The 57135-nt window shown below is 56.8% G+C and carries 53 protein-coding genes and 1 pseudogene (1 of these 54 only partly in view); 31 read left to right on the forward strand and 23 right to left on the reverse strand.

Going from position 1 to position 57135, the window contains the following annotated elements; all coding sequences use genetic code 11:
* From AC5S3R_RS13240 to AC5S3R_RS13250, 3 genes and pseudogenes are all read left to right on the forward strand, one after another.
* Positions 1 to 264, forward strand: a pseudogene (locus AC5S3R_RS13240) (hypothetical protein); the annotation flags it as partial.
* A 94-nt stretch (positions 265 to 358) separates the two neighbouring features.
* Entirely contained in the window at positions 359 to 1138 is a 780-nt protein-coding gene (locus tag AC5S3R_RS13245; protein WP_494267521.1) for a hypothetical protein, read from the forward strand.
* Positions 1139 to 1329: 191 nt separating this feature from the next.
* A complete protein-coding gene (locus tag AC5S3R_RS13250) occupies positions 1330 to 1848 on the forward strand; it encodes a hypothetical protein (protein ID WP_494267523.1) in 519 nt (172 codons plus the stop codon).
* A gap of 67 nt (positions 1849 to 1915) precedes the next feature.
* On the opposite strand, the gene AC5S3R_RS13255 is transcribed toward AC5S3R_RS13250, so the two are convergent.
* The 5 genes from AC5S3R_RS13255 to AC5S3R_RS13275 form a co-directional block, all read right to left on the reverse strand.
* Positions 1916 to 2890, reverse strand: coding sequence for an aldo/keto reductase (locus AC5S3R_RS13255; protein ID WP_494267524.1), 975 nt, complete (start codon positions 2888 to 2890; stop codon positions 1916 to 1918).
* 105 nt (positions 2891 to 2995) lie between these two features.
* Positions 2996 to 3658, reverse strand: a complete 663-nt coding sequence (locus tag AC5S3R_RS13260) for a class II aldolase/adducin family protein (protein ID WP_494267525.1) — start codon at positions 3656 to 3658, stop codon at positions 2996 to 2998.
* Positions 3659 to 3702: 44 nt separating this feature from the next.
* A complete protein-coding gene (locus tag AC5S3R_RS13265; RefSeq protein WP_494267638.1) occupies positions 3703 to 4740 on the reverse strand; it encodes a radical SAM protein in 1038 nt (345 codons plus the stop codon).
* Between the two features lie 87 nt (positions 4741 to 4827).
* Positions 4828 to 5283: a hypothetical protein gene (locus AC5S3R_RS13270; RefSeq protein ID WP_494267526.1), complete on the reverse strand. Its 456-nt coding sequence runs from the start codon at positions 5281 to 5283 to the stop codon at positions 4828 to 4830.
* Between the two features lie 12 nt (positions 5284 to 5295).
* A complete protein-coding gene (locus AC5S3R_RS13275) occupies positions 5296 to 6342 on the reverse strand; it encodes an aminopeptidase (RefSeq protein WP_494267527.1) in 1047 nt (348 codons plus the stop codon).
* A 199-nt stretch (positions 6343 to 6541) separates the two neighbouring features.
* Here AC5S3R_RS13275 and AC5S3R_RS13280 point away from each other — a divergent pair, with 199 nt between their 5' ends.
* Positions 6542 to 7354, forward strand: coding sequence for a class I SAM-dependent methyltransferase (locus AC5S3R_RS13280; RefSeq protein ID WP_494267528.1), 813 nt, complete (start codon positions 6542 to 6544; stop codon positions 7352 to 7354).
* A gap of 114 nt (positions 7355 to 7468) precedes the next feature.
* On the opposite strand, the gene AC5S3R_RS13285 is transcribed toward AC5S3R_RS13280, so the two are convergent.
* Genes AC5S3R_RS13285 through AC5S3R_RS13300 form a run of 4 tightly spaced genes read right to left on the reverse strand, consistent with a single transcriptional unit; the run spans position 7469 to position 10944 of the window.
* Positions 7469 to 8575: a carboxylate-amine ligase gene (locus tag AC5S3R_RS13285; protein ID WP_494267530.1), complete on the reverse strand. Its 1107-nt coding sequence runs from the start codon at positions 8573 to 8575 to the stop codon at positions 7469 to 7471.
* Between the two features lie 35 nt (positions 8576 to 8610).
* Positions 8611 to 9657, reverse strand: coding sequence for an ATP-grasp domain-containing protein (locus AC5S3R_RS13290; RefSeq protein WP_494267532.1), 1047 nt, complete (start codon positions 9655 to 9657; stop codon positions 8611 to 8613).
* A 42-nt stretch (positions 9658 to 9699) separates the two neighbouring features.
* On the reverse strand, positions 9700 to 10182 hold the full coding sequence (locus AC5S3R_RS13295; RefSeq protein ID WP_494267533.1) for a DinB family protein: 483 nt from the start codon (positions 10180 to 10182) through the stop codon (positions 9700 to 9702).
* A 51-nt stretch (positions 10183 to 10233) separates the two neighbouring features.
* Positions 10234 to 10944 carry an esterase family protein gene (locus AC5S3R_RS13300; protein WP_494267534.1) on the reverse strand — a complete coding sequence of 237 codons (711 nt, stop codon included), beginning with the start codon at positions 10942 to 10944 and terminating at the stop codon, positions 10234 to 10236.
* A 144-nt stretch (positions 10945 to 11088) separates the two neighbouring features.
* On the opposite strand from AC5S3R_RS13300, the gene AC5S3R_RS13305 reads away from it, so the two are divergent.
* Positions 11089 to 11919 carry an alpha/beta hydrolase gene (locus AC5S3R_RS13305; RefSeq protein ID WP_494267535.1) on the forward strand — a complete coding sequence of 277 codons (831 nt, stop codon included), beginning with the start codon at positions 11089 to 11091 and terminating at the stop codon, positions 11917 to 11919.
* A 116-nt stretch (positions 11920 to 12035) separates the two neighbouring features.
* On the opposite strand, the gene AC5S3R_RS13310 is transcribed toward AC5S3R_RS13305, so the two are convergent.
* The gene (locus AC5S3R_RS13310) at positions 12036 to 13451 is read right to left on the reverse strand and encodes a Gfo/Idh/MocA family oxidoreductase (RefSeq protein ID WP_494267536.1); all 1416 of its coding nucleotides are present in this window, start codon (positions 13449 to 13451) and stop codon (positions 12036 to 12038) included.
* Positions 13452 to 13456: 5 nt separating this feature from the next.
* Entirely contained in the window at positions 13457 to 14650 is a 1194-nt protein-coding gene (locus AC5S3R_RS13315; protein WP_494267537.1) for a Gfo/Idh/MocA family protein, read from the reverse strand.
* 101 nt (positions 14651 to 14751) lie between these two features.
* Between AC5S3R_RS13315 and AC5S3R_RS13320 the strand changes: the two genes are divergently transcribed.
* The 8 genes from AC5S3R_RS13320 to trmD all read left to right on the forward strand — a co-directional run bounded on the left by AC5S3R_RS13320 (position 14752) and on the right by trmD (position 23095).
* Entirely contained in the window at positions 14752 to 15720 is a 969-nt protein-coding gene (locus AC5S3R_RS13320; protein ID WP_494267538.1) for an ABC transporter ATP-binding protein, read from the forward strand.
* Entirely contained in the window at positions 15713 to 16756 is a 1044-nt protein-coding gene (locus AC5S3R_RS13325; RefSeq protein WP_494267539.1) for an ABC transporter permease, read from the forward strand. Before AC5S3R_RS13320 ends, AC5S3R_RS13325 begins: the two co-directional genes overlap by 8 nt.
* 152 nt (positions 16757 to 16908) lie before the next feature.
* Complete coding sequence (locus AC5S3R_RS13330; RefSeq protein WP_494267540.1) at positions 16909 to 19725, forward strand: M16 family metallopeptidase; 2817 nt, start codon at positions 16909 to 16911, stop codon at positions 19723 to 19725.
* Positions 19726 to 20041: 316 nt separating this feature from the next.
* A complete protein-coding gene (gene rpsP / locus AC5S3R_RS13335; RefSeq protein WP_494267541.1) occupies positions 20042 to 20296 on the forward strand; it encodes a 30S ribosomal protein S16 in 255 nt (84 codons plus the stop codon).
* A gap of 133 nt (positions 20297 to 20429) precedes the next feature.
* The gene (locus AC5S3R_RS13340; RefSeq protein WP_494267542.1) at positions 20430 to 20699 is read left to right on the forward strand and encodes a KH domain-containing protein; all 270 of its coding nucleotides are present in this window, start codon (positions 20430 to 20432) and stop codon (positions 20697 to 20699) included.
* Positions 20700 to 20834: 135 nt separating this feature from the next.
* Positions 20835 to 21404 carry a ribosome maturation factor RimM gene (rimM, locus tag AC5S3R_RS13345; protein ID WP_494267543.1) on the forward strand — a complete coding sequence of 190 codons (570 nt, stop codon included), beginning with the start codon at positions 20835 to 20837 and terminating at the stop codon, positions 21402 to 21404.
* 46 nt (positions 21405 to 21450) lie between these two features.
* On the forward strand, positions 21451 to 22218 hold the full coding sequence (locus tag AC5S3R_RS13350) for a TIGR03435 family protein (RefSeq protein ID WP_494267545.1): 768 nt from the start codon (positions 21451 to 21453) through the stop codon (positions 22216 to 22218).
* 61 nt (positions 22219 to 22279) lie between these two features.
* On the forward strand, positions 22280 to 23095 hold the full coding sequence (gene trmD, locus AC5S3R_RS13355) for a tRNA (guanosine(37)-N1)-methyltransferase TrmD (protein WP_494267546.1): 816 nt from the start codon (positions 22280 to 22282) through the stop codon (positions 23093 to 23095).
* Positions 23096 to 23148: 53 nt separating this feature from the next.
* Here the strand turns inward: trmD and AC5S3R_RS13360 are convergent, their stop codons facing one another.
* From AC5S3R_RS13360 to AC5S3R_RS13375, 4 genes are all read right to left on the reverse strand, one after another.
* A complete protein-coding gene (locus AC5S3R_RS13360) occupies positions 23149 to 25122 on the reverse strand; it encodes a peptidylprolyl isomerase (protein ID WP_494267547.1) in 1974 nt (657 codons plus the stop codon).
* Positions 25123 to 25338: 216 nt separating this feature from the next.
* Positions 25339 to 26787, reverse strand: coding sequence for a BON domain-containing protein (locus AC5S3R_RS13365; protein ID WP_494267548.1), 1449 nt, complete (start codon positions 26785 to 26787; stop codon positions 25339 to 25341).
* 239 nt (positions 26788 to 27026) lie between these two features.
* Positions 27027 to 28916, reverse strand: coding sequence for a sensor histidine kinase (locus tag AC5S3R_RS13370; protein ID WP_494267549.1), 1890 nt, complete (start codon positions 28914 to 28916; stop codon positions 27027 to 27029).
* Positions 28917 to 28984: 68 nt separating this feature from the next.
* Positions 28985 to 30028, reverse strand: coding sequence for a YpdA family putative bacillithiol disulfide reductase (locus AC5S3R_RS13375; protein ID WP_494267550.1), 1044 nt, complete (start codon positions 30026 to 30028; stop codon positions 28985 to 28987).
* Between the two features lie 87 nt (positions 30029 to 30115).
* Between AC5S3R_RS13375 and AC5S3R_RS13380 the strand changes: the two genes are divergently transcribed.
* Both AC5S3R_RS13380 and AC5S3R_RS13385 read left to right on the forward strand, forming a co-directional pair.
* Entirely contained in the window at positions 30116 to 30388 is a 273-nt protein-coding gene (locus AC5S3R_RS13380) for a type II toxin-antitoxin system VapB family antitoxin (protein WP_494267551.1), read from the forward strand.
* A complete protein-coding gene (locus tag AC5S3R_RS13385) occupies positions 30385 to 30777 on the forward strand; it encodes a type II toxin-antitoxin system VapC family toxin (RefSeq protein ID WP_494267553.1) in 393 nt (130 codons plus the stop codon). Before AC5S3R_RS13380 ends, AC5S3R_RS13385 begins: the two co-directional genes overlap by 4 nt.
* A 17-nt stretch (positions 30778 to 30794) precedes the next feature.
* On the opposite strand, the gene AC5S3R_RS13390 is transcribed toward AC5S3R_RS13385, so the two are convergent.
* Positions 30795 to 31205 (reverse strand): lysozyme inhibitor LprI family protein, encoded by a 411-nt coding sequence (locus AC5S3R_RS13390; RefSeq protein ID WP_494267554.1) that lies wholly within the window; start codon positions 31203 to 31205, stop codon positions 30795 to 30797.
* A 120-nt stretch (positions 31206 to 31325) separates the two neighbouring features.
* Here AC5S3R_RS13390 and AC5S3R_RS13395 point away from each other — a divergent pair, with 120 nt between their 5' ends.
* On the forward strand, positions 31326 to 32840 hold the full coding sequence (locus AC5S3R_RS13395) for a fumarate hydratase (protein WP_494267555.1): 1515 nt from the start codon (positions 31326 to 31328) through the stop codon (positions 32838 to 32840).
* 129 nt (positions 32841 to 32969) lie between these two features.
* Here the strand turns inward: AC5S3R_RS13395 and AC5S3R_RS13400 are convergent, their stop codons facing one another.
* Positions 32970 to 33728: a hypothetical protein gene (locus AC5S3R_RS13400; protein ID WP_494267556.1), complete on the reverse strand. Its 759-nt coding sequence runs from the start codon at positions 33726 to 33728 to the stop codon at positions 32970 to 32972.
* Between the two features lie 237 nt (positions 33729 to 33965).
* Between AC5S3R_RS13400 and AC5S3R_RS13405 the strand changes: the two genes are divergently transcribed.
* Entirely contained in the window at positions 33966 to 34583 is a 618-nt protein-coding gene (locus AC5S3R_RS13405; RefSeq protein WP_494267557.1) for a c-type cytochrome, read from the forward strand.
* Positions 34584 to 34738: 155 nt separating this feature from the next.
* Here the strand turns inward: AC5S3R_RS13405 and AC5S3R_RS13410 are convergent, their stop codons facing one another.
* A complete protein-coding gene (locus AC5S3R_RS13410; protein WP_494267559.1) occupies positions 34739 to 35431 on the reverse strand; it encodes an inorganic pyrophosphatase in 693 nt (230 codons plus the stop codon).
* A 1009-nt stretch (positions 35432 to 36440) separates the two neighbouring features.
* Between AC5S3R_RS13410 and mqnC the strand changes: the two genes are divergently transcribed.
* The 3 genes from mqnC (at position 36441) to AC5S3R_RS13425 (ending at position 40527) form a co-directional block, all read left to right on the forward strand.
* Positions 36441 to 37487, forward strand: coding sequence for a cyclic dehypoxanthinyl futalosine synthase (mqnC, locus tag AC5S3R_RS13415; protein WP_494267560.1), 1047 nt, complete (start codon positions 36441 to 36443; stop codon positions 37485 to 37487).
* Positions 37488 to 37643: 156 nt separating this feature from the next.
* Positions 37644 to 38108, forward strand: coding sequence for a nickel-responsive transcriptional regulator NikR (gene nikR / locus AC5S3R_RS13420; RefSeq protein WP_494267561.1), 465 nt, complete (start codon positions 37644 to 37646; stop codon positions 38106 to 38108).
* A 16-nt stretch (positions 38109 to 38124) separates the two neighbouring features.
* Positions 38125 to 40527, forward strand: a complete 2403-nt coding sequence (locus AC5S3R_RS13425; RefSeq protein ID WP_494267562.1) for a TonB-dependent receptor — start codon at positions 38125 to 38127, stop codon at positions 40525 to 40527.
* Positions 40528 to 40574: 47 nt separating this feature from the next.
* Here the strand turns inward: AC5S3R_RS13425 and AC5S3R_RS13430 are convergent, their stop codons facing one another.
* Together AC5S3R_RS13430 and AC5S3R_RS13435 are read right to left on the reverse strand one after the other, a co-directional pair.
* Positions 40575 to 41075 carry a MogA/MoaB family molybdenum cofactor biosynthesis protein gene (locus AC5S3R_RS13430; RefSeq protein ID WP_494267564.1) on the reverse strand — a complete coding sequence of 167 codons (501 nt, stop codon included), beginning with the start codon at positions 41073 to 41075 and terminating at the stop codon, positions 40575 to 40577.
* Positions 41076 to 42002: an alpha/beta hydrolase gene (locus tag AC5S3R_RS13435; RefSeq protein WP_494267565.1), complete on the reverse strand. Its 927-nt coding sequence runs from the start codon at positions 42000 to 42002 to the stop codon at positions 41076 to 41078. It lies immediately after the preceding gene.
* A 115-nt stretch (positions 42003 to 42117) separates the two neighbouring features.
* Here AC5S3R_RS13435 and AC5S3R_RS13440 point away from each other — a divergent pair, with 115 nt between their 5' ends.
* Positions 42118 to 42591, forward strand: a complete 474-nt coding sequence (locus tag AC5S3R_RS13440) for a CcdC family protein (protein ID WP_494267567.1) — start codon at positions 42118 to 42120, stop codon at positions 42589 to 42591.
* Between the two features lie 6 nt (positions 42592 to 42597).
* Here the strand turns inward: AC5S3R_RS13440 and AC5S3R_RS13445 are convergent, their stop codons facing one another.
* Positions 42598 to 43092 carry a universal stress protein gene (locus AC5S3R_RS13445; RefSeq protein WP_494267568.1) on the reverse strand — a complete coding sequence of 165 codons (495 nt, stop codon included), beginning with the start codon at positions 43090 to 43092 and terminating at the stop codon, positions 42598 to 42600.
* Positions 43093 to 43281: 189 nt separating this feature from the next.
* On the opposite strand from AC5S3R_RS13445, the gene hoxE reads away from it, so the two are divergent.
* Genes hoxE through AC5S3R_RS13475 form a run of 6 tightly spaced genes read left to right on the forward strand, consistent with a single transcriptional unit; the run spans position 43282 to position 48564 of the window.
* On the forward strand, positions 43282 to 43788 hold the full coding sequence (gene hoxE / locus AC5S3R_RS13450) for a bidirectional hydrogenase complex protein HoxE (RefSeq protein WP_494267569.1): 507 nt from the start codon (positions 43282 to 43284) through the stop codon (positions 43786 to 43788).
* Positions 43778 to 45415, forward strand: coding sequence for an NADH-ubiquinone oxidoreductase-F iron-sulfur binding region domain-containing protein (locus AC5S3R_RS13455; RefSeq protein WP_494267570.1), 1638 nt, complete (start codon positions 43778 to 43780; stop codon positions 45413 to 45415). The genes hoxE and AC5S3R_RS13455 overlap by 11 nt, the downstream gene beginning before the upstream one ends.
* Positions 45412 to 46131 (forward strand): bidirectional hydrogenase complex protein HoxU, encoded by a 720-nt coding sequence (hoxU, locus tag AC5S3R_RS13460; protein WP_494267571.1) that lies wholly within the window; start codon positions 45412 to 45414, stop codon positions 46129 to 46131. The genes AC5S3R_RS13455 and hoxU overlap by 4 nt, the downstream gene beginning before the upstream one ends.
* A complete protein-coding gene (locus AC5S3R_RS13465) occupies positions 46128 to 46664 on the forward strand; it encodes an NADH-quinone oxidoreductase subunit B family protein (RefSeq protein WP_494267572.1) in 537 nt (178 codons plus the stop codon). Before hoxU ends, AC5S3R_RS13465 begins: the two co-directional genes overlap by 4 nt.
* 2 nt (positions 46665 to 46666) lie before the next feature.
* Positions 46667 to 48094, forward strand: coding sequence for a Ni/Fe hydrogenase subunit alpha (locus AC5S3R_RS13470; RefSeq protein ID WP_494267574.1), 1428 nt, complete (start codon positions 46667 to 46669; stop codon positions 48092 to 48094).
* On the forward strand, positions 48094 to 48564 hold the full coding sequence (locus AC5S3R_RS13475; protein ID WP_494267575.1) for a hydrogenase maturation protease: 471 nt from the start codon (positions 48094 to 48096) through the stop codon (positions 48562 to 48564). Before AC5S3R_RS13470 ends, AC5S3R_RS13475 begins: the two co-directional genes overlap by 1 nt.
* Here AC5S3R_RS13475 and AC5S3R_RS13480 read toward each other — a convergent pair.
* Entirely contained in the window at positions 48553 to 50325 is a 1773-nt protein-coding gene (locus AC5S3R_RS13480; protein WP_494267576.1) for a M20/M25/M40 family metallo-hydrolase, read from the reverse strand. The genes AC5S3R_RS13475 and AC5S3R_RS13480 overlap by 12 nt on opposite strands.
* Before the next feature lie 20 nt (positions 50326 to 50345).
* Positions 50346 to 52916 (reverse strand): glycoside hydrolase family 2 TIM barrel-domain containing protein, encoded by a 2571-nt coding sequence (locus AC5S3R_RS13485; RefSeq protein WP_494267577.1) that lies wholly within the window; start codon positions 52914 to 52916, stop codon positions 50346 to 50348.
* Positions 52917 to 53283: 367 nt separating this feature from the next.
* On the opposite strand from AC5S3R_RS13485, the gene AC5S3R_RS13490 reads away from it, so the two are divergent.
* From AC5S3R_RS13490 to AC5S3R_RS13505, 4 genes are all read left to right on the forward strand, one after another.
* On the forward strand, positions 53284 to 53409 hold the full coding sequence (locus AC5S3R_RS13490) for a LacI family DNA-binding transcriptional regulator (protein ID WP_494267578.1): 126 nt from the start codon (positions 53284 to 53286) through the stop codon (positions 53407 to 53409).
* 321 nt (positions 53410 to 53730) lie between these two features.
* Positions 53731 to 54096, forward strand: a complete 366-nt coding sequence (locus tag AC5S3R_RS13495) for a hypothetical protein (protein ID WP_494267579.1) — start codon at positions 53731 to 53733, stop codon at positions 54094 to 54096.
* Positions 54097 to 54705: 609 nt separating this feature from the next.
* On the forward strand, positions 54706 to 56469 hold the full coding sequence (locus AC5S3R_RS13500; protein WP_494267580.1) for an alpha/beta hydrolase-fold protein: 1764 nt from the start codon (positions 54706 to 54708) through the stop codon (positions 56467 to 56469).
* A 191-nt stretch (positions 56470 to 56660) separates the two neighbouring features.
* Positions 56661 to 57135, forward strand: the 5' portion of a protein-coding gene (locus tag AC5S3R_RS13505) for an alpha/beta hydrolase-fold protein (RefSeq protein WP_494267581.1). Its footprint extends 1166 nt past the window's final position; the window shows 475 of its 1641 coding nt (coding positions 1-475); it begins with the start codon at positions 56661 to 56663; its stop codon lies off the right edge, out of view.

The following is a 57135-nucleotide window of genomic DNA, read 5'->3' on the forward strand; positions in this document are numbered from 1 at the left end:
AATGGACCGGTCCTGCCAGCACCGATTCCGCCGGGGGGCTCTTTCGCCGGACGTGGTCCTGTGCTGCCTGCTCCCATCCCGCCGGGTGGTTCTCTCGTAGCTTCTAATGGACCGGTTCTGCCCGCACCGATTCCGCCGGGAGGCTCTTTCGCCGGACGCGGTCCCGTGCTGCCTGCTCCTATCCCGCCGGGCGGTTCTCTCGTAGCTTCTAATGGACCGGTTCTGCCCGCACCGATTCCGCCGGGCGGTTCCTTTTTGGGATAACCGGAGACTACAAACTGATAAACTCTTGTCATTCCGCTTGAGTCTGACAGAGCGCAACAATTATGTTTGCTCCTTAGCGAGCAGGTGAATCATCGTGTCGTGGGATACGACATTTGTGTGGGCAGATATCGCAGCGCAAGGAGCGCTCCTTGCGCTGCTGATAAAGGGCCGCGCCTACCGAAAATTGCCCTTCTTCCTTAGTTATTCGGTATGGTGCATCCTCAGTGACCTGCTCGGGCTGCTGATACAGTCGCGATTCAACGACCACTACTTCCAGTTCTATCTCTATGAAATGCCCCTCGACTCCCTGCTGCAGTTCGGGGTGCTGGTCGAGCTGGCATGGTCCGTATTACAACCGCTGCGTTCAGTTCTGCCACGCTGGACAGTCTTCGCGATTGCGTTACTGATTCTGTTGACCGGGGCCGCAGTGTGGCCGCTTTCAGGTTTCACCCTGCTGCACAACCTGCCCGCACAATGGCACTTCCTGATGCGCTTGCAGCAGACTTCTTCCATCCTCAGGGCATTATTCTTCCTGGTTCTCGCGGCTGGAAGCCAGGTGCTATCGCTGGGCTGGAAGGATAGAGAGTTGCAAATTGCGACAGGGCTGGGCGTCTACTCGCTCTTGAGCATTGCCAACGCGCTTCTGCACGCCCAGATGCAGGTCGCAAATCACTATCACATCGGCGATCAGATTGTTTCGGTAAGCTATTTGTGCTCTGTTATCTACTGGGCCGCATGCTTCGCGCAAAAAGAAGCGCCGCGCCAGGCTTTCAGCCCCCAGATGCAGAGTTTTCTGCTGCGAGTCTCCGGCGTAGCTCACGCAAACCGCATTGCGCTTGAAAACCATTCCCTGCCCGGCGACCGGAGGTCATGATTTCCGCCATCCAGCCGAGAAACGTTACTTAGGTGCACAGCACTAACGGGTGCCCCAAAACTGGTTCTTCGCGAATTTTGCTCTTGATTCCTTTTAGGGTTTTGTTCACACTCTTGAAGTAGGTTGAAACAAAAGATTTTGTAGGGTTTCAGTAGTTATCAGGTGTCGAATTCATCCTGAGTTAAGGTGTCATGATTCTACCTATTTTGCAGATTCTGGCATTTGCAGCCTTGGTCGCCTGGTTCTTACGCTGGCGCGCGGCTGCACGTCGGCGTAACACGCAATCCTGGGAGTCGCTGGTAGCGCGGCTTCGTGCGGATTGGAGCGCCCGCGACCTGAGCGATAACTTCCTTTGGAAAGACGGCCTGAACGTCACTGCGGAAGACGCGTGGGCACGCATGGATGGTGTGCACGGCCTCTGGGCAATGTACCAGAACGCCGGCGTCATGATGGAAATGGCCGACTACGCCGCCCGCAACTGCCCGGAAGCAGACCGCGTGCTGTTGGCCACGCTGCGCAGCGATGCCATGCAGATTCGCCTCTGCGTACTGATGGGGTTGGCACAATATGGTTTTACGCAGGCAAGTGAGGGTGTTCGCGTGAATGCCTTTCGCGCTGCGGAAATGTATGCGGGTATGGCGTCAAGAATGACTCGCCTGCTGCAGGACAACGCGGCTGTGGCTCTTCCTGATTTCGTCGCAGCAATGTAATCAAGTTTCTCAAGCAGAGCAAAAGCCCCGGCGAGTGCCGGGGCTTTTGCTCTGCTGCTCACTGCTATTACGCGTTCTCTGCCAGGAACGCATTGATCCGCGCAAACTCCTCATCGCTGAGCCGGAACTCCAGCGCTGCTGTGAGCCCTTCGACCTGGGCCGCGCTGCGTCCGCCTACAATCGCCGCGGTAATCGCCGGATGGCGAAGCGTCCACGCCACGGCAACCACGCCCGGCTGCACGCCATGCCCTGCGCCAATCTCGCGCAGCAGATCCACCAGCTTGAGGTTCTTGCTTAGACGCGGTTCATTGAACTCAACCGCCTTGCGCCGCCAGTCATCCGCAGGCATGGCAGCTACGCGCTCGGCAGTCATCTTGCCCGTCAGCAGACCGGAGACCATGGGCGAGTAGTTAATCACGCCGATGTTATTCTCCAACGTGAATGGCAGAATCTCCGTTTCAATTGCGCGCCGCAGCATGGAGTAAGGCGGCTGCAGGCTGGTAACAGGCGCAATCGTCTGCGCGCGCTTCATCTGCTCCACGTTGAAGTTGGAAACGCCAATCCAGCGGAGCTTACCCTGCTCTTTGAACTTCGCCAGCGTCTCCCAGCCTTCTTCAATCTCTTCATCAGGATTCGGCCAGTGAATCTGATAGAGGTCAATCGTCTCCACGCCCAGCCGCCGCAGTGAAGCTTCAATCTCTTCCGCCAGCGACTCCGCCTTCAACGAACGGTAAATCGAGCGGTCCGCATCCCAGCGCATCGAGCACTTGGTAAACACATACGGCTTGTGGCTGGTTGCCTTCAGCGCCTTGGCGACAACTTCTTCCGAGTGCCCCAGCCCATAAATCGCGGCTGTATCAATCCAGTTGACGCCAAGATCCAGCGCACGGTGAATCGCTTCAATAGACTCGCTATCTTCCTGCGGTCCCCAGCCGTAATCCCAGTTGCCACCGCCAATGGCCCATGCGCCAAAGCCGATGGAGGTGAGTTGCAAATCAGAATTGCCAAGTGTACGAAGTGCGGGCGTCGATGCAGTAGTCATAACAACAGCATAGATGCCGAAACCCGCACAGATGCTGCATAAATCGCAGCATTCCAGTTAGCTCCAACTCCACCGCTGTCTCTTCCACAACACATACGCAGTCACTTACACCGCATTTTGCAGATACCGCTCCCGTGCGCGAAAGAGTTGCTCCGTCTGCTCCTGTTCAAGCGTCTGTTCCGAGCCAAGCTGGTGTGCCGCAAGCTGAATCTGCGCTACGTGCTCCAGCGTTTCCATCCGGATGAACGCCTCAGACAAATCGCGCCCATAGGTCACCGCTCCGTGGTTCGCCATCAGGATTGCCTCATGCCCTGCAACAAACGGAGCAAGGCTCTCCGCAACCTGGTCCGTGCCCGTGGTGGCATAGCCCGCCAGGGGTACGGCACCCAGCGTCATCACAGCCTCCTGGCAAAGCACGCGGTCAAGCGAGCGTCCCGCGCACGCAAACGCCGTGGCAATGGGCGGATGCGAATGAACCACCGCCGCCACATCCATGCGCTGCCTGTAAATCGCCAGGTGCATTCCTATCTCACTGGTCACGCGGCGCTCGCCATCCAGTTGCCGGCCATCATAATCAACAATCACCAAATCGGAGGTGCGGATAAGGTATTTACTCACTCCTGTCGGCGTTGCCAGCAGTCTTTCGCCGTCGATTTGCACCGACAAATTCCCCGACAAGCCTGGCATATATCCAAGCCGATACAAACGCCTGCTAAAGCGAACCAACTCGCGCTTTAACTCCTCGATTCGATAGTCCTGAGTTTCCAAGTCCTTCCTACACTCCCTTCTTCGTTATGCAATCACTACAACAATCAAGAACCGATGATATTGAATGGAGACAACTCTGGCTGCATCTCCGGAACTGGCTTGCGACCTCGCCGGAGCCTTTTCCAGCCTTTCCCAAATTGCCCCGAAATGCTGAAAAGATGCCCCGCCGTCACACGCCCCAGCACGCGATGGTGTCCCACCGCTGCCAGCGCCATTGAGGCCAGGCAACCGCATTGCGCGCAGTCCGGGTCTCCGCCAAACTGGCAGGGAGTAATATGCGTCTTCAGGTCTGCCGAAAATGATTTCGTGGTCTGCGCAAAAATACATTGCTCCGGACGCGCTGGCGGAGTCTCAATCTCCTGGATAACCACCTCCGGCATCTCCAGCTTTGGATATTTCACCCGCAAACGCCGAAGCTCCGCCACTACAGCACTTCGCTGCTTAGCCGTAAGAATCTCCGGGTCGGTGGCTCCACGCTGCGGCGTAAAGAGGCTAAACCAAACCCTCGTCACCTCCGTGCGGCTCGTCCAGAAAGCAAGAAACTCATCCAGATAACCTTCACGCCCCGCAATCTGTGAAGTAATTGTGCAGTGCACCGTCACTTTCGCATCTTGAATGTTCTTGAGAATTCGCTCGTACGTGGCTGGCTTACGGCGCGCATCGTGCTCTGCCTGCAAGCCGTCGATGGACACCACAACATTCAGCTTCTTCAACTGCATCCATTCCGCCGGAATCACGCGAAACGCGCTGGTAACCACCTGTGTATGAATCCCGCGCCGGTCTATCTCCGGCAATAGCCGGTCAAGTTCGCGGTACCGCACCAGGGGGTCGCCACCAACAAGGGAAACATGCAGCGGCTTTTCCTCGTCAATCAACGCCAGCACTCTCAAAACCAGGTCGTCCCCTTTATAGTCAGAGAGCTCTCGCAACTGAACCGAGCCACCCAGATGCGCCGCGTCAAACGCGTAGCACCCAGGGCATCGCAGAGGACATTCCTTTGTAATTTCAATGGATAACGATGGAGCACGGCCTGCCAAAATCCTGGCCCATGCTTGTAAAACTTCCGATTGCTTCATTGGCATCTCCGTACGCGTTAGACGCACCGGGCGAGTGACAAGTATGAACAGCTTTTGCAAGCCATTCCTTCGAGGAAGCTTCTCGAAAATTAATCAGATTTGCAGTTGTAAATTACAAGCGGAAATATCTGGCCCGTCGATGCGGTGAGCCTGCCCCGCGAAGAGCATACTTGCCAGCCTGGAATCCTCGGCCCCTTTGCTATCAGCCGCAAACAAGAGAGTTCGCAGCACCGCAAAGCTCTGTCTCATGCTCGCTCTGCAGCACTGGACCAGGACCAGCACAAGGTTCAAGGAAGTCAGGATTACAAGGCCGTTGGTTTCAAAGTCAGACCCGCCGTGCAGAAAGCGGTCCCACGTCCACACATGTTGTGTAATTGGCGCGGTAATCAGCGAGATTGCCGTCAAGCTCAGCAGCACAATGCCCAGCCACGTGAATGCACGCGCAACCAACCCCGGCATATTCATGCTCACCCAGCTCATCATGAATCGCGGCATCCAGAAAGCCCTCGCTACCCTGAGTGTACTCTGCCCACCCGGCACCTGCGCCATAACGCTGCTCCGTTACGCCGCAATCAAAAACTTTCCATCGCGCATAATCTGCTCTTCGCCTTCGTCGGTTTCGAGCCAGATGTTGAAGCCAAGCCCCACCACATCAATGTGCGTCGAAGAGCGCCACGGCGCGCCGGTGTGCTCTCCATACGGATTGCCAAACGCAATGTGGATGCCGGGAAACTTCTCATCCTGCAGGATATTTCCAATCACGCGCTCCACACCGAGGTTGGTGCCAATCGCAAACTCGCCCACGCGATCCGAGTTCTCATCCGTATGCGTATAGGCCCAGAAGTCGGCCTCAAGCTGCTTATTCGCGCTCTTGCAGCTCACAATGCGATTCTCTGCAATCTCAATCGTCAGCGGCGTTCCGGCCAGCAGACCGTAGCGCGCACAGAGCCAGTCGCCCACCACGCCGTCTACAACGAATGTGCCGTTCACTTCCTCCGGTGAAGTAAAACACTCGCCGCCCGGCAGGTTGCCCCACTTCTCTGTCGAGATAATTCCCGAAGTCTTGAACCACTTGTAGTTCGCGTTCATCTCGGAGACGATGTTTGTTCCCGCCGCCGTTGTCGCGCGAATCCGCTTCGCCTTCCGCACGCGCTCCAGAACCTGCTGCGAGAGCCGGTCGACAAGGTTGAAATCGGCCCGCATGCCCTGTACCATGACCTCCGGCGTAATGTTCACCATGTGCGCATGGCGCATCCTGCGACGGTTCACCACATCGGTCATCTGCATGCGCGAGCGTAGCTCGTTCGTCTGCACCTGCACTGCAAAAATCGAAACCTGCGAGCTTTCCATATCGGCCAATACCTGCTCCGGCATGCCTTCCAGAGGCCGTGGCGCAAGGTCTTCCAGCACAAACGCATTCCACTCGCAGCCCACCTCTTCAAGCTGCTCCGCCAAAGAGGCGGCAATGAACTTGGTCTGCCAGTCCGTAATCAGCGTCACCTTCTCCGAAGGCTGAACGCGCAGGCAGGTGGTAACAGCAGAGCGCGCACCCTGAAAAAATTCAGCAGGATAGGGCGTGGCAAGCAGTCGAGATGCGGTTGCAGTCATGTGAAGTCCGGAAATGCTCCTTAGGGATAAGGGAAAGCCTGCAAAAGGCCTATCTTTTGAGATTAACGGGAAATTCCCTGCAAGGGAATGGTGCGTGTTACGAAAAAATCCAGGTATTTTCAAGCCGCGCGCCGTAATTCCGGCAAGCACACCCCGCCAATCGCCAGCCGTGCAAAGCAAAGTGATATTTTTTAGGTATATGCCTCTCCCTGCCGACCTCGACTCCGTACTCAACTCGGCATGGAACTCCGCAAAAAACGTGCCTGGCTTTCTTTTCGAAGATGAGGCCCGCTTTCTCGGCATGGCAGCAGCCTGCCTGCCCTCGCCCGATGGCAGCATTGTTGAAATCGGCAGCTTCAAGGGCAAATCCACGGTGATGCTGGGCACGGTGGCCCGCCACTACGGACTGGGCCCCGTCGTCGCCATCGACCCGCACAACTTCAACAACACCGAACTCCACGAACACAGAACCACGGAAGGCGCAACCTCCTTCCACGAGTTCACCGCCAATCTCGAAACCGCAGGAGTCACTGGCGTCGTCGATGTGCGCCGCGCCTTCTCGCATGACATTGCGCAGCAGTGGAACGCGCCCATCCGCTTCCTCTGGATCGACGGCGATCATACTTATGCAGGCGCAAAGCAGGACTTTGATGACTTCCTGCCGCATGTCCTTCCCGGAGCCATCATCGCCCTGCACGATGCCCTGCATGAGTTCGCCGGCCCCCTCCGCGTCTTTGTCGAAGAGATACTTCGCTCCGACAGCTTTGGCCCCGCAGGCTTCGTCCACTCCATCGCATGGGCGCAGTACTGCCCGCAGAATGGCGCAAGCTTCCAGCAACAGCGAGCCGCGTTGGAAAAATTCGCAGCACCGTTGATTCCGTTTGTTGAGGATGACAAGCCTCTGCACGGGCTCAAGAAAATTGGCTACAAGCTTCGGCGCTCGCGTGTGCCGCGTGCGCTGCCCTCGCTTGCGGAGTGGTCCGCGCAGCTCAACAGCGACAGCAAATTCTGAGTTGCTGTCTCCCGAAGCCACAACTTTCAAGTTGACGCAACCATCAGGGAGCAGCAACCTTCAACAATTCTCAAAAGGACACGCCCACTCTGAATTTGCTCTGGCGCAACAGCATCAAAGACCTTCCTGCGTCTCCTGCGCCATGTAATCGACAACAGCCTTCAAATCGCCCTTGCTCTCTTCAAAGACTTTCAATTGCCGGTCCGCGCCTGTCCCGGTCTGCATAATCTTGCGAATTCCCTCAACCGCCCAGCGGCTGCCCAACTCGTCCACCGCGGGGTCAATAAACGCAAGATACTCTTCAATCAATTCGCGCTCCGGCACTTCCGTCTGCTTGCCGAAATCAATCAGCTTGCCATCAAGCCCATAACGCACCGCGCGAAACTTGTTCTCCATCAGCAGAGGCCGCGCAAACTGCCGAAAATCCTGGTTCGACTCATGCAGCCGGTAAAGACGCGCTGCCGTCGCTTGAATCAGCGCCGCAATCGCCACCGTCTCTTCCGCTCGCAACGGAATATCGCACGCCCGCACCTCAACCGTGTTGAAGTACGGATGCGGCCGAATATCCCACCAGATTTTCTTCGCGTTATCAATGCAGTTGGTGCGCACCAGCAGGTTCACATAGTTCTCAAACTCGCTGTAGCTCGCAAACGCATCCGGAATTCCCGTGCGCGGAAAGTTCTCAAAAACCTTCGCGCGGTATCCCTTATAGCCAGTGTTCAAGCCCAGCCAGAACGGCGAGTTCGTAGACAGCGCCATGATGTGAGGCAGGAAATACCGCATTGAGTTCATGATGCGAATCGCCGCCTCGCGGTCCTCAATGCCCACATGCACATGCAGGCCGAAGATAAGATTTGCGCGCGCCGCAAGCTGCAGCTCCTTCACTACCTGCTGATAGCGCGGGTCCGGATGAATCTGCTGCGTGCGCCAGTCCGCAAACGGATGCGTCGCACCCGCCACCAGCTTGAGCTTGTGCTCCTGCGCCAGGCGAATCATCTGCCGCCGCAGGTCGTAAATATCTTCTTTCGCCTCGTTGATGTTGCGGCAAACACGCGTGCCCACTTCCACGACAGAAGTGTGCATCTCCGCCTTCACGCGCTCCTGCAGCCGCAGCTTGCCCACGGCCATCATCTCCGTCTCAATGTGCGAGCGCAGATCGCGCGTGACCGGATCAATCGTCTGGTACTCTTCCTCAATTCCAAGCGAGAACGTTGGCCGCATGTGCGCTCCCCAAATCAAAATCCAGAGAAAAGAGATCAGGCAACAGGAGTGGAATCCGCTGCCGGGCCCTCAACAACCTTCTTTTCCGTCTTGCTCTTTACAACCTTGCTCTTCACCGGCTTCTTCTTCACGACCTTCTTCACCGGCTCAGCCGCGCCCTTCAAAAGTGAAGCCCACTTCAAATCCAGATGCTGCGGTGCAGACTTCGCCTTGGCAATCGCCAGGTCCGCTACTTCCTTCACAATCCAGTCGAAGCTCGCCTTCCCCACGGAATGCAAATCTGCATCCGGCGCGGGATTCATGAAGTCAATCGCATAAGGCACGCCATCTTCAACGGCAAACTCCACCGTATTCAGGTCATAGCCAAGCGCCTGGCAAAGCTTCAGCGCATCCTGCTCCACGCGCTTCAACAACTTCTTGTCATATTTCGGCGGGTCCTGCAGATACCGCTCGTGATGCGGCCTGCGCGGGTCGTACGCCATGATGCGCACCTTCTTCTGCCCCACCACATAGCAGCGGAAGTACTCATTGAAATTCACAGCCTTCTGATACACCATGCACAAATCGCGCGACTGGTCATAGGCATGGAAAAACTCTTCGCGATTGTGGATGTGATGCACATCGCGCCAACCGCCGCCATCCACGGGCTTCATAAATCCGTGCAGGCCAACGTACTCGAACACGCTCTCCCAGTTCAGCGGATACTCAAGGTTCCGCATGGAGCGGTCCGTCGTTCCCTCAGGATGCTGCTTGTGCGGCAGAATCACCGTAGGAGGAACGGCCACGCCAAGCTTCTCCGCCAGCGAGTAGTTGAAGAACTTATCATCCGCCGACCACCAAAAGGGATTGTTGATAATCGCCGTCCCGTTCAGCGCCGCATGCTTCAGGAACGCGCGATAGAACGGAATGTCATGCGAGATGCGATCCACGATCACGGCATATTGCGGAGCCTTGTTCATCAGCACAGCGCCCGTTTCAACGAACTCCGCGTGAATCCCCGGAACGTTGCGCGCATTGATGTGCTCCACCAGGGCGCCGGGGAAGCTGTTTTCCATGCCAAAGAGTATGCCGATTTTTTTCATTGCCGCGATTCGCCTCCTGCCCTGAGCATAGCGGATTCCGGCCTACTGCGTGGCAATCCGCTGCAGTTGACCGAGATGGTTCAGGTCATGCCCGGCTATCGTTTCCAGCACCGTGTAAAAGGTCATCGTGCCACGCTCCGGGTGCGTCATTACACGTTCCGCAGCCTCCGGCCCCGCTGCGCGAATAAACGTAAGGTTCCACTGCCGCAACGCCGTAAAAACATTCAGCGCCTGGCTCGCCGGAATCCCCTTATACGTAGCCGCCCACTTGTCCTGGTCGAAGGGCTGAATCGTGGGCGCATCTTCGGCCAGCGTTTGCCGCAGCCGAAAACCAAACACCAGCTCGCAATCCGCCAGGTGACAAAGAATCTCCGCCGCACTCCACTTGCCCGGTGCAGGCGCAACCGTGGACTTCTCCGCCCCAATCGCATCCAGCGCCTGCGTTAACGCCTTCGGCGTAGTAGCAAGAATCACATCCACCGGACGGTCATCCAGAAACCGCTCATAAGGATTCAGTTCGCTCATCGCTCAACTCCCGCTCTTCTGTACCCTGCACCCCGTACCCTGTCCCCTGTTTTACAGATACTGCCGCACCATCTGCGCCCACGTCGGCCAGTCATGCGAGTTCCACGTATCCCACACATACAGTTTGTGCGGAATCCCCTTCTCGTTAAAGATGCGGTCCATGTTCTGGTTTTCACCCAGGCACTGGTCGTCCCAGCCCGTTCCAAAGACCCACGTATTGCGCCGGTACCGGTCCAGAAACCATGGGTCGCCCAAATTCGGAAGAAACTGTGTCGGCTGATTGAAATAAACATCCTGGTCGAAGTAGCCATCCAGAAAGCGCGACATATCAAACGCGCCGCTCATCGACAGCATGCCTGTGAATACATCCGGATGCCGCAGCGCCACATTCGCCGCATGAAAACCGCCAAAGCTACAGCCAAGCGCCACCAGGTGCGAGTCATGATTCTTCTGCCGGATCAGCGGAACCACCTCATGAATCAGGTAGTCGTCAAACTGCACATGCCGCGCAATCTTCCATCGCGGCGGTACGCGGCGGTTGTACCAGCTCTCGTTGTCCACGGAGTCCACGCAATAAATCTGCAAGTGCCCGCCGTCGATGCGGTCAGCCAGCGCGCCAATCATGCCGCGGTCTTCAAACTCGTAGAAACGCCCGCCCGATGTAGGAAAAACAAGCACAGGCAATCCCGCATGGCCAAAGACAAGCAGTTCCATACTGCGCCCCAGCCGCGGCGAGTGCCACTGGTGATATTCGCGATTCATTTGTATATTTCGGCTCCCGGAGAGAGTTGGAGAACCCCTGATTTCTTGCTACTGTAACAGTACTACGGTCCTTCGCGGACGGCGGGTGGCGCTTTCGCGCAGAGATTGAATCAGGATTGGCAGTAACGCGTTTTGGAATTGAATTTGGAAATACAATCAGGATCTCAGCCCGAGGCACTGCCGGCATCCGATCTTCTCACGCCTCATCCTCGGCTGCGCCTGCACAAAGGCTTCCAGAGCCGCTACCTGCCTGATGACCGCGACATCGTCGTCTATCTTCCGCCCGGCTACAATCAGCATGTAGAGCACAGTTATCCCGTGCTCTACATGCACGATGGCCAGAATCTCTTCGACCCCAGAACGTCCTTCGCAGGCCGCACCTGGCAGGTTCGCGAGCAGGCTGACGCCGCCATTGAAGCCGGTGAAGTTGAGCCGCTCATCATCGTCGGCATCTACAACACCGGCGAGCGCCGCATTGCCGAATACACTCACGAGCGCGACTCCAAACTAGGCGGCGGCGAAGCCGACAAGTACGGCAAGCTGCTCACCCGCGAGCTTATGCCGTGGATTGCCTCCGAGTACCGCGTCCGTGTTGGCCGCGAAGCCACCGGCCTCGGCGGCTCATCCCTCGGCGGACTCGTTACGCTTTATCTCGGACTGCGCAATGCAAGCTTCTTCGGCAAGCTCGCAGTCATGTCGCCGAGTGTTTGGTGGACACACAAAAGCATCCTCGGTATCGTCAACGAATACGCCCCGGCCATCTGGGAAAAGCCGCATATGTGGCTCGACGTAGGCGACCACGAAGGCCGCCAGACCGTGCGCAACACCGAACAGCTAATGCGCCGCCTCAAAGCCAACGGCTGGAAAGATAACGAAACGCTTCACTTCGAGCGCGTCCACGGCGGCACGCACGACGAAGCAAGCTGGGCTGCCCGCGTATGCCCCATGCTGCGCTTCCTCTTCCCTGCAAAATAGCCACGACATTGCTTCCAGAAAGAAAAGCTTTTAAGCAGGCCGTGCTTCAGCCCCGGCAATATGCACAGCATATGCTGACTGGGCCTTTTGGCCCTGAGGTATGCTTTTTCACAAGCTTAAGCCAACACATAAGGCGCGCGCTGCTTGCGCGAAAGCATGCTATCCGCCTCGTGGTCATCCTTGAAGCGCTCCTTCACCGGATCCCAATACAACTTCCGCTTCAACACCATCGCCATGTCATGCAGCAAACAAGCCGAGCATGCGCGATGGCCCATCTCCGCGGGTGAAATCGGCTGCTGCTGCGTAATGATGCAATCCAGCCAGTTGCCATGCTGGTCCTTGCTCTCATAGAGATGAATCTCATCCGGCCCAATCACCGACTTGATAATCGCAGGATCGCTGGAAGCCAGCGCCGTATTGTCCTTCAACTTGGCAACAGGGTCCGTTCCCGTCACGTTCTCATTGCCGCGCGAGACAAAAATCCATCCCTTTGAGCCGTAGAACTTAATTCCGTTCGGATAATCGCCGCTGATGCTCATGTGCACGCCCTTCGACGAAACATCATTCGGCGCATAGATCGCCTGCGTCTTGAATGGCCCATGCACATCCCACAAGCCCTCTTTCGGAAACTGCGCTTCACCCCAAATCTCAATCGGCCCTGTGTACTCGGTGTTCATTCCCCAATGCGCACTGTCGATGTGATGCGCGCCCCAGCCTGTAATCATGCCCGCGCCAAACTGGCGGCAGCGCAGCCATCCCGGCCTGCCATATCCCTTCTGCGGATGCACGCGGTCCACCGTGTAATACACATCCGGCGTCTCGCCCAGCCACATCTCGTAGTTGAACCCCGCAGGCACCGACATCTGCGTCTTGTCGCCGCCCGCAGGGTCGCCGGGCAACCCAATCTCCACGCGCTCCAAATCGCCAATGCGCCCATTGCGTACCAGCTCCGCCGCATAGCGAAACTGAATCGTCGAGCGCTGCTGGCTGCCTATCTGCAGGATGCGCCCCGTGGCCGTCACTGCATCGCTCATCGCGCGGCCTTCCGCAATCGTCAGCGAAGCAGGCTTCTGGCAATACACATCCTTGCCCGCACGCACAGCGGCAACCGCAAGCAGCGCATGCCAGTGGTCCGGCGTGCTGATGATCACCGCATCAATATCCTTGTTCGCCAGCAGCTCGTGATAATTCGCATAGCCCAGCGTGCCGTCATAATCCTTGCCGGTATTCTTGGCATACACGCCGTTCACAAGCTGCTTGCCCTCTTCTACGCGATGCGCGTCCAGATCGCAGACAGCAATGATGTGCGCCTTGTCGAACTGCCAGATGCCCGGCATGTCATGCGTGCGCGAGATACGCCCCACGCCAATCGCGCCTACGTTGATCCGCTTCGACGGCGCATACTGCCCGAAGACACTCGAAGGAACAATCGTGGGAAAGCCCAGTGCCGCCACCGTACCCGCAGCCTGCTGAATAAATTTGCGACGCGAACTAATTGAGCCTTTTGAATCTTGCAATGAAGAATTCTTCATAGCGGTTACTCCTCAATCGTGACGAATTTCGCCTGGCACTGCGCCTTAATCACAAGCTCTGCAGCCAGCAGACACTGTGCCTGGTCCTGTGCAACGTGCGTACGGTTCACCACATCGGCCACAAACTGCGGGCCGAAAGGCAACGGCATTGCATTGCAATCGATATACCGCGCCTGTTTGCCATCCACAACAAAGAGATTGTTCCCTTGCTTGCTGACGGAGATGTTCGCATACTTGCGCACTTCAATATACCCATCCGTGCCGAGAATGAACAACCGCCCATCGCCCCATGTGCCCAGCCCATCCGGCGTAAACCAGTCGAGCCGCACATAGCCAAAGCCCTTGTTGCCGCGCAGCATCATATCGCCAAAGTCCTGGAACCTGGGCCGCTTGGGATGCCGCACATTCGCAATCTGCGAGGCCACGACCTCCGCCTCCGTGCAGCCCGTATAGAACAAAAACTGGTCCACCTGGTGCGAGCCGATATCGCAAAGAATCCCACCATACTGCTCAGGATTCCAGAACCACTCCGGCCTTCCGCCGCCGCCGCCCGCATCGCCCGCATGCTGAAAGATCTGGTGCGGAGCAATGTTGATTGTCTGAATCACCTTGCCAATCGCGCCCTGCTTGATAAGCTCACCCGCATGCACCGCCGCCTTTACTTCCAGCAGCTCGCTGTACATGATGGCGTAAATCCGCTTCGTCTCCGCAATCGTCTTGCGCACTTCCGCAAGCTGTTCCAGCGTAGTGATTCCCGGCTTGTCCGAAAGATAATCCTTGCCATGCTTCATCACGCGTACGCCAATCGGCGCGCGCTCATTCGCAATCTGCGAGCTCAGCACAAGCTGAATCGAAGGGTCTTCAATAATCTCGTCTTGCGTCTTCGCAACCTTCACATCGGGAAAACGCTTCTTGAACACGGCCAGCTTGTCTTCCTCGCCCGCCCACGCAGCCACCAACTCGCCGCCGCCCCGCTGAATGGCGCCAATCATGCCGTAGATGTGGTCATGGCTCATGCCGCAGACTGCAAACTTGATGTGATACTTCGGCGCTTCTTCCTGCTGCGCCGCAAGCGTCTCTTCCACAACCGGAAAGCCTTCAGAAGCAAACGATGAGGCTCCAGACAACGCCGACAAACCGGCCATCGAACCAAACAGACTTGCGTGCTTCAAAAAATTGCGACGCAGAGTGGGGGGCATTCTATCTCCTTTTATTTACGGCCAACATATTGCACGATCAGGCAAGCACCGGGCAACTGCTTTGTCATAATACTCTGCAAAGACTGTGCGAGAATGACCGCGTGAGTTCAACTACACTTCAAGCTTCCTCGAAGACCGCGACACAAGGCGCATCACTCGCGCTCCATGACCTGCGCAAGGCCTTCGGGGACGTGCAGGCGGTCAACGGCGTCAACCTGGAAGTGCAGCACGGCGAATGCTTCGGTCTCCTCGGCCCCAACGGCGCGGGCAAAACCACCACCATCGAAATCTGCGAAGGCCTCACGCCGCCTGACTCCGGCGAAGTAAAACTGCTCGGCCTCGACTGGAAGACCGGCGCCAACGAACTCCGCCAGCGCATCGGCATCCAGCTTCAGGAGACGCAATTTCCCGACAAGCTTACCGTGGAAGAAACCATCCGCCTCTTCCGCAGCTTCTACAAACGCGGCCTCGATACAGACGAAGCCATCCGAGTTGCGCAGCTCGAAGAGAAACGCATTTCGCGCGTCGTCACACTTTCCGGCGGACAGAAGCAACGCCTCGCCATGGCCTGCGCGCTCGTCGGCGACCCCGAACTGCTCTTCCTCGACGAACCAACAACAGGACTCGACCCGCAGGCACGCCGCCATCTCTGGGATTTAGTGGACAACCTCAAGCACGCAGGACGCACCATCATCCTCACCACACATTACATGGATGAAGCCGAACGCCTCTGCGACCGCGTCGCTATCATGGACCACGGAAAAATCATCGCCCTCGGCACCGTGCGCGAACTCATCGCCTCCGTCGGCGGCGACCACATCGTCGAGTTCGCCATCCGCGACGGCAAGCCTGTCGATGTAACCAAACTGACCTCCATCGAAGGCGTACACTCGCACCGCGTCGATGCCGGACTGCATCAACTCTCTGTCACCGACCTGCACACAACCGTCCCGCAAGTCTTCGCAGCCGTCGCAGAGATGCAATTAGAACTCAGCGAATTCCGCACGCATTCGGCAACGCTGGAAGACGTCTTCGTAGCCCTCACCGGAAGGAACCTGCGCGATGAGTAAACTTCCAAGCCGGTTCCAGACAAGCTCCCTCTTCCAGCTCACCACCACGCGCTTCCGTCTCTTCCTGCGCGAGCCGGAAGCCATCTTCTGGGTCTTTCTCTTCCCGATTCTTCTTGCACTCGGTCTCGGCATCGCCTTCCGCAACCGCCCCGCCGATGTGCTGCCCATAGCCGCCACCACGCCGCAGCTCACGCAAGCCCTCGCCACAGACAAAGGCCTCAGCGCCAAAACGCTCGACGAAGCAGAAGGCACACACCAGCTAGCCATCGGCACAATCCAGTTGCTGGCCGTGCAAACCTCGCAAGGCGTCACCTACAAGTACGACGACACCAACCCCGACGCCCGCATCGCACGCCTTCTTGCCGACCGCGCCATTCAATCTGCCGCAGGCCGCCACGACGCCGTTGCATCCAGCAACGCATTAGTGCACGAAACCGGCTCGCGCTACATCGACTTCGTAATCCCCGGCCTGCTCGGCATGAACCTGATGGGCTCCGCCATCTGGGGCCTCGGCTTCTCTCTCGTAGAAGCCCGCCAGAAGAAGCTACTCAAGCGCATGGTGGCCTCGCCCATGCCGCGCTGGCAGTACCTCGCATCCTTCCTGCTCTCGCGCCTGCTCATGCTCGTCATTGAGGTAGTCGTCTTCCTCGGTTTTGCACGCGTTGCATTCGGAGTTCCCTTCCACGGCTCACTCCTCGAACTGGCCTTCCTCTGCATCCTCACCTCGCTGGCATTCTCGTCGCTCGGCCTGCTCATCGCCTCGCGAGCCAAGACCATGGAAGCCGCATCCGGCCTGATGAATCTCGCCATGATGCCCATGTGGGTGCTTTCAGGAATCTTCTTCAGCGCCTCGCGTTTTCCCAACATCATCCAGCCCTTTGTCCGCGCGCTGCCGCTCACTGCCGCCATTGATGCCTTCCGCGGCAACATGCTTCAGGGCATGTCACTCCCGCAGCTTGCCGCGCCGGTGGCCATCCTCTTCGCATGGCTCGTCATTCCCTTTGCCCTTGCGCTCAAAATCTTCCGCTGGCGATAGGTCGGCTGCGATTTCTCCCCTACAACAAAGCTCCTATAAGAATGGCCACCGGCTTCAGCCTCAGAGGGAGACTATTCCCGCGTGACAAGCGGCAAGCAGCCCCTTTGGTATCATTCCTTCCAGTTTCGTTGTAGTTCTTCAAGGAGTTTCCAGTGAAAATCACTTTGCGCAAGATGCTCTCCTCCCTGCTTGCCTCGGTTCTGTTCTCTTCGGCCCCATTTGCCGTAGCGCAGTCCGCCCACAAGCTCCCCGAAATCAAGTACCAGGAATTCCGGCTCTCCAACGGCCTGCAGGTTCTCACGCATGAGGACCACCGCCTTCCCCTCGTAGCCGTTGACCTCTGGTATCACGTGGGCCCGCTCAACGAGAAGCCCGGCCGCACCGGCTTTGCGCACCTCTTTGAACACATGATGTTTGAAGGCTCCGAGCACGTCGGCGAAAAGGCGCACATCAAGTACGTGCAGTCCGCCGGCGCAACAGACGTGAACGGCACCACCGACTTCGACCGCACCAACTATTTCGAAACCCTGCCCAGTAACCAGCTCGAACTCGGCATGTGGCTCGAAAGCGACCGCATGGGCTTCCTGATGGAAGGCCTCGACCGCGAAAAGCTCACCAATCAGCGTGACGTAGTGCGCAACGAGCGCCGTCAGGGCGAAGGCCGCCCCTATGACGTAGCCGATGAAGAAGTCTTTCATCTGCTCTTCCCAAAGGGCCACCCCTACTACGGCTCGGTTATCGGCAGCCATCAGGACATTGAATCCGCACGCATCGCCGATGTGCGCGACTTCCACCAGCAGTTCTACACGCCGAACAACGCCACCATCGCTATCGCGGGCGACTTCAACCCCGCGCAGTTGAAATCGCTGCTTGAAAAATACTTTGGCCCCATTCCGCAGGGCCCGCCCGTGGAGCCGGTCAAGGTAGCCACGCCGCCCATCACTTCCCAGAAGCGCGAAACCATCACGGACACCGTGCAGCTCTCGCGCCTCTCCGTGGCATGGCTCACGCCCAAGTCCTTTGCGCCGGAATCCTACAGCGTTGACACCGCGGCCCGCGCCCTTGGCGAAGGCAAAGCCAGCCGTCTTGCTGAAGCCCTCGTCATCAAGTCGCAAATTGCGCAAAGCGCAACCTGCGGCAACCAGACGCTCCAGCTCACCGGCATCTTCTCCTGCGACATCACCGCCAAGCCCGGTGTAAAGCTGGAAGACCTGGAAGCCGCCTTCTGGGCCGAAGTAGAAAAGCTTCAGAAGGAAGGCCCCACAGCCGAAGAAGTCGAAGCTTCCAAGGCGCTCGAACTCACTGGCAAAATCACCGGCCTGCAACGCCTCGGCGGTTTTGGCGGCGTGGCCGACATGCTCAACCTCTACAACCAGTACACCGGCAACCCCGGCTTCCTCTCCAAGGATGTTGAGCTGACCGAAGCCGTCACCGCAGCCAGCGTCAAAGCCGCGGCCAACAAGTACCTCACCAAGGACTCGGCAGTTGTGGTCTACTGCGTCCCCGGCAAAAAGGTTCTCGACGACGTGCCGCGCAGCCCCGCCGACACCGACGCCAACGTCAAAATCACCAACCCCTACACGCCGGAGTTTGAGACCGCGCAGAACTGGCGCAAGACCAAGCCCGAGCCCGGCCCCGCGCCCACCTTCCACCTGCCCGTTCCCACCGAGTTCACCCTCGAAAACGGCCTCAAGGTTCTGCTCGTAGAAGACCACTCCCTGCCCGTGCTGAGCGTTTCGCTCGTCTCCCGCGCCGGCAGCGAAAACAACCCCGCAGGCAAGAGCGGCCTCGCCACGCTGGTCAGCGAAGTCATGGGCGATGGCACCACCACCCGCGACCTGCCCAAGCTGGCGCATGACGCCGAACGCATCGGCACCCGCATCGGCACCGCCAGCAGCCTGGAATCCGGTTCGCTCTCCGAGACACTGCTCACCACGCACGCCGCCGAGGGACTCGACCTGCTCTCCGACGTAGCCGAGCACCCCGCCTTCCGTCCGGAAGACGTGGACCGCCGCAAAAAGCAGCGCCTCGTCCGCATTGGACAGGAGACCGACAACGTAGCCAGCATGGCCATGCGCGTCGGCCCCAAGCTGCTCTTCGGCGACAGCCCCTACGGTGAGCCCGGCAACGGCACCGTGGACAGCGTCAACTCCATCACCGGCGACGACGTCTCCAGCTTCTACAAGAGCCACTACGGCCCCGCGAACTCCGCGCTCATCCTCTCCGGCGACGTTACCCGCGCCGAAGCGGAAAAGCTCGCCCGCCAATATTTCGGCAAGTGGTCCAACACCACCGCGCCGCTGGCCACCATCCCCGCGCCCCAGGCTCCGCAGGCCACGCACGTGGTCATCGTAGACAAGCCCGGCGCGCCGCAAACCGCACTGCTCGCCTACGGCCTCGGTGTACCGCAGAACACACCGGACCTAGACACCATCCGCGTTCTGAACTACACGCTCGGCGGAGCCTTCGCCAGCCGCATCAACATGAACCTCCGCGAAGTCCACGGATACACCTACGGCGCCAACTCCAACTTCGGCTTCTACCGCGAAGGCGGAGTCTTCCAGGCCGGCGGACTCGTCCGCACCAACGTCACGGCAGACGCGGCCAAGGAAATGATGAGCGAAATCCGCAACTTCCCCACCAAACCCTCCACACCGGAAGAACTGGCCGCAGCCAAGGAAGCGCTCGTCCGTTCCCTGCCCGGCAGCTTTGAGACCACCGGAGCCGTTACCGGCGCTCTCAGCAGCATCTTCCTCTACAACCGCCCGCTGGACTACTACGCCAAGCTGCCTTCCAAGTACGAGGCAATCACCGGCGCAGACATAGCCCAGGCGGCGCAAAAGTACCTCCACCCCGACCAGCTCATCATCGTCACCGCCGGCGACCGCTCCAAGATCGAGCAGTCCCTCAAGGACGCGAATCTCGGCCCCGTTGAGGTCCGCGACATTACCGGCAAGCTGGCGCAGTAAAAGCAGGGACGTAGGGACTAGGAACATAGGGACTAGAGCCTGCGTTCAACATGAGCCAAAATGCAAACAAAGGGGCGCTAATCGCGCCCCTTTGTTTTTCCTAGTCCCTAGTCTCTATGTCCCTAAGTCCCTTGCCTTTTCCCCTCAAAATCGGCGATACTTAGTTGTTGTGTCTTGCGCTCGCCTGGCTTCACGTGTCCGGCTCGCAGCCGGCAGGCTTGAGTGTTGCAGCCTCCCGCGCCTCCGCAATCCTTTAAGATTTGCGGTTAAGTTCAAGACAAATAAGGATTTCTGAAAGGAAGTATTCGCCGTGGTAATGATTCGTCTGGCCCGTTTTGGCGCCAAAAAGCAGCCCTACTATCGTATTGTCGTCATCGAGAAGGACCGCGCCCGCAATGGCCGCTCAATCGAAATCGTCGGCACCTACAATCCCCGCACCAACCCCGCCTCGGTGGACCTGAAGCACGAGCGCATCGCCTACTGGCGCGGCGTCGGTGCCCAGTTCTCTGCGACCGTGGCCAAGCTGGTCGAGAAGTTCCCGGCCAAGGCCGCGGAAACGGCTGCCGCCTAAGCACTTTTTGTCTCTGCTCTCGCAGCTGCGGACCCAATTGCAGTTGCTGACGGCGACCGGCCTGTGCTGATAGTATGCGCGCACAGGCCAACACAAACAATTGTTGGATTGCAAGACGGTCAGGGGCACGAACATGACCCAACATGAGATGGTCGCAGTAGAAGAACTGGTCCGCGAAATCGCCAAGGCGCTCGTCGATGAGCCCGATGCGGTCGAGGTTCAGTCCGTGGCGCGGGACGAAAACACCGTCCTCAAGCTGAAGGTCGCCCCCGGCGACGTAGGCAAGGTGATTGGCAAGCAGGGGCGCACCGCGCGTTCCGTGCGCACCATTCTGAGCGCCGTCAGTATGAAGCTGCACCACCGCTACACGCTCGACATCCTCGAAGAAGACGAAGAGGACTAGCAGTCCAGGCAACTGTGCGCTTCGCGCCATTCGTGCGATGGGCGGTTCTGTGCTTACCTCAAAACTTCTGGTGTCCCATCCTTGGCGTGTCTTTGTTTCCGTGCCAAGGGTGGGAGCCGATACTCTAAGACCAGCATGAGCGCTCCCCAAACACCAACCTCATGGGTCTGGCTAGCCAGAATCCGTCGTCCCCAGGGCCGCAAAGGCGAAGTCATCGCCGAAATCCTCACCGACTTCCCTGAAAAGTTTGCCGAGCGCAAGCACCTCTGGCTCCTCAAAGAAAACTCTGACGCAACACCCCGCCCAGCAGAACTGGAAAACCACTGGCTCCATAAAGCCGGCGGCCAGGCGGGAATCGTCCTCCACTTCGCCGGAATCACCAGCATCTCCGAAGCCGAAGCCCTGGCGGGCCTCATAGTAGCCATCCCCCTCGAAGAACGCGCCCAGCTAGCCGAAGACGAAGTCCACATCGCAGACCTCATCGGCTGCGAACTCATCGACATCTCCGGCCCCGCGCCTGTCACCATCGGCAAAATCGAAAATGTAGACCGCACCGCCGGCCCCGACGCCGCCCCGCTGCTCATCGTGAAAGGCGCAAAGGGAGAACTCCTCATCCCCTTCGCCAAAAGCTACCTGCGCAAGCTGGACATACCCAACCAGCAAGTAGAGATGGCCCTCCCCGAAGGTCTGCTCGATCTAAATTGAAGACCTGAATTGAACCTCTATCCGCCGCAGGGCTATGATGTACCGCATGCGCTCGCCGTCTCTGCTTGCAGCTCTCGCTTTGTTGAGCATCGCTACAATCGCGAGCCCACAATCCAAGCCGCCATCTTTTGAAGTTGTCTCGGCCCGGCCCAGCCAACACGAAGCCGGACCCGACGGCAACAACCAGGTAACGTATTCGCCTGACGGATTCACGGGCCAGAACGTCACGCTGAAACGACTTGTTGCCGAGGCGTGGCGTTGCCAGCTTAGCCAGGTCATCGGCCCACCTTGGCTCGAACACAACGAATACGACATTTCCGCGCGTCTGCCGGAAGGCGTAAGCAGCGCGCAAATGCCTCTCATGCTCCGCAGCCTCTTATCCGATCGCTTTAACCTGAAGGAGCATGAAGAAACCCGCCAGATGCGCGTGTACGTGCTAACCGTCGCACCCGGTGGCCTCCGCATCCATCCTGTCCAACCCGGCGATTCAGCGGCAGCGCAAGGAGAAGGCTTTCACTTCCGCGGCAACATGCGCCAGCTTGCTGACATCATGGCCATCCAGTTCACAATTCCCGCGCCCGCCAGCCCTTCTCAACCAGTAATAGGCCGTGGTCCTCTGGTTCCTGTTCTCAACAAGACGGAACTGCCAGGCATCTATGACTTCAACATCGACCTCAAGCCCGAGGTGGGCGTAGACGGACTGACCGCATGGAAGCGAACGCTCGACCAGCTAGGTCTGAAAATCGACAGCCAAAAGACTGATGTTCCAGTCGTAGTCGTTGACGATGCCGCAAAGATCCCCACCGCGAATTGAAATCAAGTTGCTCGTGGATGGCATGTGCGCCCATAGGCCCACAGCCCCTATCATCAAGTAGATGGCTCTCAGCTTCGACATTCTCACCATCTTCCCCGCTCTCTTCACCGGCTTCTTCGAGCACGGTATCATCCGCCGCGCGCAAACCACCGGCCTCGTCTCGGTCAACACGCATGACCTCCGCGGCTTCACCCACGACCGCCACCGCACCGTAGACGACCGCCCCTTCGGCGGCGGCGAAGGCATGGTCCTCAAGCCCGAGCCGTTAGCGGAAGCCTTCGCCAGCCTCGGCATCGCACCAAAATCGGAACGAGAGCCCAACGATGGAACCCGCGTCGTGCTCCTCTCCGCACAAGGCACACCCTTCTCACAGCCCATCGCCCGCGAACTCTCTCAACTCGACCGCATCGTCTTCGTCTGCGGCCGCTATGAAGGCATCGACGAGCGCATCAACGAGCTTTACTGCGATCAAGAGCTTTCCATCGGCGACTACATCCTGAGCGGCGGCGAGCTGGCCGCAGCCGTAGTCCTCGACGCAACCATGCGCCTCATCCCCGGAGTCCTCGGCAACGAGGCCAGCGGTGAATTCGAGAGCTTCGGCCAGCCCGACACCGACATCACCACGGATGTAGAAGGCGTTCCCCGCTCCCAGCACGGCTCCGGCGGCCTGCTTGACTACCCCCACTACACCCGCCCCGCCGAATTCGCCGGCCTCAAAGTCCCACAAGTCCTCCTCGACGGCGACCATCAGGCCATCCGCAAATGGCGCCGCGAGCAGCAACTCCGCAAAACCCTGGCCAACCGCCCCGACCTGTTGGAAAACGCTTCCCTCACCAAGGCAGACCAACAACTAATCACCAAACTCAAGTCGGAATAAAACAAAAAGGCCGGAGCAAAGCTCCGGCCTTTCCATTTCTTGTAATCAGCGAATTACTCGCCTGCGTCCTGTACCTGCGCCGCCTTGGCATTGATGCGGATCTTCCCTTGCTTCTTGTAATCCGACGCAATGCTGGAAGCGAAGAGTTGAAACGCCTCATCGCGCTTCTCCCCGAGCATCGCATCCTTCGTCTGGTCAAAATTCTTCTGAATCTCGTCCGCAGTTGGTTCCTGCTTGTCGAGAATCTTCGCAACCACGCCAGTGCGGCCAGCATTGATAGGTCCACTCACGCCGCCCACAGCCAGATCAAACAACTGCGGAGCCACCTGGCCAACCGCGCCGAAGTCTGGCACCTGGCCCGTTGCGCCAACCAGGTCGCTGGTCTTCACCGTAGCGCCCACAGCCTTCGCAGCGCCCGCCAAATCACCCGACTTCGCCTTGGCAGCCAGATCATTCACCTTCGACTGCATCAACGACGGCAGGTTCTCGTCGCGGAAGTCGTCGAGAACGTGGCTCTTCCAATCTGCAAACGTAGGCGCATGTGCCGCCTGCACGCCTGTCACCTGGAAGATCGCATAGCCTTCGCCTGTCGGAGCAAAATCCGGAGCGCCGCCCTGCTTTGCCTGGAAAGCCTTCGCCAACACCTGCGTGCCATCCGGCAGAGCCGCAATCGTGCCCTGCTGTCCCGTCGGCGGAGTCGTCGTCAGCTCAAGGCTATGCGCCTTCGCCGTCGCGGCCAGACCATTCTTGGCGGCCTCGGCAGCAAGCGACTTCGCATAGCTGTCTTCCGCCTGCGCAACCTTCTGGCGGCTCAATACGCCCTGGATCTGCGGCTGCACCTCGCTCAACGACTGCGAGTGTGCCGTCTGCCGCTCTTCCACCTGGATAACGTGATAACCAAACTGCGACTTCACAATATCAATCTCGTTGATCGGCTGCGAGAAGATGGCCTTGTCGAACTCCGGCACCATGCGGCCACGCTGCGCAAAGCCCAGCTCACCGCCCGAATCCTTCGAGCCCGGATCGTCCGAGTACTTCTTCGCCAGCTCATCCCACTTACCGCCGGCCTTCAACTGCTTCAGCACGTCCTCAGCCTTGGCCTTCGCCGCCCCATCGGTCTTCGCATCCGCGCCCTGCGCCACCTGGATCAGGATGTGACGCGACTTCGCCTGCTCCGGCACCGAGTACTCGCTCTGGTGCGCGTTGTAGTAAGCCTGAATCTCCTGCTGGCTGGCCTGCGGAACTCCGCCCGGCAACTGGTCCGCCGTAAACGCAAAGTAGCTGATCGTCCGCTGCTCCGGCACGGCATTCTTGTAGCGGTCCGCGTTCTTTGTAAAGAAGGCCTGCAAATCGGCATCGGAAGGATTGATGCTCTTGCGAACGTCATCCGACGACAGCACCGCGTAATCAAACTTGATCTTGATGTTCTGCTTGCGATACGCGTCGCGAACCTCGGCGTCAGAAACCGAAACACCCGCCGTAATGTACGACTGTAACCGCTGCAGAACAATCTGCTTCTTGATGCCGTCCTCAAAGTCCGCCACGCTCATGCCCAGGCGGTTGTTCACCAGCGACTCGTACTGCTGCTGACCAATAAACTTGCCGCCGGGGAAAAGCACTTCGGCATTCGGCCCCGACTGCAGGAACTTCGCCACGTCGGCATCGCCTGCAGTGATGCCCAGCTTCTTCGCCTCGGCCAGCAGAATCTCCTGCTGCACCAGCGACTGCCCGACCTGCTGCGTCATAAAGTTCAGCATCATCGGGTTGCCGGCATACTGCGGATACCGCTGCGCCAACTGCTGCCGCGCCACGGCCTGCACGCGCTGCACGGAAATCTCATCGCCCGAGCGGAAGAGCTTGTTGTACCAGTGTGGGTAAACTTCGGCAAACGTGCCGCCGCTCGCAACTCCGGTATTGGAAAGACCCGGAATCAGGTAAATCACCATCGCCACGGCAAGCACGCCAATGATGACAACAAAAATGGCCTTGATAAGGCGGCTGTCAGACTGTTGCAGGAAACGAATCATGGATGAGTATTCGACTCTTCTTTCTACTGCTATGTACCTAAAATTATAAAAGACAGGGGTACAGGGTGCGGGGTACAGGGGACAGAAAAAGCTTCTATTACCAATTCCGCTTTCATACCCCTTCCTGAACATCTCACCATGCCAAAAACAAAACGGGCACCTCTGAGAGATGCCCGTTTCTTTCATACCCTGTACCCTACACCCGGTACCCTGGCTTTATCTCCAGTAATACCCGCCGCCGACCATGTAATACGGCCGATAGTAAACCGGCGGATAGCCATAAGGCGCCGGATAGGCATAGTAGCCCGGTCCCGGTCCGTATCCCGGACCATAGCCCGCCGGGCGGCGATAGAGGTTCGGCCCGCCCGGATAAAGCCCCTGCGCCAACCGCGCCGCCTCATCCTTGCTCACCGGGTCCACTGTCAGCGGCTGCTGAACATGGAAGACCACCAGTGCCTCCGCCGGAATCCATGCCCGCGGATTCGGTGTCGCCGCCGAGGCTCCTAATCCCACCGCGCCGCCGGCTCCTGCGCCAATCGCCGCACCTGCTCCGCCGCCAGCCACGCCACCAATCAGCGCGCCTACCAGTGCCGTGCCAATCGTATTACCCACCGTGCGTCCAGTCTTGCTTGGTCCCTTCACGCGGAAGATATCCGAAGCAATCGGATACTGCCGTCCGTTCAGGTCCAGCGCAACCAGCTTGAGCCCAAAGCTCTGCGAGCCGGTCAGACGGTCCTGCTGCTGCTCCACATCCGTAATCACGCCATGAACCGTCGCACCACGCGGAATAGCAAGGTAGCCGTTCACCGCCACATCGCGAATCACCGTGAAATCAAGCGCCGTTCCCGGCACAGCCCGCTTCGAATCAATGTTGTCCGTCGTGCGAACCTGCAACACCGTTCCCGGAGCCACCGTAATCGGGCCGCTCGGAATCGCAAAGCTCGGCGCAGGCTGGTAATTCGGCTGCTGGCCGCCATAAGGCTCCTGGCCATAGCCGCCCTGCCCATAGCCCTGCTGTGGCGGAGGCGGATAGCCCGGCCCATCGCCATTCGGCGTGTACTGCGGCCTGCTTCCCTGGGCCGGATATGCCGGAGGTTCCGCGCTACCCTGCTGCGGATAATTCTGCTGCGGATAACCCTGCGGCGCTGCCTGTTGCGGAGGCGCAGGCTGCGCATAGCCCTGCTGAGGCTGCGGCTGTGTCTGCCCGTAGTTGTCATCCGGAGGAGCAGCCTGCCCCGAATACTGCGGCGGAGCCTGGTTCTGTGCCTGCTGCTGGTCGCCAGCCGGCTGGTCGTCGCCCGGAGCAGGCAGGTTATCCTGGCTGGCCGCAGCCGCCGGGTCGCCCACCTTCAGGCTGTTCGTCACGCCGGAAACGCCCTGCACCTTGGCCACAATCGACTGCGCCAGGTCCTTGTTCGCCTGCGAAGCCACCGTGCCGGAAAGGGTTACCTTCCCCTGGATCGTAGCAGCCGTAATCAAATCATTCTTAAGGGCCTGCGAGTCATCCAGCGCCTGCACCACGTCCATCTCAATCTGGCCGTCCGAGCGCGGAGCCGTAGAAGAGGCCTGCGCCGTTAGAGGAGCGGGGGTAAAAGCCATGCAAGAAAGAACCAGCGCCGCCCCTAATGCCACAGGCTGCAAATATTGAAGCTTTACAGATTTCATGATGTTTCCATCTCCTCCCAGCGAAGGGGTTCAACGTACGCCACCCCATTGAGTTAGATGAGATTAGCGCACGAATCGTCACTGAGGTAGACACGAAAGCAAAGGAAAAGTTGTGGAGAAACAGGGATCAAGGGAACGAGGGAACAATAAAAAACATTGGCCCTCCCGAGTCATCCTCGAGAAGGCCGTTTCTTTTCCCAAATAGCACACACCCAATTTCCGCCACCCCGCCTCGTTCCCTACTCCCTATTCCCCACGCCCTGCTTCATCAACTGCGCCTGCGCCGCCAGCGTCTCGTCATCCGGCAAAAATATCTGGAAGACAGTCCCCGACGAACACCCCGCCGCGGTATCCGCATGCACCGACCGGCTCCGTACCCGCACCATCCCGCGATGCTTCGCAATAATCTCGTGGCTTACCCAAAGCCCCAGCCCGGTCCCCGTAGCTTCCTTCGTAGTAAAAAACGCCTCAAAGATGCGCTCCCGCACCTCCGGGTCCATGCCCGCTCCGGTATCGGCCACCGTGAACCGCACCCCGTGAGTCCCCAGATTCCGCCAGTCTCTCGAAGGCCGCGCCCGCACAATAATTCGCCCACCGGGCAGCGAAGCATCAATCGCATTCCCCAGCAGGTTCGCAAACACCTGCCGAATCTCCCCCGAGTAGCAAAACAGCGTCAGTTGCGGATTAAACTCCCGCTGCACCGTCACGCCCTGGTTGTTGATGCGGCTCTTATAAAGGTCCAGCACCGAATCAATCAGCTCCGCCATCGAGGCCCGCGTCGGCAGCGTCGATTGCCGGTAGAACCGCAGTGTCTGCTGCGCAATCTCCGCCACGCGCCTCACCTCGTGCTCCGCCATCGTCACGTACTCATGCGCCGTCGGGTCCAACGAAGTAAAGTTTTTCAGCAAATAAAGAATGTTCGTCAGCGCTTCCAGCGGGTTGTTGATTTCATGTGCAATCGACGCCGCCAGCCGGCCCGTCGCCGCCAGCTTCTCCGTCTTACGCAGCGTTTCTTCGGCTCGCACGCGCTCGCTCACATCGCGAACAATCATGCCCGCCCAGCGAACCTTCGACGGCCCGGTAATCACCGGATACACACTCACCACCCACGTCCATCCGCGGTTAATTCCCTGCCCTTCGCCAGATAGCTCAATCTCCGTTACCGGCGTCTCCTGCGCAAACACCTGCTCAAAGGCTTCTTCCAACCGCGCAGCACTCTCCGGAGGCATAATCGCCGACACCGTCCTCCCCAGATGCCGGCTCAGCGGAAACCGCGTCAGCGAAGCAAACGGCTGGTTCACGCGCACAATGCGCAAATTGCGGTCCACAAACGCCAAACCAATCGGCGCATATGCCAGCATCGAGTCCAGCAGCGAAAGCGTGTCATTCAGCCCCGCTCTCTGCTCCGCAATCGAAGCCACCATGCGATTGAACGCATCAATCAGGTCGCCAAACTCGTTCTTCGTCACCACCGGCAGCGGAAACTCGCCCGCACCCTCCGGAGTACTCATCAGCGCTCTCGTGCCGTTATGCAGCAGCGTCAGTGGCCGCGAAATAAACCGCGAAACAAACCAAGCCAGCAGCGTGGAAACCACAATCCATATGCCGCCAAAAATCAGGCTCGCCCGCAAAACCGAGTTCACCTGCTTCGTCTCGCTGCCGTAGTCACTCTCCACCCACGCAAAGCCGCGCAGCGTATTGTCCAGGTAAATGGTGTGCACACCCTCGCAGCGGTTGCCGTCAAAGTGAAACGGCTTCCCCGCATCGCCGTGCAACTGCGTCATCTGCGCCCGCTCTTCCGGATCCAGAATCTGCTCCGCCGCGTTGCCGCTGCTGTTGAAAATAACCTTGCCCGTTGCGTCGGTAATCTTGGCGCGCGCCACGCTTGGCGAGTCCGCCATCACCTTCACGGCCAGCCCCACCCAGTCCAGCCGCTCCTGCACAATGCCCTGCGCCGCCTGCACGGCCAATTGCGCGGACTGGTCCTGAACGCGCTGCGTCGTGCGCCGTATCGACTCATTCTCCGCATCGCGAACCAGCAGAAGCGTAAACAAGGCAATCGACAGCACCTCGATAATCACGAGGCTGAACAGCATCTGCCATCGAATGGTCCGCGGCCACCAGTGCATGTAAAAAATCACCCTCGAACGACGCGAATTTTTCCAAGTGTAGCGGATATGCGATAAAAACGGACCAGCTACTTATTAACCAGTGCCTGCGCAATCTGCTTCCCGTGGAAGCGCCCGTTTTCTATAAAAATCTCATTGGTGCGGGAACCCGCAACAATGACCCCTGCTAAATAGATGCCGGAAACGTTGCTTTCGAGGGTATCGGAATCACAAACCGGCAACTTATCTGTTCCCTCAAAGCGCACGCCCATGCCCTCCAGAAACTCAAAATCCGGCCTGTAACCCGTCATCGCAAAGACAAAATCATTCTTCAGCACCACCGGCCCCTCCGGCGTCTCCAGCACCGCCGTATCCGGAGTAACCTCCACCACGCTGGAGCTCATATACCCCTTGATCTCGCCATTCTTGATGCGGTTTTCAATATCCGGCTTAATCCAGTACTTCACATGCCGGTGAATCTCCGCCTCGCGATGCACCAGCGTCACCCGCGCCCCATGCCGCCAAAGCTCCAACGCCGCAATCGCCGCCGAGTTCTTCCCGCCAATTACCAGCACGTCCGTCCCAAAGTAAGGGTGCGGATCGTCGTAATAGTGCAGAACCTTGCTAAGCTCCTCGCCCGGAATCTTCATGTAATTCGGCAGGTCGTAGTAGCCCGTCGCAATCACCAGCTTCCGCGTATGCAGGGTATTCTTGCGCCCAAAGCGGTCCACAATCGCCACGGAAAAATCCCCATCCGCGCCCGTCACCTGCTCCACGCGCTGATACTGCCTTACGTCCAGCTTGTAATGCGCCGCCACCTGCCGGTAATACTCCAGCGCCTCATTCCGCGTAGGCTTCGCATTCGGACTGGGAAACGGAATATCCCCAATCTCCAGCAGCTCCGAAGTCGTAAAAAACGTCATGTGCGACGGGTAATGAAACAGCGAGTTGCAAACGCACCCCTTATCCACCAGCACCACGCGCAGCCCCACCCGCTGGGCCTCAATCGCGCACGAGAGCCCCGTAGGCCCCGCCCCAATCACCAGCACATCAAACAAAATCTCAGCATCCGGGTGCTCAGGAGTAGTCCCCGGCACAACCTCAGGCACAGAATCAGGCGGAAATTGCGTCATACCTCCCAGCTTAGTGGATTCCAACAACTTACGCGAAATCCCGCAAAAAGGTAGAATGGTAGAAAATGATGGTAGAAAGGTAGAATCATGAGCCTGAACATCAAAGATCCCGAAGTTCATGAGATGGCTCGCCAAGTTGCAGCTAATCACGGCATTAGCATGACTGGAGCCGTGCGGGAAGCACTTCGCGAAAAACTCGATAAAGATCGCGCTGAGAAGAACGTCCCAACCCATGAAGAAACGCGCAAATACAACCTCCTGATGGAGTTTGCCGACGAATGCGCACGGCTGGTCCCTGACCCAATACATTCCTGGGAAATCGACGAATATCTCTATGATGAGGATGGCCTGCCCAAATGATTGTGGACTCCTCCGCCCTGATTGCGGTGTTTTTCAAGGAGATAGGTTACGAGACCTTCGCACGGGTTATTGCCACAACGAAAAACCTGCGAATCTCCGCGGCGACATTCCTTGAAACTTCGATTCTCATAGATAAATATCGCAAGCCGGAACTTAGCATGCGGTTGGGGAGCTTGATCGAGGAAGTCGGCATCACAGTTGAGCCAGTCACCTTCGAACAAGCCAAAATTGCCCGCCAGGTCTACCGCGACTACGGCAAGGGCAGCGGTCATGCCGCAAACCTTAACTACGGCGACTGCTTCTGTTATGCCTTAGCCCGCGTCAAGCGTGAGCCACTTCTCTACAAGGGCAAAGATTTCAACCACACCGACCTGCAATCCGTCGTGTAGGACATTGTTGCCTCAAATCACTTCCCCCACTTCTCCAATCGCCAGCCATACATAACTTTCAGTTCTTCCGTCCGATGGCACGTGACGGCTTCCAGACACGCGAGTTTCACAACAGGCGCAGCGGTGCCTCCGTCGTACAACTCATACTCAGCATTACAATTCGCATCGCGGAACTGCACCCATAGCCGCTGTGCAGCCTTCAGCTTTGCAAGATCGTCGCCTTCAACAACAGTCTGAACCCGCCGATAAAGCAGGTTAAGCTCTGCATCTGATTTTTCAAGCGCACCGGAAAAGCAGTTGTACAAATTCGGCGTAGTTGTAGAAGTGTCACATGGATTGTCTTTCGCATTCATGTGCTGCGCACGAACAGACTCCGTTCCCATCATGATTGTGGCCACGACAAAAACTAGCCCTGCAACTCCACTCAATTTCATTTCCGCCCCTCGTCCTTTCTATACCACCCCGTTCCGCACTGTGACGCCCAACATTGCCATCCAACCTGCGTCGTCCATTAGGCTAATAGCGTCCAATCCTCAGGAGCCAGCGGAATGACCGTCATCAAGCAGGAAGATTTCATCGCGACCGTAGCCGGCGCATTGCAATACATCAGCTACTACCACCCGGTCGATTACATCACCAGCCTCGCCAAAGCCTACGAGCGTGAGCAATCTCCCGCCGCCAAGGACGCCATGGCGCAAATCCTTATCAACAGCCGCATGTGCTTTGAAGGCCACCGCCCCATCTGCCAGGACACCGGCATCGTCAACGCCTTCATCAAGCTCGGCATGGACGTCCGCTTCGAACCCTCCGACAAGAGCCTGCAGGACATGGTGGACGAAGGTGTCCGCAAAGCCTACCTCGACCCCGACAACACTCTCCGCGCCTCGCTCCTGGCCGACCCAGCCGGAGCCCGCAAAAACACCAAGGACAACACACCCAGCGTAGTCAACGTCGAACTGGTCCCCGGCAACACCGTAGAAATCACCGTAGCCGCCAAGGGTGGAGGCTCCGAAGCCAAATCCAAATTCGCCATGCTCAACCCCTCCGACTCCATCGTCGAATGGGTTCTCAAAACCGTCCCCACCATGGGCGCCGGCTGGTGCCCGCCCGGAATGCTCGGCATCGGCATCGGCGGCACGGCAGAAAAAGCCATGCTCCTCGCCAAGCAGTCCCTTATGGACCCCATCGACATCCAGGACCTCATCGCCCGCGGCCCCGTCACCACCGCTGAAAAACTCCGCGTCGAGCTCTACGACAAAGTCAACCGCCTCGGCATCGGCGCACAAGGCCTCGGCGGCCTCACCACCGTCCTCGACGTAAAAATCCTCGACACCCCGGCCCACGCCGCCAACCTGCCCGTCGCCATGATTCCCAACTGCGCCGCCACCCGCCACGCCCACGTCGTCCTCAAAGGCGAAGGCCCCGTCTACCTCGACCCACCGTCGCTCGAAGACTGGCCCAAGCTCACCTACGACGTCAGCAAAGCCAAACGCGTCAACCTCGACACCGTCACCCGCGAAGAAGCGGCCACATGGAAACCCGGCGAAGTCATTCTCCTCAACGGCAAGCTCCTCACCGGCCGCGACGCCGCCCACAAGCGCATGACCGACATGCTCAACCGCGGCGAAAAGCTCCCCGTAGACTTCAAGAATCGCTTCATCTATTACGTTGGCCCCGTCGATGCCGTCCGCGACGAAGTCATCGGACCCGCCGGCCCCACCACCGCCACGCGCATGGATAAATTCACCCGCCAGATGCTCGCCGAAACCGGCCTCCTCGGCATGGTCGGCAAATCCGAGCGCGGCCCCACCGCCATCGAAGCCATCAAGGAGTTCGGCGCAGTCTACCTGATGGCCGTAGGCGGCGCAGCCTACTTAGTCTCAAAAGCCATCAAGTCCTCCAAGCGCCTGGCCTTCGACGACCTCGGCATGGAAGGCATCTACGAGTTTGAAGTCCAGGACATGCCAGTAACCGTAGCCGTCGATTCCAAAGGCACCAGCGTCCACCAGACCGGCCCCGCTGAGTGGCAACAGCGCATCGCCGGAATCCCCATCCTGCAATAAGACAGGGACATAGGGACTAGAAAAAACAAGGGCGCAACTCCAATCTACGAGTTGCGCCCTCTTTATTTTTCTCTCGCGTGTCATCAGCGAGCAACAAGCCCTAGTCTCTACGTCCCTAGTCCCTGCCTTTTACTGTTTTCCAAACCGGAACGCAAACCCGCCGGTAAACCCAAAGCTGTTCTGCACCGTCGAGCCATAGCCCGTGGCCACATACTCCGGCACAAGCCGCAGGCTCAGCTTCGGCGTCACATGGTAATCCACCGGCGCGCCCGCCGTAATGATAAACGTATTGGAATCCTTCCACAGTCCCAGCGACTCCGGCTTAAAGCCGTTCGTGTCGCCCGAAAAGTTTCCATGCGAAAAACCAGCCATCACGCGTCCGGCAACATCCCAGCGCGGCTCCAGCTTAAAGCGGTACGTCGGTCCGCCCATCACGTTGTACACGCTGATTGCCGGATTCGTCACCGACGAGTTCGTAATCGCATTCGGACCAACAAACGGCGAGCCATAATAGCCGCGCCCGTCAATCGTCACGCCCAGCTTCTGGTTGTAGTAGCGCGTCACGCCCACATCCCACGCATACAACGTCACACGCTGCACCGTCTTGCCCGGCGTCCAGCGCAGATACCCCATGCTGGTATTCAGCTCATACAGGTGCGAGTAAACATCATGAATTGCCTGCGCCCTGCGCTGCTCGCGGCGCGCGCGAATACGCGCCTGTACAGAAAGCGCTCCCTGGTTCGTGGGCTGGGCAGCAGGCTGCTGCTCCTGCTGGTTCTCTGCCACAAGGTAACTGCTGGAACTCGAGCTGGAATCCTGCGCAAGAGCAAAGTGCCCCGCTGCCATAGCGGCGGTAAGCACCAGAACTACACGGCGAAAAGAAAACATCGGTTTCGGGCTTCCTCGACGAAATTGCAAAAACTCACCGCTCACGGTGAATCCTGTTGTTTGGGAATCTCTTCCTCAACTATTAAATCACCTGAGACCACGCATATGGGCTCTTCATTGGACGTTCTAAAGCGGGAATCGCACCCAAAACCGAACCACGCCCTAATTCTTTTCCTCCATTCACCGATAAACAAACCGAACCCTGCACTACCATCAGGACCAACGGAGCAAACAATCATGGGCCGCGTCCTTCTCGGTATCATCCTCGGCATCGCACTCGTACCCGTCGCCGCGCTTGGCTTCCTCAAGTTCGGCAGGGTACCCGTAGCCGTGGCTGACGAGCCGCTGCCCCTGGAAGACTTCGCCACAGCCCTCCCCCTCAAAACCCGCATCGAGTTCGAGCAAGTCAAAAACCCTCCCGTCAAAGCCGACGAAGACGCATTCACCGCCGGCGCCCACATCTACGCGCAGGAGTGCGCCGTCTGCCACGGCTTCCACGGCAAGGCATCGCGCTTCGGCATGCACATGGCCCCCAGGGCTCCCATGCTCTGGGAGCGCAACAGCAAGCTCAACACCATCGGCATCAGCAATGAAGAGTTAGGCGCAATCTACTGGAAGGTAGAAAACGGAATCCGCCTCACCGGCATGCCCGCCTTCAAAGGCGTCCTCACGCCCTTGCAGATGTGGCAGGTCAGTACCCTTCTGGCGAACGCCAACAAGCCCCTCCCCCCGGAAGCCCTCGCCCTGCTGAAGGGTGAATCGGTTTCTCCCTCCCCCACGGAGGCCGGCACGCAAGCCGCCGGCCTCACCGCCCCTGTGGGCATGAAGCTGGAAGTCAAAAACCAACCCAACTAGGGCGTGTCATCCAAAAAAATTCAACCCCCTGAAAAATCCTGCGGTAAATTATCCCGCTTTATTTCACACTCACAACAAATAACAAGAAAGGCCCGATTCCATATGGAGTCGGGCCTTTCCCATCACAGGCAATCTTCACCAGCTTCGGCGCAAAATCAAACCTCTTCCCGCATCTTCTGAAATGCTTTGGTCAGCGTATCGTCAATGCCTCCATAGCGCTTCTCGTAGTCGGCTCTGCTGCGCCGTATGACCTCATAAGCATCTTCACGATCGTAAACGCTTGCGATTTCAACCGAGGAATGGTGTTCGCCGGGAGCCATCTTATAGGTCAGGAAATAGTGCTCCAGCCGTCTCAGCATGGAACCGGGAACCTCGTGAATAGCGCTCCATGAGCTGAAGGCAAGATCATTCTTGAGCACTGCAATGATCTTGTCATCGGCCTCGCCCTGGTCAAGCATACGCAGGCCGCCGATGGGGACACATTCCGCGAGAACGTTGCCATGTGGAACAACACGATCGGACAATATACAGATATCGAGCGGATCGCCATCGCCCATAAGCTCACGTCCGGTTTTCTCCGAACTGAAGGCTGCGACGCTTTCTCCGCAGTAGGTTTGCGGAACAAAGCCATAGAGCGATGGACAGACATTGGAGTACTTCTGCGGCCTGTCAATCCGGAGATAGCCGGAGGTCTTATCGACCTCATACTTCATCGTGTCGGTAGGCACCACTTCGATAAAGACAGTGAGTTCCTCGGGCAACTTATCGCCGGGCGAAATGCCGTGCCATGGATGCGATTTGTACATGGTGCCCAGTAGCTTCCACAAGGGATGTTCAGAATGAGACATAGGGGACCTCCGCTTTGATCTTCAGGATTGTGCAGCGCGAGAACAGATTTCCCGCTCTCGTCCCAGACGAAACGAGGCGAAAGTGAGAGCATCATACTGCATTTCCGGTCGGCAAAGGCTAGTAGTGATGTATTAAATCTTTCAGGTGCCTCATTCCCTTCCGTGCTTTCGACGTGGGATAGTACTCCCGCCAGACTGAAGCCTCGTATCAGGCACGGCTGGTAGGCCGGAAATTTATCCCCGGCAATCAAAGTCAAAGAAAGCACCGGGCTTTAGGCTTGTCTAACGAATCCGCTCAAACAAAGTTTTGTATCAGGGCACGGCTTCAGTCGTACCGAAAAAACATAAGTTATGCCGGGCTTCAGCCCTCGCGTTTTCCCTCATCCGCAAGCATGCAAAATAAATCCCAAATCTGTGGATAACTCTTGCGCTCAATTAACCCCATTTATGCCATACTCAAAATCACCAGCAAGAAAGCCCGGTTCTAACGAACCGGGCTTTCTGTCTTTCCAGACCACAAAAAGTTTTTTTCGCGCTATTTTTTCTGCAAAGTAACCACTTTTTAGAATCCTATTAACTAACAAGTAAATACTATATTTGCGATAATCCTTTAATTTTCATAAATTTACAGAAGACTCCACTACACTGAGGCATATCAGCACAAAAGGTAGGCCGGGATTCTCCTCAGCAATCTCCTCCCCTCAAGAGAAGCCCCCTCCCTGCAGAACCTATAAACCTGTAATTCTGCAGCTCGCTCTTCTCCGCACTCTCTCTGCGCTACGATAGAGCCACAAGGAGCCGCACATGCTGGAAAAACTCCGCAACGCGCTGAAATTCATCCTCATGAGCATGGGCGTATCCACGCCGCAAAAGAAGCCAATCAAGCCCGTCGCAAAATCCAATTCCTAGCAGGAGCTATCCGGCGACCATCGGGAGCCGCACAAAAATCGACCGCGGCCCAAAGGCCGCAGTGGCTGCATGCAATGCCAATGGTTGCTAAAATCTGCTTATGTCGCTGACCCGCCAACAAGCTCTCGACTACTTCCACTCCGCCGACCTCATCGGCCTCGGCATGGAGGCTGACGCCGTCCGCCGCCGCATGCACCCCGAGGAAGTCGTCACCTACATTATTGACCGCAACATCAACTACACCAACTTCTGCACCGAGTACTGCACCTTCTGCGCCTTCTACCGCCCGCTCAAGGGGCCCAAGGCCGCCGAAGGCTACATCCTCGAGTTTGAAAAGATCTACGAGAAGATCGCTGAAACCGTGGAGATGGGCGGCACCGGTGTGCTGATGCAAGGCGGCATCCACCCCGACCTCAAGATTGACTGGTTCGAGCGCCTCTTCACCGGCATCAAGCAGCGCTTCCCTGAAATCTGGCTCCACTGCCTCTCGGCCAGCGAAATCCTCGCCATCGCCGAGTACAGCGAAATCAGCCTCCGCGAAACGATTGCAAGACTCCGCGACGCCGGCCTCGACAGCATCCCCGGCGGCGGCGCAGAAATCCTCGACGACGACGTCCGCAAGCGCATTGCCCGCTTGAAATGCCGCACCGAGGACTGGCTCAGCGTGCACCGCACCGCGCACCAGCTCGGCATGCGCACCACGGCCACCATGATGTTCGGCGTAGGCGAAACCCTCGACCAGCGCATCAACCATTTCGAAGTCGTGCGCCAGCTTCAGGAAGAAACCGGCGGCTTCACCGCCTTCATCCCCTGGAGCTTCCAGCCGCACCACACCGCGCTGGGCGGCCGCGGCTGGGACGAAGCCACCTCCGTCGAGTACCTGAAGACGCTGGCCATCTCGCGCCTCTACCTCGACAACATCGACAATGTGCAGGCAAGCTGGGTTACGCAGGGCCTCAAAGTTCTGGAACTAGGTCTCCACTTCGGCGGCAACGACGTAGGCTCGGTCATGCTCGAAGAGAATGTAGTCAAAGCCGCCGGCACCAGCAACTGCACCACCGAAGAAGAATTACGCAGAATCATCCGCGACGCCGGCTTCAAACCCGTCCAGCGCGACACTCTCTACCGCACCATGTTTTTGAATTAGCCCCAGAATGAACACGGCAACGTGTTCGCAGCCACACAAAGCGTCGATGGCATCCATTTGCTATTGGCGCTTTTTATTGGCATGTCGTAGCATCTTTTGCGAAGTCGTGCTACGCCATTCAGTGTCGTGAAATCGCAACCGCCATGGAGCCCGCAGATGGGAGTTTTAATCCGAATTGGCATCGCACTCGATTCCGACCTGCTGCAGCGTTTTGACCACTCAATTGAGCAACGCGGCTACACCAACCGCTCCGAGGCCTTCCGCGACCTCATCCGCGACCGCCTCGTTTCCGAACAAATCGCCCTGCCCGATGCAACCGTAATCGGAACCGTCACGTTGATTTATGACCACACTGTGCCGGACCTGCCCAGCAAGCTGATGGACCTGCAGCACGATCATCATGACCTGGTTGTCTCAACCAGCCACGCTCATCTCGACCATGATTCGTGCCTTGAAGTCGTGATTGTTCGCGGCAAATCGTCGTGCGTAGAGCGATTCGCTGACCGCCTCATCGGCATGAAAGGCGTCCAGCACGGACGCCTTGTAATGTCCGTCGCTGCAAATACCTTCGAGCGCAAACACGACCATAGCCACGAGCACGATCGCACGCATTTGCACTGAAGAGCCGGGGAGAAAAATGGCAAAACTCACGCCCACTCGTATTACGATTTTTAATTTCGTAATACTCACGGCTCTCCTTAGCACGGCCATCTCAGCAATCGCGCAAGGCTCCTCACACCAGCTATCGGGAACTGTCGTGGACAGGTCAGGCGCGGTCGTTACCGAAGCCACCATACAGCTCCGAAGCACAAACAGCACTGTGCAGCGAGCAACAGAATCGGACAGGGACGGCGCCTTCTTTCTTTCCGGGCTTCCAGCCGGCAGTTATCAGCTAGTGGTATCGGGTTCCGGCTTTGAAACCAGGGAAATATCCGTCGCCATTGGAACCGCTGAATCACCCGCCCCTCTGCGCATCTCTCTCGCTGTAAGTTCCGTAACCACCACCGTCAGCGTGCAGGGCCGCGAAGACGACCTGCTCGAAATTGCAAACTCCGCCACGCAGGGAACAATCGGAGCAAAGGAGATCGCGGACCGTCCGATTCTCCGGGCAGGAGAAATCATGGAGACCATTCCGGGCGTCATCATCACGCAGCACGCAGGCGGCGGAAAGGCCAATCAGTATTTCCTCCGCGGCTTCAACCTCGACCACGGTACAGACTTCGCCGTCTTCCTCGATGACATGCCGCTCAATCTGCCTTCGCATGCGCACGGGGAAGGCTACTCCGACATGAACGCCGTCATCCCCGAGTTCGTGCAGCGGGTCAACTACGAGAAAGGCCCGTACTACGCTGATGTAGGCAACTACGGCTCGGCAGGCTCCGCCCATCTGGAGTTTTTCAAAACGCTCCCCCGCGACTTCTTCCAGGTTGAAGGCGGCATGTACGGCTATGGACGAACTGTTTTCGGCGCATCGCAAAAGCTGGGCGCAGGCAACCTGCTCTTTGGCGGCGAGGTCTATCACGGCGACGGCCCATGGAAGCATCCAGACGACTACTTCAAATACAACGGCCTGCTAACCTACAGCCGGGGCTCGGATGCCCGCGGCCTAAGCATCACTGCTCTCGGCTATCACGGCAAATGGAACTCAAGCGACCAGATTGCGGCGAATGCTGTTCCTCTCGTTGGCCTCTTCGGCGCAATTGACCCCACAGATGGCGGCAGGTCAGAACGATACAGCCTGCAAGGCGAGTGGCATCACCAGAACGCGGGCTCTCTTACAAAAGTCACGCCCTACCTGTTCTATTACGATCTCAATCTCTATTCCAACTTCACCTACTACATGGTGGACCCGATTCGCGGCGACCAGTTCAATCAGAATGACCGCCGCTGGGTGGCCGGAGTCGATGCGCATCACACAATGTATAGCGAGTGGGGCGGCCACAAGGTGCAAAACACCTTTGGCTTCCAGTTGCGCAATGACTGGATTGGCAACGGCCTCTACCAGTCGTCGAAGCGTGTGCGCACAAACAAGACAGATTCGGCCACCGGCAACACCCTGCCCGCAACCACGCAGAGAGATAACTTCACGGACTTGATGATTGGCATCTACGGAGAAAACCGAATCCAGTGGGCAGAAAAGTTCCGCTCGGTAGTAGCTCTGCGCGGCGACATCACGCACCTCGACATCACCAGTCTTGTCACTTCCGCCAACTCCGGCACAGTCACCAAGGCCATCCCCAGCCCCAAGATAAGCTTCATCCTTGGCCCGTGGGCGAAGACCGAGTTCTACCTCGAAGGCGGCTCCAGTTTTCACTCCAACGACGCACGCGGCACCACGCTAACGATTGAGCCGGTTTCGTCGGATACCCCTTATCCCAACACACCAGGCAACAAAATTCCTCCACTCATCCCAACCAAGGGAGCGGAAGTCGGCGTGCGCACCGCCGCCGTACCGCATCTCAACAGCACGCTTTCCTTCTGGTATCTGCACAGCAAATCGGAGCTGCAGCAGGACGGCGACACCGGCGGCACAACAGCCTCCACGCAACCCAGTAACCGCTACGGCTTTGAACTGGCCGACTACTACACTCCTGCGGAGCATTGGACAATCGATTTCGACATAGCCAACTCAAAAGCTTTATTTGGCGATGTAGACGGCGACGATGCGGCACCTAACAGCCCCGGTGGAAGACGTGTTCCAGAAGCAGTCGGACTGGTCATTGCGACGGGCCTCACCATGCACGACCTCAACAACTTTTCCGGCTGCCTGCGCCTGCGTTACTTCGGCCCGCGCGACTTAACTTCCGACCGAATCTACCGCTCCAACTCAACGGCAATGTTCAACGGAGAACTCGGCTATCGGATCAACAAAACATGGAGTCTGTCGGCCGAATTTCTGAACCTGCTTGACCGCAGCGACCACGACATTGACTACGCCTACGAGTCACAGATAACACCAACAGCCACGCCCGCATTCACAGACGTCTTCCACCCCGTCGAACCGTTTCAGACGCGCTTCTGGCTACGCGGGACTTTCTAACGCAACCCGGCTGCCGATTCAATCAAACTGCTGGTAGAGGGCGGTCCTTACGGATGCAATTGCCCTCCGCTGGCAACTTCAATTGCATGTTTCAACAACGGCAAAATCGTAGCAAGGCTTTCCGTTGCGCCACGTTCGCTCCCCGGCAGATTCAGAATCAGCGTGCTTCCCTTCAAGCCCGCCACAGCACGCGAAAGCCACGCAAACTTGTTCTTCGTTGCGCCCTGCGCGCGCATCGCCTCGGCCAATCCCGGCGCTTCGCGATCCAGTACGCGACGCGTCGCCTCCGGAGTCCGGTCACGCGGACCAAACCCCGTACCGCCAACAGTCAGAACCAGGGCCACGCCATCGGAAGCAAGCTGCTCAAGCAAAGCAGCGATGGAATCTTCGTCGTCCGGCAATAGAGCCGCATCAATCGCTGCATCAGGCCATTGCTGCCGCAGCAACGCAGCCGTAGCTGGACCGGCAGTGTCCTGCATCAGCCCCTGTGAGCAGCGGTCGGAAATGGTAATCACAGCAAAGCGCATGAGCTTGATTGTAGATGCCATTTATGGCCGTGTAATCCCAATCGTATGCAGCCATGTCTCCACCAGCTGCGGCCATGCGGTAACAGGCAGCGCTGTACGCCGCAATCCGTAACCATGCCCACCCTCGGAATAGATATGCAACTCCGCAGGGACCTTCGCCTGCTTTAACTGCAGAAAATAGTTCGTCGCGTTCTCAACATGAACCGGGTCATCCTCCGCCTGCACGATAAACGTCGGCGGAGCCTGCCCAGTTGGGTTGATTTCAGGATTCGTTTTCATACCCAGCTCCGCAATCGCCAGGTAGCCCGGATAAACAATCACCGCAAAATCCGGCCGGCACGAAAGCTGGTCCGCTGCATCAATGGAGTCATAAATCCGCTTATCAAAGTGCGTGCTGAGCGCTGCCGCAAGATGTGCTCCCGCAGAAAAGCCCAGAACGCCAATACGCTTGGGGTCAATCCCCCACTCCGCCGCATGCTGCCGAACTAGCCTAACGGCCCGTTGCGCATCCTGCAATGCAGCAGGAGACTTCGGATAAGGGCCGGTATTGGGAACGCGATACTTAAGCAACACGCAAGCAATGCCAGCAGAATTTAGCCAGTCGCAAACCTCCGTACCTTCCAGGTCGATGGCAAGAATCTGGTAACCGCCTCCCGGAAAAACAACCACGGCGGGAGCCACGCCGCTGGAAGCCTTCAGCTTGTACAACGTAATTGTCGGCGCGGTCACATTGCCAAGACGAATCAAGGGCCTTCCTGCAATAAGACCGTCTTTCGCTGTGGTCATATCCGCCTCGGCAGGTGGATTTGCCGGAGAGCCACCGGGAACCCCCTTGGACCAGATAGGAATCTGTGTGTGTCCCGCAGCAGGCTGCCACGCTGGCGCCTGCGCATGCAAAACGGAAACGAGCAAAAGAATTCCCGGCAGAAAAGCCCCAGAGAAACGCATAAGTTGGCTCCAGAAAATAAGTTACGAAACACCCGGCAGAGATAATTACAGCCCGTGGGATGGAAATGCAACTGCCCACTCGCAGAGCTGCCGGGGCTTAGCTTAGATTAGAAATGTGAGGTTTGATTTACATTCAGTCTGGGTCACCGCTCTCGTTTCCCTTGTCGGACTGGCCGGCGTAATGGCCTGGAGAATCCGCGAAGGCCGCACAGCCGTAACCATTCGCAAAATTGTGATGCCCCCTCTGGGCATGTCCACAGGCTTCTGCATGTTTCTAGTTCCGGCATTCCGTGTGCCGTGGGCATGGGCAGTAATTGCCTTCGCAGCCGGCGCAATTTTGCTGGCATGGCCGTTGCTTGCCACTTCGCGGCTGGTTCGCGCTGGCGAGGCCATCATGATGGAGCGTTCCGCAGCCTTCTTCGGCGTCGTCATCTTCCTCGCGGCAATCCGATTCCTCGCCCGCGGCTACCTCGATACTGTCATGACAATCCAGCAAACAGGCGGACTCTTTTTCATCCTCGCCTTCGGCATGATTGTCCGCTGGCGCCTGCGCATGCTGACGGAATATCGCGCACTGACCGCACAGTAACCTGCGTTACGCGTGTCCAGTTGCAACGGGCACACCCACTTCAGCCTCTCCACAAACACATACGGCAGTGTCATCTGCAGGCGGAACACAAAGCACCGGGCACGGCGCATTGCCAAGCAGCTTGCCTGCGACTGCGCCAAGTGCAAGCCTGCCCAGCGATCTTGCACCATGCGTGCCTAGAATAATCAGATCCGCCTGATAATCACGCACAGCTTGCAGAATGCGCTGGTATACAACTTCTGTTTCCAATGCGGTATGCAGCGGAAGATGCTGGGAGCTCATCTCCTGCTCGAAGTACGCAAGTTCCTCTCGCGCAATCGGATCTTCCGGGGCATTCTGTGAAAACGCGTAACTGACAGGATCAATGGAGTGCATCAGCACCAGGGTGGAACGATACACCCGCGCAATCGACTGGGCATATTGCAGCGCCGGCGAATTGGGACTACCAAACTCTTCAATAACAAGAATTGTGTGAAACTGCGCTTGATTCGGGGCTTTCATAGGACTTCTCCTGGCAAATTAACTTTGCGCTAATAGTTGCCATAGGACCGTGATGTATGTCACAGTTCGGGCGTGCCCACAAACGGCGCATTTCATACCGCGTACTCGTGACTCTCGTCACTGCTATCTTTTTGTACTCGCTCCATGCTTGCAGTCAGGCCGTTATTGTCAGTTCCCGGAGGAAATGCAATGGCCACTTATACAACGCATCCCACCGCGCCAAGCCAGGACAAGCGCTGGAAGCTGGTGGATGCAACCATGCGACGCATCGGTAAAAGCCCACGTAGCCTGATTGAGACTCTTCACACAGTTCAGGAAGCCTTCGGTTACATTGACGAGGAGGCTCTGCGATACGTCTCCATGTCTTTACATGTGCCGCTGAGCAGCGCTTATGGTGTAGCAACCTTCTACCACTTCTTTACGCTCAAGCCCGCCGGTAAACATACATGCGTCATCTGCCTCGGCACAGCCTGCTACATCAAAGGCAGCCAGCAACTGCTTGAAACAATGCAGAACAGCCTGCATGTACTTCCCGGAGAAACAACAAGCGATGGCGAAGTATCCCTGCTAACCGCACGCTGCCTCGGCTCATGCGGATTAGCGCCCGCTGTTGTTTATGACCAGGAGGTTGCAGGCAAAGTTAGCGTCGAATCACTGCGCGACAAGTTACATACATGGAGCCAACATGACGCCTGATGAACTGGAGCAGATTGCCGAACGCGAGCAAAAGGCGCAGCAGGGCGCAACGGAACTGCGTGTGTGCGTTGCTGCAGGATGTCTTTCCTGTCAGAGCGACAAGGTGAAAGATGCACTCAACGCAGAGGTAAAAAAACGCGGAGACAGTGGTTGCAAAATAAAAGGCGTTGGCTGCATGGGGCTTTGTGCAGAAGGCCCGCTGATAGCGAACAGCAACGGCATTATGTACAAACTGGTTCAACCAGAAGACGCGCTCCTGCTTCTTGACTCATTAAACGGAGAGCCTCCTGAGCGCATCAAGTGCCCGACCGACACACCGTTCTTCCAATCACAGCAAAAAATCGTCCTCGAAAACTCAGGCATCATCGATCCCGAGCGTATTGAGGAATATATTGCACGCGATGGATACAGCGCACTGGTCAAAGCCCTGACGGAAATGACTCCGCAACAAGTGGTTGGGGAAATTACAACCAGCGGCTTGCGCGGACGTGGCGGAGCTGGTTATCCAACAGGTCTGAAGTGGAGCACCGTAGCAAAATCAGTCGGCACAGAAAAGTTCGTCATCTGTAATGCCGACGAAGGCGACCCTGGCGCATTTATGGATCGCAGTGTGCTCGAGAGCGACCCGCATCGCGTCATTGAAGGCATGTTGATAGCCGCATATGCAGTTGGCGCACAGGAAGGCTACCTCTATGTACGAGCGGAATATCCCTTAGCCATCAAGCGTCTTAAAACTGCCATTCGCCAGGCGGAACGGCTTGGTTTGCTCGGCGCAAATATCTGCGGTACGCGCTTCAGCTTGCACTTGGATTTGCGGCTTGGCGCAGGAGCCTTTGTATGCGGTGAAGAAACGGCTCTGATTGCCTCCATTGAAGGCAAACGCGGCACGCCAAAGTCGCGGCCTCCCTACCCTGCCGTCTCGGGGCTAATGGGCGCGCCTACTCTTATCAACAATGTGGAAACATACGCCAATGTAGCGCCAATCATTCGTCATGGCGGCGCGTGGTATGCAGGCATTGGCACCGAAAAGAGCAAGGGCACAAAGGTTTTTGCATTAGCAGGGCGAGTACAAAACACCGGCCTAGTAGAAGTGCCCATGGGAATCACACTGCGCAAAATGGTTTTTGATATCGGTGGTGGAATTCCAGAAGGACGCCAGTTCAAGGCCGTGCAAACAGGCGGACCATCCGGAGGCTGCCTGCCCGAATCCACACTCGACATGCCCATCGAATACGAGTCTCTGGCCAAGGCTGGCTCCATTATGGGCTCCGGCGGAATGATTGTGATGGACGAAAGCTCGTGCATGGTAGACGTGGCGAAGTATTTCATGGATTTCTGCATGACAGAGTCTTGCGGAAAGTGCGTTCCATGCCGGGTTGGCACATATCAGATGCATCGCATCCTGAGCGCCATCACCACAATGACAGCGACGCCGAAGGACATGACCATGCTGGAAGAACTGTGTGACTTGGTGAGGCATACAAGCCTATGCGGTTTGGGGCAGTCTGCTCCAAATCCAGTTCTCAGCACACTGAAATCATTTGCTACAGAGTACAAAGCGCATATTGAAGAGCACCGATGTCCCGCAGGAGTGTGCGGACCGAAATCAGAAGGAGTGGACGCATGACACAGACGGGTGATGTGAAAACCCTGAAGATTGATGGCCGCGATTTAAGCGCCCGTGCGGATGAAACCGTTCTGGATATCGCACGGCAAAATGGCATCTTCATCCCAACCATGTGCGAACTGGAAGGCCTTTCATCGCCAGGCGCATGTCGGTTGTGCCTGGTAGAGGTAAAAGGCTCAAACAAGTTGTTGCCCGCGTGCCTGACAAAAGCAGAAGAAGGCATGGAAGTAACAACCGACTCCGAGCGACTGGTGAACTACCGCCGCATGATTATGGAACTCTTCTTCACAGAGCGTAATCACGTTTGCTCGGTATGCGTATCCAACGGGAACTGCGAACTGCAAGCATTAGGACAAAAAGTAGGACTAACGCACATTCACTTCCCGTACCGCTTCCCAAAAGAACCCGTCGATGCCTCGCATGATCGCTTTGTAGCTGACCACAATCGCTGCATTCTATGCACACGGTGCGTGCGCGTATGCGACGAAATTGAAGGCGCTCATACATGGGATGTAATGGGGCGCGGGATTCAATCGCTGGTTGTAACCGACCTCCATCAGCCGTGGGCGAATTCGGAATCCTGCACGGGCTGCGGAAAATGCGTACAAGTCTGCCCAACAGGAGCCTTGTTTGAAAAAGGAAAGTCAGTGGCTGAAATGCACAAGCGGCGGCAGTTTCTGCCGTATCTAACCCTGATGCGCGAGGAGCACGAATGAGCCGAAAAAAGCTGGCAACGGTATGGCTGGATGGATGCTCGGGCTGTCACATGTCGTTTCTCGACATGGATGAGCGGTTGATTGACCTCGCAGGTAAGGCCGAGCTTGTATACAGCCCTTTGGTAGACAGGAAAGACTTTCCTCAGGATGTGGACATCACGCTGGTGGAGGGCGCAGTGAGCAGCGAAGAAGACCTGCATAAAATTCAGCTTGTCCGCTCCCATACAAAGTGCCTTGTCTCACTCGGCGATTGCGCGGTAACGGCAAACGTTCCAGGAATGCGCAATCCGTTCCCTGTAATTTCCGTGTACGAGCGTGCATATCGTGAAACAGCAACGCTTGATGCTGGCGTCATACCCGACAAAGTGGTGCCGCGCCTTCTGCCTCATGCGCGACCCATACATGAAGTTGTAACTGTTGATGTATTTATTCCGGGATGCCCACCTTCCGCAGACGTAATTTATACGGCTGTGACTGCGCTGCTGGAAGGAACGCACCCTGATATTAGCGCGATAACGCGCTTTGGAGCGTGAGTATGGCTGCGACTAAGACACTCACCATCGATCCGGTAACTCGCATTGAAGGGCATTCCAAGATTACGCTGCATCTCGACGAAACAGGCCGTGTAGCAGATGCACATTTCCATGTAACGCAGTTTCGAGGCTTTGAAAAATTCTGCGAAGGGCGGCCGTATGCCGAGATGCCATCGTTAATGGCGCGCATCTGCGGCATCTGCCCAGTCAGCCACTTGATTACCTCCGCAAAGGCCTGCGATGCGCTACTCGCTGTGCGCATTCCGCCTACGGCAGAAAAGCTACGGAAATTGATTACGCTTGCACAGGTAGTGCAATCGCACGCTCTCAGCCTCTTCCATCTCTCGTCTCCGGATTTGTTGCTGGGTATGGATGCGGACCCGGCCAAGAGTAATCTCTTTGGCGTATTCGAGGTTGAGCCGCAACTAGCACGTGATGGCATTGCTCTGCGTAAGTTCGGCCAACAGATTATCGAGCGACTGGGCGGCAAGCGAATTCATCCGGCATGGGTAGTACCTGGCGGAGTAAGCGATCCGCTCTCGCAACAGAACCGCGACAGCATCCTTGCAGAAATTCCTGAAGCGCTGAAGATCACACAGCGCAGCATGACGTGGCTGAAAGGCGTTGTAGAGAAGTTTGCGAACGATGTGGATTCATTTGGAAGCTTCCCTTCCCTGTTCATGGGAATTGTCAATAGCGATGGAAACCTTGCCTTCTATGATGGCAAGCTGCGTTTTACAGATGCGACAGACACAATCGTCGCCGATAGGCTTGAGGTAAAAGACTACGCAAAGTTCCTTGGTGAAAAAGTTGAACCGTGGAGCTATCTCAAATCTGCCTATTATGTACCGCAAGGATTTCCTGATGGCATGTATCGCGTAGGCCCCCTCGCACGGCTCAATGTTGTGCAGAGTTGCGGCACACCTCTTGCCGACGCTGAGTTGCAAGTGTTTCGCAAAGCATACGGCAAGACTACACTGAGTTCATTCCATTACCATCATGCGCGGCTGATTGAAATCCTTTACTGCATTGAGAGGATGGAAGAGCTACTGAATGATTCAGACATTCTCTCCACACATGTGCGCGCCATTGCAAGGCCCAATGCGTTTGAAGGAGTCGGTATCGCAGAGGCTCCGCGAGGAACGTTGCTGCATCACTACAAAATTGATGAACAAGGGCTGATTCGTTGGGCCAACTTAATCATTGCAACTGGACAAAATAACCTGGCAATGAATAAAAGTGTTTTGCAAGTAGCGCAGCAATATGTGCATGGCGAAAAAATCACACACGGAATGCTGAACCGCGTAGAAGCTGTGATTCGCGCCTATGATCCATGCTTGAGCTGCTCCACGCACGCAGCCGGACAGATGGCGCTCAAAGTCCAACTGCTTGGGCCAGACGGAAACATGCTGGATGAAGTGGTGCGTTAATGGTGGGTGCTCTCGTAATCGCCTACGGCAATCCGCTGCGCGGAGATGACGGGGCTGCCTGGGTTGTTGCCAATCAGTTGCAGTACCTTGCACCTGACTCTGTACAGATTCAATGTGCGCATCAGCTCTCGCCAGAATTGGTAGATTACATGCACGATGCGGAGTTAGTTGTTTTCATAGATGCAACGGAAGGCGGTCACGCCGGCAATGTGCAGTGCGTCCCGCTAATTGCAAGATCACAGGCTACACGCTTTTGGCACCATATCAATCCTGAAGAATTGCTGGCGCTGTGCAACGCGTTATATGCAAAAAGTCCTCAGGGATTACTTGTAACCGTGTGCGGCGAACAGTTTAATTACGGGTTTTCCCTCTCTTCTTCCGTTGAGAACGCTATTCCAAAAGCCGTCACAGAAATATGCACATTGCTTGCAAACAGCGGCATTCAGATGCGCTCAGCTCTATTTCGCTGACGGATTTGGAAGAAAGACGGGAGGCGTCTTATCTGTGGCAAATCTCCAACCAGTCAGATATGCAAGCTGAAGAATCTTAGTCATTTTGGCAAAGTCAATCTTCTCGACTGTATCCGTTGTGTGATGGTAGTCAGGATGAAACCCGGTGAACCACCAGAACGCAGGAATCCCCTTGAGCACAAATGGGAATTGGTCCGAACGGAAGAAGACGTTCAGCACTGAGTCGTGATCGAAACGATGGTCCAAATCAAGACCGACACTCTTATTTTCTTCTTCAATCACACGCTCATACTCGGGAGAGTACAGAGCGCCAATGAGGTTCAACCTATTGGACGTGTCTGCAGGAATTTCAATCAGTCCATTCGTCTGTGGGCTTGGCTTTTCATCGCGTCCGATCATGTCAAAATTGATCTGCGCACGCGTCGCAGCAAGCGGCCGCAGAGGATGCTCAGCCATCCAGTAGGCTCCAAGTAGCCCCCTCTCTTCTGCAGCGAAGACCACAAAGAGAATGCTGCGTTTAGGCCGTGTCGGATTGGCAGCAAACGCATGAGCCAGCGTTACCACGCCAACAGTTCCAGAGCCGTTATCATCTGCGCCATGCCATATTTCAAGGCAGCCGGGACCGGCGGGAATCTCGCGGCTTAGCTGGTCAACACCAGTCTTTCCTTCCGGGCACGGAGCTTCGCCATCATGATCGTGGTGCGCCGTGATTAACACCGTCTCCGCCTTGAGGCGCGGGTCGCTTCCTTCAAGTAATCCAGCCACATTGGCTGTCTCGGCCACACGCTCGCTCGCATTTCGCATGTGCAGAGTAACGGTCGCTCCCTCAATGGCCCGCGATTGCGGTTTCAGTTCTCCATCGATTTTCGATTGCAGATCGGAAAGAGTGACTCCGGTACCAGAAAAAATTTCCCGCGCAACTGCGTCTTGTACGGTCACAAGAGGGATATGTAACTCATCGTCTTCAATGGCCTGCGTTGCCAAAGGCACTGCGCGTGTAATCGATCCTCCAATTCGAGAAGCACGCTCTGCATTGGTAAGATGATGCCGGTTTGGCTCAGCAACCAGAATGGCAGCAACTGCTCCATGCGCCTGCGCATTCAGCAGCTTCACACGAGAAGTTGCATAACGCGTTAATCCCGTTCCATTGAAAATAGATTTCGGATCATCTTCCTGTGGTTCATGGTCAAAGACCAGGGCAATCTTCCCCTTGACGTCCAACCCCGCATAATCGTCATAGCCTAGCTCCGGCGCAGTAATGCCAAAACCTGCAAAAACGATCGGCGCTGTAAGATCCACAGCATTCTTATAGCTGCCAAAAGCTTCGGGGGCGTGATAGACCTTCGTTTCTCCGCCATGCGAAAGCGCAAACGAAAACGCTGTCCTATCCGCTCTAAATTCGGCCAACTTAAACCGTTGAAGATAGCTTGACTTGCCCGCAGCATCTTTTGCTGCCGGACACAACCCCGCTTTCTGGAACTCCGCGGCTATCCAATCGATTGCCTTCTCGTCTCCTTGAGCGAGGCTTAGGCGTCCTTCCAACGCATCCGACGCCACATAGGTCAGGTCTCGTTTTAAGGTCTCAGACTGAATCGTTTGAAAGCCTGTTTTCAACGACGCAGGAACACCGCTTGTCTGCGCCGACACTAAGGCGCTCATGGCGCCAGCCAGTCCCACAACCCACAATGAACGCATCATGACAGCGATACTAACGTACCGACGACAAATTCGTGACGATTGCCGCAAATTTTTCTGCGGCAACCCTTATCATCTATACGAGCTTAAGCAGACTGGACTGCGAGCTCTAGCTGAACGCTAGCTTCTTCAAGCCCCTGTGACTGCGTACGTAAATGTACTGTCCCGCCATCTTTTCCGATAGGACGCACCACAACCAGGCACGAGCCATGAAAAGTATTGCAGTGTGGCTGACGGAAGCTTGCAACATCTTTAGGGCTTGCGCTTCCCACTGCTGCAATTTCAGCATTACCCGTTACTTCAAACGAGACAGGGACCACCGCATCAGGGATAGGCGTGCCCTCCTCATCGACCACCGTTACCATCACATAGCTAAGATCGCCGCGGTCCGCTCTTATCGTAGAGCGGTCAGGCGTCAGCATAAGCTTGCGCGCCGCGCCAACCGTTTTGAAAGTAACCTCTCCAATCGGCTGCCCGGACTGATAAGCCTCGGCTCGCAATTCACCAGGGCTATAAGGAACGGAAAATTCCGCAACAAGCGCATCCTGCTCCACAATTTTCTGAGAAGCCACTTCCTTACCATTCAGGCGAAGCCGCACTTCATCGCCACGCGTGTAAACGCGCACCTTCATGGGGAAATTCTCGAACCCCGGCCATGTCCAACTGCGGAGCTCGTCGCTCCAGCCCCACATGCTGATCTGTTCCGTCCAGCGCTCTGGCACGGGCCTTTGCACAGCCATCTCTATCTTGCTTTTACGCCACACAACATCGCGAAACCACGACTGAGGTTTCTTGTTGCCAATCAGGTCAATGTCGCCGCAATAAGAATTAAACCAGGGATAGGGCATAGAAAAGCTATCTGCCCCATCAGCATTTCTAATGGTGGCGTGGCCTATTCCGGATTCCCCGAGATAATCCATCGCCGTCCAGACAAAATCGCCTATCACGTAGGAATTAGCCTCAACAGCGCGCCAATTCTGGAATGCCTGGTTTGGAAAGGATTCCGTCCCCACCATAATGCGGTCTGAAAATTTCGCGTGGTCTTTTTCATACTCGGACCACTGGTAGTTGTAGCCGCCAACATCCAGATACGTGAAAGCTGGCTGCAGATCCTGCCAGGTTTGTCCCGGATGATCCCACGGATGACAAATCGCAGCAGTAATCTTGCGCGTGGGGTCGAGCTTATGAACGTAGGCCGCTAAATCCTTACCAATTTCAATGCCGCGCGGCTCTGCACGCTCGTTAATTTCGTTGCCGATACTCCACAGGATGATGGAAGGATGATTACGGTCGCGCACAATCATGCTTTCCAAGTCGCGCTGCCACCAGTCGTTGAAATACAGATGATAGTCTTCAGGGTTCTTATTGCCGGACTCCCAGCAATCAAACGCCTCATCAATCACAAGCATCCCAAGCCTGTCGCACGCATCCAGAAAATCGCGCGACGGCGGGTTATGGCTTGTGCGAATTGCGTTGTAATTGTTTGCCTTTAGAATTTCGATACGGCGCTCTTCGGCCCGCGGAATAGACACTGCCCCCAACAGGCCGTTGTCGTGATGCACACACCCACCGCGCAGCTTAATGCTTTCTCCGTTAATGCGCAGGCCGCTGGTTGCATCTATTTCAACCTTCCGCACGCCTATGTTTACGGATGCGGCGTCCACGACCTTGCCACCGGCTTCGACCAGAGCTTCGGCACGGTACAAATGAGGATCTGCTGGCGACCAAAGCTTGGGGTTCTTCAACTCCAGTATGCAAACAGCGACGGCAGGCTCGCTTGTAGTAACAAACACAGACGATTGCGACTCTGCGACTGCAACTCCCGTAACATCTACAAGCCGCACTCTAACATTGATGCGCTTATTCGTTGGACTGCCGTTCTTCACCGTAACTTCGGTATGGACTTGTGCCAGCCTCTTCGATACCTGCGGATAGGTCACATAGACACCGTGTGCGGGAATGCGTATTTCCCCAGCGACACTCAGCCATACTTTTCGAAAGATTCCGGAGCCGGAGTACCAGCGGCTGTTGCGGCCAGTATTTTTTACTCGTACCGCAACAACGTTGTTTTTATCTTTTAAAAGCGCGGTCACATCATGGGCAAATTCGGTATAGCCATAAGGATGGTTCCCAAGGTGTACGCCATTCACCCAGATATCGGAGTTCATGTAGACACCTTCGAAACGCAGTTCCACCTTTCCCCCCGTGGGAATTTGCGGCTTTTCAAATGTCTTGCGATACCAGCCGGTTCCTCCCACAGTCCATCCTGTGGCTCCCTGCCCTTCACTCGCATACATGTCAAACGGCCCTACACGAACCGGGGCAGTACCTTCCGTCCACACAGCGCCTTTACCGCTATCCAGCTGCGCAGGAATATCCTCAATGCTCCAATCATGCGGAACGTCGAGTGTTCGCCACTTCCCATCCTCAAAACTGGCCGCCTCCGCGCCAGCTGCATCCCCCCGATAAAATCGCCAACCGTCATTAAAAGGTTGCACACGGCTGGCATTCTGCGCATAGTCTATCGGCCAGGATGGATTCAAACCGTCCTTAGGCTCGCTCGCCATTCCGGTCCCGGACAAAATCGCCGCTGCTGCCGCGCCAGTTATACCCTGCAACGCCTCTCTTCGCGTCAACTCTAACTTGCTTGCTCTCACGTTCTTTCTCCACACTGCGTAACGGAATGCCCCGGCGGATGGCACACGATTGCCTGTGATCCCCCCGATCAGGCCACTTTGAGCCATCCTCATTCGACTGCATCATGGACGAGCCAAAGTAATACTACGTCTGGCCTGATTTGTCTATTTGAATTCCACTAAAGCCATCTTTTGCCTGACTTTCCAAGTAATTTAGACGCTGCCGTGGGTGTATTGATGCAAGTATCCTCGGCTCGTGGTTCTATACTGGCGCTAACTAGAGTCGTGCTCTCCGCCAGCTTCGAGCAGCCTCTCCCTGCGACAAAGCCACGAAATCACGCCAGGAACGCACTCCTTTAAATATGCGGACCGTCCGCAACGCGCCGGTGTGTCCAGCGCCACAGTGTCCCGTGTGTTGAACAGCTCCGGGCCGGTGAAAGAAGAAACTGCCCGCCATGTGCGCCGAGTCTTGGAAGAACTCAAATTTATTCACAACCCAAGCGCACAACGCTGAAATATGGCCGCAGCAACACGTATGGTGTGATTATCCCTGACATGACCAATCCATTCTTCCCGGAGTTTCTACTCAGCCTGGAAGATATTTTCGTGGAAAATGACTTTGAACTGCTGATCGCCACAACCCAGTCGAGCGAAGCAAAATTCGTAAGCTCCGTGCGCAGAATGTTGATGCGGCGAGTAGACGACGTATTGATTATGGCATCTGAGCTGGAGACTCGTGTAATTGAACCGCTGTTCGATGATCTGATTCCGATTGTGACCATTGACCGCCGGCATGTGCAGGAAGGCACAGGAGATGTAGGAATCGACTTTGAAGATGCCTACCTGCAAGCAGTTAAGCAAGCTTGGGCACAAACAAATCGGCTTTATTGGCGGTGCACAAAAGATTCGGACATCACGAGTACGGCAGCGCGCACTCCAGTGGCTTCTGACCATGGCTGTGGCGCTTGCTGGCCTCGCTCTGCTTATTGGCCTTCTTACGCCGCTTGCAGGTGCAGGCCTCACGATCGGCGGCCTCGTAAGTTGCATCAACCAGTTGCGCGCAGAGGAGTCTGTCAATTCTGTTGATTTTTCTGCCAGCCTTCACCTCACAATAATTTCCCTTGCCCTTGTCCTGCTTAGCCCCGGTGCCTTCTCGCTCGATGCGCGCCTCTTTGGTCGCCGCGAGATTATCATCCGCTAGACTTCGCAGTAGTCTTTCAACATCCGCGACGAATCCTCGAGTCAAGTGCGCCACCAAGCAAACAGCCACAAGCAACGATCGGGAGGTGCAGTGGCGTTTGGCTCGCCGATGTCCAATTCAGCCAATGCCGCGGACGGCAATTTCCCGCCAATTTCGGGAAGTTCTACCATCAGGCCATACATAAAAATCTATTGTTCTTGACGAAGACATGTCTGCTCGTTATGCAGGATATGCAGGATCTGTCAACGATTTACAAATAATCGATTCGCGACTCCAGACGGCACATCGCAGGGCGTCAATGGCTTTCATGTACTTAAGCATGGAAGAGGAAATTCGTTGCCCGCCAGGGCAATCCGAGCGCGACGACCGTCTCGCAATGCGGAAAATTACATACATTTTGTATACAAATTGTCGGAATTAACCCTTGATCTTGATCATATTTCGTGAAATTATCGCCAACATCCTTGACACGCAGAGAGACGGCCTTGTCTTGAAATTTGCGCCTTGTGACTCGTGTCACAGAAAGAGCAATACAGGAAGGGAGAAGTCGTCATGAGGCTGTGGTCCTGTTGTAAAGACGGGAAAGCTCGGAATGTATCGCTTCTTGCCATGGCGGTAATTGCCATGTACGCAACGGGTTGCAAGACTACCTCCCCGGTCGTGAGCTTTCGCGTCACCATGCCGAAATCCGTCCATAGCTCCCCGGCTGACGGTCGGCTACTGCTGATTCTTTCTAAAGATGGCTCCCGCGAGCCGCGCATGCAGGTCAGCAACAACGCGCTTACTACCCAGCAAATCTTCGGAAGAAATGTGGATGGATTGCGGCCAGACGGCACCGCTGTTCTGGATGCGGACGCTATCGGTTATCCACTCGACAGCCTGAAGCAAATCCCAGCCGGAGCCTATTATGTTCAAGCCGTATTCAATGTTTACGAGACCTTTCACCGCGCCGACGGAAAAGTGCTCAAGCTGCCAATGGATCACTGGGAGGGGCAGAACTGGAGCACCAAATCTGGCAATCTCTATAGCTCACCACGCCAGATATGGATTGACCCCAAGGCCGGCGGCAAGATAGACATCTCCCTCGACAAGGTGATTCCTGAGAAGCCGTATCCAAAGGACACCAAGTACGTCAAATACATTCGCATCCAGAGCAAACTGCTCTCCGCCTTCTGGGGTCGCCCCATGTGGCTGGGCGCTTTTGTAATCCTTCCCGAAGGCTACGATGCCCACCCGGATGCCCACTACCCGTTGATCGTCAATCCAGCGCATTTCCCCACGAAGATCACTGCCTTCTCCGATATACCTCCTGACCCCACACTCCAGGATGGCGACAACGCACCCGGCCCAGAAGAAGGAGGCCTGGGACCGTTTGCGGCAACCTCAGCCAAGTATGCCTACGAGTTCTATCAATATTGGAAGAGCAGTAAGGCACCCCGCATGCTGTTCATGGCCATCCAGCACCCCACGCCTTACTATGACGACTCCTACGGCGTGAACTCTCCAAATGACGGCCCTTACGGCGACGCCATTACCCAGGAACTTATTCCCGAGGTCGAAAAGCGTTTCCGCGGCATTGCTCAGCCATGGGCTCGCGCGCTCACGGGCTGCTCGACCGGAGGCTGGGAAGCTCTGGGCATGCAGGTAATGTATCCAGACTTCTACAACGGAACATGGGCAGGTGCTCCCAGCCCCATCGACTTCCATTCGTGGCGGTTGGTAAACATCTATGCCAACAAAAATGCCTACTATGACGAAGGCCCTTGGGGACATGTGCCGATTCCGGGCATTGGAAACCCTGGCCCCGGCAGCCTGACGCAGAAGCTTCCTTCTGCCCGCATGGAAGACAACCAGGTTGCGACCACCATGGAGCAGGACAACCGCATTGAGTTGGTAGTCGGTGACCATGGCCGCGGAGCCGGACTATGGGACGGGATGCAGGCCGTCTTCGGGCCAGTTGGGCAGGATGGCTATCCCGCCATGATCTGGGATAAGAAAACCGGCGCAATCAATCCCGAGGTGGCGAAGTATTGGCAGGATCACTCCGATCTGGGACACATTCTGGAGCGCGACTGGCCCACGCTGGGCCCCAAGCTGGTGGGGAAAATCCACCTGACGGTGGGCACAAGCGACCAGTGGTATCTCGCCAATGCCGTTCGCCGCGTAGACAAGATTCTGCAAGCTACCAGGAATCCTAACTACGGCGGCAGTGTTGAGTACGGAGACCGGTTCGTGCATTGCTGGGTTGGCGCGCCTGACGAACCCGAAGCAATGTCTACGCGCACGGTATACGAACGGCAGATGCCGGCGATGGCGGACCGCATGCTGAAGACAGCGCCCTCCGGTTCCGACGTGAAGAGCTGGAGGTACTAACTCCCATGCGTCCAGAAGCGGCGGAAGTAAGCAGTGCAGGTAGCAAAAGCGTGGAGAGGAGATTGGCGACCATGAGGTCCGAGTCGAGCTGGGGAAAACGTAAGTGTCGTTATGCACTGCTGTCACTTTGCGCGTTGCCGCTGTTAGTGGCCGGTTGCCATCAACATTCCACTGCACGCTTTCGTATCACAATGCCGAAATCGTTGCGGTCAACAGCAGTCGATGGGCGCATGCTGCTTGTCATCTCCAAAGACGGGGGCAAAGCGCCGCGCATGCAGGTGAGCGACGATGTGCTCACTACGCAACAGTTGTTCGGTGTAACCGTGGATGGCCTGCAACCGGATGCTTCCGTTGTTGTGAATGCGAATGCCCTCGGCTATCCCCTCGACAGCCTGAACGACATACCGGAAGGCGACTATTACGTTCAAGCAGTGCTCAATATGTATGAGACCGTTCATCGCGCCGACGGCAGGGTGCTCAAGCTGCCCATAGACCACTGGGAAGGACAGCAGTGGAACATCAAGCCGGGAAACCTGTATAGCACGGCGCGCAAAATCCACGTAACTCCGGGAAAGACTATCGATATCTCCCTCGACAAGATTATCCCTGAGCTGCCTTATCCCAAAGACACGCCGAATCTGAAATACGTTCGTATCCAGAGCAAGT

The organism is Occallatibacter sp. FHG110214_02 (genome assembly GCF_059115385.1).

What these genes read in the sequence shown, in the direction of transcription:
- AC5S3R_RS13250 (WP_494267523.1), top strand. Translation starts at nt 1,330, where the DNA reads ATGATTCTACCTATTTTGCAGATTCTGGCATTTGCAGCCTTGGTCGCC.
- AC5S3R_RS13255 (WP_494267524.1), bottom strand. Translation starts at nt 2,890, where the DNA reads ATGACTACTGCATCGACGCCCGCACTTCGTACACTTGGCAATTCTGAT.
- AC5S3R_RS13265 (WP_494267638.1), bottom strand. Translation starts at nt 4,740, where the DNA reads ATGCCAATGAAGCAATCGGAAGTTTTACAAGCATGGGCCAGGATTTTG.
- AC5S3R_RS13270 (WP_494267526.1), bottom strand. Translation starts at nt 5,283, where the DNA reads ATGGCGCAGGTGCCGGGTGGGCAGAGTACACTCAGGGTAGCGAGGGCT.
- AC5S3R_RS13275 (WP_494267527.1), bottom strand. Translation starts at nt 6,342, where the DNA reads ATGACTGCAACCGCATCTCGACTGCTTGCCACGCCCTATCCTGCTGAA.
- AC5S3R_RS13280 (WP_494267528.1), top strand. Translation starts at nt 6,542, where the DNA reads ATGCCTCTCCCTGCCGACCTCGACTCCGTACTCAACTCGGCATGGAAC.
- AC5S3R_RS13285 (WP_494267530.1), bottom strand. Translation starts at nt 8,575, where the DNA reads ATGCGGCCAACGTTCTCGCTTGGAATTGAGGAAGAGTACCAGACGATT.
- AC5S3R_RS13290 (WP_494267532.1), bottom strand. Translation starts at nt 9,657, where the DNA reads ATGAAAAAAATCGGCATACTCTTTGGCATGGAAAACAGCTTCCCCGGC.
- AC5S3R_RS13295 (WP_494267533.1), bottom strand. Translation starts at nt 10,182, where the DNA reads ATGAGCGAACTGAATCCTTATGAGCGGTTTCTGGATGACCGTCCGGTG.
- AC5S3R_RS13300 (WP_494267534.1), bottom strand. Translation starts at nt 10,944, where the DNA reads ATGAATCGCGAATATCACCAGTGGCACTCGCCGCGGCTGGGGCGCAGT.
- AC5S3R_RS13310 (WP_494267536.1), bottom strand. Translation starts at nt 13,451, where the DNA reads ATGAAGAATTCTTCATTGCAAGATTCAAAAGGCTCAATTAGTTCGCGT.
- AC5S3R_RS13315 (WP_494267537.1), bottom strand. Translation starts at nt 14,650, where the DNA reads ATGCCCCCCACTCTGCGTCGCAATTTTTTGAAGCACGCAAGTCTGTTT.
- AC5S3R_RS13325 (WP_494267539.1), top strand. Translation starts at nt 15,713, where the DNA reads ATGAGTAAACTTCCAAGCCGGTTCCAGACAAGCTCCCTCTTCCAGCTC.
- rpsP (WP_494267541.1), top strand. Translation starts at nt 20,042, where the DNA reads ATGATTCGTCTGGCCCGTTTTGGCGCCAAAAAGCAGCCCTACTATCGT.
- AC5S3R_RS13340 (WP_494267542.1), top strand. Translation starts at nt 20,430, where the DNA reads ATGACCCAACATGAGATGGTCGCAGTAGAAGAACTGGTCCGCGAAATC.
- rimM (WP_494267543.1), top strand. Translation starts at nt 20,835, where the DNA reads ATGAGCGCTCCCCAAACACCAACCTCATGGGTCTGGCTAGCCAGAATC.
- AC5S3R_RS13350 (WP_494267545.1), top strand. Translation starts at nt 21,451, where the DNA reads ATGCGCTCGCCGTCTCTGCTTGCAGCTCTCGCTTTGTTGAGCATCGCT.
- trmD (WP_494267546.1), top strand. Translation starts at nt 22,280, where the DNA reads ATGGCTCTCAGCTTCGACATTCTCACCATCTTCCCCGCTCTCTTCACC.
- AC5S3R_RS13360 (WP_494267547.1), bottom strand. Translation starts at nt 25,122, where the DNA reads ATGATTCGTTTCCTGCAACAGTCTGACAGCCGCCTTATCAAGGCCATT.
- AC5S3R_RS13365 (WP_494267548.1), bottom strand. Translation starts at nt 26,787, where the DNA reads ATGAAATCTGTAAAGCTTCAATATTTGCAGCCTGTGGCATTAGGGGCG.
- AC5S3R_RS13370 (WP_494267549.1), bottom strand. Translation starts at nt 28,916, where the DNA reads ATGCACTGGTGGCCGCGGACCATTCGATGGCAGATGCTGTTCAGCCTC.
- AC5S3R_RS13375 (WP_494267550.1), bottom strand. Translation starts at nt 30,028, where the DNA reads ATGACGCAATTTCCGCCTGATTCTGTGCCTGAGGTTGTGCCGGGGACT.
- AC5S3R_RS13380 (WP_494267551.1), top strand. Translation starts at nt 30,116, where the DNA reads ATGAGCCTGAACATCAAAGATCCCGAAGTTCATGAGATGGCTCGCCAA.
- AC5S3R_RS13385 (WP_494267553.1), top strand. Translation starts at nt 30,385, where the DNA reads ATGATTGTGGACTCCTCCGCCCTGATTGCGGTGTTTTTCAAGGAGATA.
- AC5S3R_RS13395 (WP_494267555.1), top strand. Translation starts at nt 31,326, where the DNA reads ATGACCGTCATCAAGCAGGAAGATTTCATCGCGACCGTAGCCGGCGCA.
- AC5S3R_RS13400 (WP_494267556.1), bottom strand. Translation starts at nt 33,728, where the DNA reads ATGTTTTCTTTTCGCCGTGTAGTTCTGGTGCTTACCGCCGCTATGGCA.
- AC5S3R_RS13405 (WP_494267557.1), top strand. Translation starts at nt 33,966, where the DNA reads ATGGGCCGCGTCCTTCTCGGTATCATCCTCGGCATCGCACTCGTACCC.
- AC5S3R_RS13410 (WP_494267559.1), bottom strand. Translation starts at nt 35,431, where the DNA reads ATGTCTCATTCTGAACATCCCTTGTGGAAGCTACTGGGCACCATGTAC.
- mqnC (WP_494267560.1), top strand. Translation starts at nt 36,441, where the DNA reads ATGTCGCTGACCCGCCAACAAGCTCTCGACTACTTCCACTCCGCCGAC.
- nikR (WP_494267561.1), top strand. Translation starts at nt 37,644, where the DNA reads ATGGGAGTTTTAATCCGAATTGGCATCGCACTCGATTCCGACCTGCTG.
- AC5S3R_RS13425 (WP_494267562.1), top strand. Translation starts at nt 38,125, where the DNA reads ATGGCAAAACTCACGCCCACTCGTATTACGATTTTTAATTTCGTAATA.
- AC5S3R_RS13430 (WP_494267564.1), bottom strand. Translation starts at nt 41,075, where the DNA reads ATGGCATCTACAATCAAGCTCATGCGCTTTGCTGTGATTACCATTTCC.
- AC5S3R_RS13435 (WP_494267565.1), bottom strand. Translation starts at nt 42,002, where the DNA reads ATGCGTTTCTCTGGGGCTTTTCTGCCGGGAATTCTTTTGCTCGTTTCC.
- AC5S3R_RS13445 (WP_494267568.1), bottom strand. Translation starts at nt 43,092, where the DNA reads ATGAAAGCCCCGAATCAAGCGCAGTTTCACACAATTCTTGTTATTGAA.
- hoxE (WP_494267569.1), top strand. Translation starts at nt 43,282, where the DNA reads ATGGCCACTTATACAACGCATCCCACCGCGCCAAGCCAGGACAAGCGC.
- AC5S3R_RS13455 (WP_494267570.1), top strand. Translation starts at nt 43,778, where the DNA reads ATGACGCCTGATGAACTGGAGCAGATTGCCGAACGCGAGCAAAAGGCG.
- hoxU (WP_494267571.1), top strand. Translation starts at nt 45,412, where the DNA reads ATGACACAGACGGGTGATGTGAAAACCCTGAAGATTGATGGCCGCGAT.
- AC5S3R_RS13465 (WP_494267572.1), top strand. Translation starts at nt 46,128, where the DNA reads ATGAGCCGAAAAAAGCTGGCAACGGTATGGCTGGATGGATGCTCGGGC.
- AC5S3R_RS13470 (WP_494267574.1), top strand. Translation starts at nt 46,667, where the DNA reads ATGGCTGCGACTAAGACACTCACCATCGATCCGGTAACTCGCATTGAA.
- AC5S3R_RS13475 (WP_494267575.1), top strand. Translation starts at nt 48,094, where the DNA reads ATGGTGGGTGCTCTCGTAATCGCCTACGGCAATCCGCTGCGCGGAGAT.
- AC5S3R_RS13495 (WP_494267579.1), top strand. Translation starts at nt 53,731, where the DNA reads ATGCCTACCTGCAAGCAGTTAAGCAAGCTTGGGCACAAACAAATCGGC.
- AC5S3R_RS13500 (WP_494267580.1), top strand. Translation starts at nt 54,706, where the DNA reads ATGGCGGTAATTGCCATGTACGCAACGGGTTGCAAGACTACCTCCCCG.